Consider the following 55,670-nt stretch of genomic DNA (forward strand, 5'->3'; position numbering starts at 1 on the left):
GCAAACTGGCCCGGATCGTATTCGCCCTGCTCAAAGGGCAAAGCGAATATGAACCAAAAGCAGGCTGAGGGCTTTGCCTCAACCATAGAATCTCCCACAAGGGACCGCGGGTGGCCGCAGGGTTCCTGCACACCCCTAATCCCTGTGGGAGCTGGCTTGCCAGCGATGGCGGCGAAGGCCTGTGGGCCTATTCCGGCAATTCGACCAGGCCGTCCGCGTCGGTCATGGCGCGTTCCAGCAGGTCCGCCGGCAGGCTCTTGCTGGCCCGGGCGCCGAGCAGCTTGAGCTGTTCGCTGCGGCTGACCAGGTTGCCCCGGCCCTCGGTCAGTTTGTTGCGCGCGGCGCTGTAGGCCTTGTCCAGTTGCTGCAGGCGGTTGCCGACCTCGTCCAGGTCCTGGATGAACAGCACGAACTTGTCGTACAGCCACCCGGCGCGCTCGGCGATTTCCCGGGCGTTCTGGCTCTGGCGCTCCTGCTTCCACAGGCTGTCGATCACCCGCAGGGTGGCCAGCAGCGTGGTCGGGCTGACGATCACGATGTTGCGGTCGAAGGCCTCCTGGAACAGCGTAGGCTCGGCCTGCAACGCAGCGGAGAACGCCGCTTCGATCGGCACGAACAGCAAAACGAAATCGAGGCTGTGCAGGCCCTCCAGACGCTTGTAGTCCTTGCCGGCCAGGCCTTTGACATGGCTGCGCAGGGACAGGACGTGCTGTTTCATGGCGGCCTGGCGCAGGCCCTCATCGTCGGCGGCGACGGACTGCTGATAGGCGGTCAGGCTGACTTTGGAGTCGACCACCACCTGCTTGTCGCCCGGCAGGTAGATGATCACGTCTGGCTGGAACCGTTCACCGTCGGGGCCCTTGAGGTTGACCTGGGTCTGGTACTCGCGGCCCTTCTCCAGCCCCGCGTGCTCCAGCACCCGCTCCAGGATCAGCTCGCCCCAGTTGCCCTGGGTCTTCTGGCCCTTGAGGGCGCGGGTCAGGTTGGTGGCTTCGTCGCTCAGGCGCAGGTTCAGCTGCTGCAGCCGCTCCAGTTCCTTGGCCAGCGAGAAACGCTCGCGGGCCTCGGCCTGATAGCTTTCCTCGACGCGCTTCTCAAAGGACTGGATGCGCTCCTTCAAAGGATCGAGCAGTTGGCCCAGGCGCTGCTGGCTGGTTTCGGCGAAGCGCTGCTCGCGCTCATCGAAGATCTTGCCCGCCAGTTCGGCGAACTGCGCCCGCAGCTCGTCGCGGGAACCCTGCAGGTCATTGAGGCGTTGCTGGTGGCTGTCCTGCTGTTCGCGCAGCTCGGCGCCCAGCGAGGCGGCCTGGGCGTCCAGGCGGCGCAGCTCGGCGTCCTTGCCGGCGCGTTCGAGGTTCCAGGCATGGGCGGCGTCACGAGCGTCGTCGCGGTCGATCTGCAACAGTTCGACTTCCCGGCGCAGCGCGGCCAGTTCCACCTGCTTGGCGGTGTTGGCCTGGCCGAGGTCGACGATTTCGTCACGGCAGGCATCGAGCTGCGCGTTGAGGCCGTCCTGGGCCATCTGCGCCATCGCCAACCGTTCCTCGAGCAGCGCGATATCCGCCTGACCGATACTGGCCCGGCGCTGCAGCCGCCAGGCCAGCGCCAGCAGCGGCAGGCCTGCGCCCGCAAGGCCCAGCAGCAGGCTGGTCACGTCCATCGCCATCGTCATTCCCGCCGATCAGATAAAGCCTGAAGGTTAACCAAGGCGTCCGGTCTTGGACAGCTCAGTCTTCGAGCAAGCCAAGCTCGCGCTGCGCGCGGCGATCCCCGGCGCGGGCAGCCTGGCGCAACAGGTCCTGGCCGATGCGACGGTCCCGGGCATTGCCGCACTCGCGGCACATCAACTGGCCGAGCCGGCTCTGCGCGGCCACCACCCCTTCGCGCGCCGGCTGCTTGAGTAAGCGGCCGGCCAGGTGCTTGGCGTTGCGGCTGTCGCTCAGGCGCGGGCTGTCCAGCAGCCATTCGGCCACACGGACGGAAAATCGCTTGGGAGCGGTGACACGGGGAGATGGGGAAGGAACGGCGTCTGATACTGAGCGAAACTTCATAAAGCACTGTGGGACGAATCGGAAGGCGCGCCACTCTACTCTTTTTTTCGCACAGGTAAAGCCGAAAAAATCCCGGCACGCCCGTGCTAGAGCAAGCGCTAGGGACAATCCACAGAAGCTGTGGATAACTCAGTGGACAACCGCCCTCCAACCCCCGCAAAGCCTTGTGGAACGGGGCTCGCAGTCAAACTGACGATTTTTTCACCAGCAAAAAAAAGCGATGTTTTTCATTGACTTAAACTTTCGACGCAGGCAGCCACCGGGGTCAGGATCGTTGTGACAGCGCGGTGACAGTCTGCGCAACTAATGTGCACAAGTACCGGTTGGGCGGTTATATGGATGCGCCGTTTCGGGTCGTTTCGGCAGCCGGGCCTTCGCGACCGCTCTGGCCCGCTCGTTCGCGCGACGCCTTTGCGCGACCGCCGGTCGGAAGGCGGGCGATTTCGGGGCGAGCCTTTCCGGAATGGGCGCTGGCTGACCTGCGCAAGGACTTTTTTGTGTCTTTCGGTTTGCATTGCGCGACCGGTTCGGTTAGCATCCGCGCCGTTAGTACCAAGCTGAAAGTCAATTCCGGTCGAACACATCCTCGCGGTCAGCCTTCTCCCAAAGAAGCCTCCACCGAAAAAACAGGATCGACCCCTCGATGGTTTCCAGGTAAATCCTGCGCCGGCACAGCCTCGAACGAAGGCCAAGCGTGTCGCGACACAGCGTTACTCTGACCGAACCAACCTGCAGATTGATCAGGATCTTCACCCTGGGCCATGGACCTCTGCCCTTGCTGTGTTGCCTGTCCTCCTAAGTACCTACCTGCCAGCCCGAGCGCGCCAAACCGTATAGCGCTTCAAACTGGCTGCCTTGTTCCAGCCGGGTTCTTCGTTCGACCGATGGCGGTCGTCGTTACTGGAACGTTTTAACGTTGCACGGATCTGATCCGTGTCATATGCAGGAACACCCATAACATGTCTCATATCCAGACTCAGGATGCCATTCGCACCCTCACCAACGCTTTTGCACCGATGAACTGCCTGATCCTGGCCGCCCGCAAAGGCTGCTTCAGTTTCACCCTGGTCAACGAACACGGGATCGCCCGCCACAGCGAGCGTCTGTACCCCGATCAATACTCCAGCGCCGAACCGCTGCAGGCCGTGATCGACCGCACCCGCCAGGCACTGATCGCCTGAACGGTCGCAACGCCGCAAAAGCCAACGCCCCGCCGATAACGCGGGGCTTTTTATTGCCCGATGTTTCCCGATGGGGCCGAACCGGTTAAGTCCGATCCGGCATAACGGTTATAACGGCCGTTCGGAAATATTGTAAAAACAGGCCTTTACGCCCTGAATATGACACTACACTTCAACTCAAGCGGCATGAACCGCTTCCGGCGGGCCTGATTCGTTCCACAGCTGCCAAGCACCCGGTCAGGCCCGCCGCCACTCCAACGATCCGAGGGCTTTATGGGTATCGCCGCAAGCGAACTGTGCCGTTTCGTGATCCGTCCCACGCTGATCTACCTGGGACGCCACTGCGCCACCGCCGAATCCCTGCTGCTGGGCATCGCCGCCAGCCAGTCCGCCCTCGGCTCCGCCCTGCATGACCGCCGGGGCCACGGGCTCTACCGGATCGCCGAGCACCGTCACCAGGCCCTCTGGGATCATTACCTGGCGCTGGATCCGGAACGCGCCAGCCTGGTGCGCGGCCTGGCCAGCCAGCATGCCTTCCTCAGCGGGCCGCACCTGGAACTGACCGTCAACCTGCGCTATGCCACCGCCATCGCCTGGCTGCTGGTGGAAGAACAGAACCCCACCCTCCCCGACCCGGACGACCTGCTGGGCATGGCGCGCATCTGGCGCCAGACCTTCCAGCCCCAGGGTCGCCTACGGGATTTCACCTGCGCCTGGCAGGCCTGTGTTTCACCGCTGAATCAAGTCGCTTGCTGACCCGCCGGTTCCGGAAGATCGTCCATCACGACGCCAATCTGGTCGGATTGTCCTACAAAACCGCTCTAACTCAAGGTATACGGGCTCTGGCGCCCGGACGAAAATGTTGGTAATTTTCGCCCCGGTGATCACCAGGAGTTCTAATAATGAAAAAAGTCATGCTCAAAACCACCCTTAGCCTTGCCGTTTCCTTGGCCTCCACCCAGCTTTTCGCAAGTGGCTTCGCCATCAACGAACACAGCATCAGCGGGATGGGGACTGGGTACGCCGGGCGATCTTCTTCTGCCGACGACGCAAGCACCGTTTACGGCAACCCTGCCGGCATGTCGCGCATCAAGCGCGAACAGGTCACCGGCGGCGTTGCGTTCCTCGACGCCTCGACCGACATCAGCCACGGCAGCTCCAGCCCGAACAGCGGGAGCAACAAAGGCGACATGGTGCCCTTCACCTCCGTACCTATGGGCTACTACGTCAAGCCGATCGACGAGCATTGGGCCTTCGGCCTTGGCATGTACGTGCCGTTCGGCCTGATCACCGACTACGAAAACGGCTTCGCCGGCCGCTACTTCGGCAGCAAGTCGGAAGTGAAGGTCATCACCCTGCAGCCGACCGTCAGCTACGCCTTCAACGACAAGGTGTCGATCGGTTTCGGCCCGACCATCAACCGCATCGACGGCTCGCTGGAATCCAACCTGTCGATCACCCAGGCTGCGCCGGACGGCAAGGTCAAGATCAAGGGCGACGACACCGCGCTGGGCTACAACATCGGCGTGCTGGTGCAGGCCACCGACAGCACCCGCGTCGGCCTGACCTACCACTCCAAGGTCGACTACAAGCTCGAAGGCGACACCAAGGTCAACTACGGCGTGCTGGGCGCAATCGGCCTGGGCGCCAGCCAGAAGTACGACGCTTCGCTGAAGATCACCACCCCTGAGTCCGCCGACCTCTCGGTCACCCAGGCGATCAACGATCAGTGGAACGTCTACGCCGGCACCACCTGGACCCGCTGGAGCCAGCTGGAGAAGATCACCGTCAAGAACTCCGGCGTGCAGCCGCTGCTGGCCGGCCAGTTCGGCGAAATCACCGAAGAGCAGAACTGGCACGACACCTGGGCCTACGCCATCGGTACTTCGTACCAGCTGAACAAGGAATGGGTGCTGCGCACCGGCTTGACCTTCGACCAGTCGCCGACCAACAACGTCGACCGTTCGCCACGCATCCCGACCGGCGACCGGACCATCTTCAGCATCGGCGCCGGCTGGAGCCCGACCGACGACCTGACCATCGACGTCGCGTACTCCTACCTGAAGGAAGAGACCGTCAAGATCAACAACAGCAACGACCGTGGCCAGTCCTACAGCTCCAAGTACGACAACTCGGCCAACGGCTTCGGCATCGGCGCGACCTACCGCTTCTGATGGCCTGCGGCGAGGCTCACCCCTCGCCCACAAAAAAGCCCCGCTGTCCTGTGGACGCGGGGCTTTTTCATGCCTGCGATGTTTGGCCTGCTCGCGCTGGAGGCGGTGGATCCGGCCTCGATCCGCGACCGACCGCCATCGCCAGCAGGCTGGCTCCCACAGGGTTCTGCGGTGACCACAGCCCCCCGCATTCACCCGAAATTCCAGGAGCCAGCCTGCTGGCGATGGCGTCAGTCAGGGCGTCGCCGCTCACTGCCCAAGCGGCTTGGACGCAATCGCCTTCTCGATCGCCGCCAGGAACTCAGGATCATCCGGTTTGGTCAGGCTGGAAAAATTGGCGATCACCTTGCCCTGACGATCGACGACGTACTTGTAGAAATTCCACTTCGGCGCACTGCTCTGCTTGGCCAGCACCTGGAACAGGTGGGTGGCGCCGTCGCCGCGGACCTTCTGCGGTTCGGTCATGGTGAAGGTCACGCCGTAGTTGGCGTAGCAGACCTTGGCGGTCTCGGCGCTGTCCTTGGACTCCTGCTTGAAGTCGTTGGACGGCACGCCGAGCATCTCCAGGCCCTGCGCCTTGTAGCGTTGATTGAGGGCCTCAAGGCCTTCGAACTGCGGGGCAAACCCGCAGAAGCTGGCGGTGTTGATCACCACCAGCGGTTTGTCGGCATAGCGTTGGCACAGGTCGACGGACTCCTTGGCCCGCAGCTTGGGCAAGGAGCCTTGCAGCAGATCCGGGCAATCCGCCGCCCGGACCACTCCGGTCAACGCCATCAGCAACGCAGGAACAGCACACCAGCGCATCAGCATGTCGGGCTTCCTCGGGCAGTCGTCAGACCCCGACGTTACTCGCCCACCAAGCCTCCCCGCAAGCGCTAGCAGACGCTCATGCCCAGCTGCATCAGCGCCAGGCCGCCCCGCAGCCAGCCCCACCACACCAGCGCCAGCAGCGCGGCGCCGAGCGCGATGATGGCGACCTGCGGCCACAGGCGCTTCATGCGGCGCTCATGCCCGCTTGCAGGCGCGCCACAGGGCGCTCGCGCACCGGCCAGTTCAGGGCCGCCGCCAGCAGACTCAAGAGGATCGCCACCTGCCAGATCAAGTCATAGCTCCCGGTACGGTCATACACCACCCCGCCCAGCCAGCCGCCTAGGAACGAGCCGAGCTGATGGAACAGGAACACGATGCCGCCCAGCATGGACAGGTTGCGCACGCCGAACAAGGTCGCCACCGTACCGTTGGTCAACGGCACCGTCGACAGCCACAGGAAGCCCATCGCCATGCCGAACAGGTAGGCCGACGTGGTGGTGACCGGCAGCCACAGGAACAGCACGATCACCACCGCGCGCAACAGATAGAGCACGGTGAGCAGGCGCGGCTTGGACATGCGCCCGCCGAGCCAACCGGCGGTGTAAGTGCCGAAGATGTTGAACAAGCCGATCAGCGCCAGCACCGTGGTGCCGACGGTGGCCGGCAAATGCTGATCCACCAGGTAGGCCGGCAGGTGCACACCGATGAACACCACCTGGAAACCGCAGACGAAGAAGCCGAACGCCAGCAACCAGAACCCAGAGTGCGAACAGGCTTCGCGCAGGGCTTCGGACAGCGTCTGCTCATGGCCGTGGACCGGAAGCGGCTTGTCCTTGAGCATGGCCACCAGCGGCACGATCATCGCCACCAGCAGGCCCAGCGCCAGCAAGGCCGCCGACCAGCCCAGCCAGCCGATCAGCCCGAGGGTGCCGGGCAGCATGGCGAACTGGCCGAAAGAGCCTGCGGCACTGGCGATGCCCATGCCCATGCTGCGTTTTTCCGGCGGCACGGCCCGGCCGACCACGCCGAGGATCACCGAGAACGAGGTGCCGGACAGGCCGATGCCGATCAGCAGCCCCGCGCTCAGCGACAGGCTCAGCGCCGAGTCGGACAGCCCCATGCACACCAGACCGACCGCGTAGAGCACGCCGCCGACCAGCACCACCTTCGCCGCACCGAAGCGGTCGGCCAGCGCACCGGTGAACGGTTGCGCCAGGCCCCAGATCAGGTTCTGCAAGGCGATGGCGAAGGCGAACACCTCACGTCCCCAGCCGAACTGGGCGCTCATCGGCGACAGGAACAGGCCGAAGCCATGCCGCACGCCCAACGACAACGCCAGAATCAGCGCACTCCCCAGCAACACCCAACCGCACGCACGCCACATCGAACTCATTGTTGTTCTCCAGTCACGGGTATATACCCGCTTAAAGTCGGAAAAACCGGCGTCACGCCAGTTCGTCCAGCAGTCTCAGCAAGGTTTCACGCTTCTCGGCGCCCAGTCGGTCGATCAACCGCTGCTGCGCCGCTTCCCAGGCCGGCAGCGCCGCCGCCAGCCGCTGCGCACCGGTGTCGGTGAGCTTGACGATACGGTTGCGCATGTCTTCGCCCTCGGTGAGCGCCACCAGGCCCTCGCCCTCCAGCACCCGCAGGTTGCGGCCCAGGGTGCTGCGGTCCAGGCCCATGGCCTCGGCCAGTTCGGAGATGCTCGGTTGATCCAGCCGCTGCAGGTTGCAGAGCAGAGAATACTGGGCAACGTTGATCCCGAAGCCGTCGAGGGCGCCGTCGTAATGCCTGCTGACGCCACGGGCGGCGCGACGCAGGTTGGTGCACAAACATTGGGAAGGAAGCATGATGCGTGTATATACCCGCGACTCTGTTAAATCAAGTTACATGTGGTTTTGTTCAACAACATTTCCGATGGCCGCGAAGGGGCCGATCGATCCGGTGCGGAGGCTTCAGGCCAGCGCCAACCCCACCAGCACCGCCATCTCCGTCAATTCCAGCAACGCCCCGGCCGTATCGCCCGTGGTGCCGCCCAGCCGCCGCACCATCAAGCGCCGCACCCAGACGAACACCCCGACCGCCACCAGCAGCGCCACAGCGCCCTCAAGCCCGGCCACTGCCACGCACGCCAGCGCGCAGGCCGCCAACACCCACCACCCGGCCCTGCGCGGCAGGTGATCGGCCAACGCCTGACCCAGGCCGCCGGCACGCACATAAGGCGTGGTCAGAAACAGCCCCAGCAACGCAGCACGCCCGATCAGCGGGACGATGATCAGCACCAAGCCCTGCTCCTGCCCGATCACCGCCAGCAGCGCAGCGAACTTGAGCAGCAACACCAGCACCAGCGTCACCACGGCGATGGGCCCGCTGCGCGGATCCTTCATGATCGTCAGCGTGCGCTCCCGGTCGCCGAAACCGCCCAGCCAGGCATCGGCGCTGTCCGCCAGCCCGTCGAGGTGCAAGGCGCCGCTGAGCAGCACCCACGCCGTCAGCAGCAGCGCACCGTGCAACAGCGGCGGCGCACCGGCCAGCGCCAGGTCCAGCGCCCACAGGATCACGCCGAACAGCAAGCCCACCAACGGATAGAACAGCAGCGAACGGCCCAGCGCCTGAGGCGCCGGCATGCCCGGCAAGCGCACCGGCAGGCTGCTGAGGAATTGCAGGGCGATCCAGAACGGCAGCATGTCAGTCCACTTCCCGAAGCGATCCGTCGGCCTCGACGATCAACGAAAACAAGCCGCCATGACCGACCTCGACGGTAAGCAGTTGTTCACGCGGCAAGCCACGGGCCCTGGCCAGCAGCAAGCGCATGACGCCGCCATGGGTGACCAGCAGCAGCCGCTCGCCGGCGTGGGCCGCCTGCAACCGCGCCACCGCCGCCAGCACCCGCGCCGAAAAATCGCTCACCGGCTCGCCCTGCGGCGGCGTGAATGCGTACGGATCGGCCCAGAACCGCCCCAGCGCCTCGGCATCGGTTTCCATCAGGGCTGCGGCGCTCTGCCCTTCCCAGGCGCCGAAGTGCAGTTCCTGCACAGCCCCGTCCAACGTCAGCGGCAGATCCAGTTGCCCACGCAGCTCTTGCGCGAACCGCGCGCAGCGCTGCAACGGCGAGCTCACCAGGCGATCCCACGGCCCGCGCCCAACCACTGCCGCGCGCATCTGCGCCCAGCCCTTGTCGGTCAACGCGTCATCCAGGCTGCCGCGCAAGCCGCCGCCCAGCTCGGTTTCACCGTGGCGCAGCAGGTCCAGGCGCAAGGTCATGCGGGGCGATCCGCCACAGCCGCTTCGGCGAACGTCGCCATCTGCCCGTGCAGGTCGCAAGCCAGGCGCAGCAACGGCACCGCCAGGGCGGCACCGCTGCCCTCGCCCAGACGAAGACCGAGTTCCAGCAGCGGTTCGGCCTGAAGGGCTTCCAGCACATGCCGGTGGCCCGGCTCGGCGCCGCGATGACCGAACAGCAGCCACTCGCGGCAGGCCGGGTTCACACGGACGGCGACCAGCGCGGCGACGGTGCAGATGAAACCGTCCACCAGCACCGCGACGCCTTCCTGGGCACACGCCAGGTACGCACCGACGAGCGCGGCGATCTCAAAGCCGCCCAGGTTGAACAAGGTCTGCAACGCATCGCCGCGCTGAGCCTTGTGCAAGGCCAACGCCCGCTCGATCACCTGCGCCTTGTGGCTGACGCCCTCGGCGTTCAACCCGGTGCCGGGCCCGGTCAGGTGCACCACCGGGCAATCGAGCAAGGCGCAGGCCAGCGCACTGGCCGCCGTGGTGTTGCCGATGCCCATTTCGCCGCCGATGAACAGTTGCGTCCCTGCGGCTTTGGCCCGCAGCACACTGTCGCGGCCGGCCTGCAAGGCCTGCTCGCCCTGGGCACGGGTGATCGCCGAAGTTTCGACAAAGTTCGCGGTGCCTGGACCCAAGTTCAAATGACGCACGCCCGGCAGCTCCAGGGCCGGCGTCACCGTCCCCAGGTCCACCACTTCCAGCTGCGCATCGAGCTTTCGTGCCAGCACGCTGATCGCCGCACCGCCGCTGACGAAGTTCAGCAGCATCTGCCCGGTGACCTCCTGCGGATAGGCGGAAACCCCTTCGGCCACCACCCCGTGGTCACCGGCGAAGATCGCGATCCACAACCGGTCGAGGCACGGCTTGACCTGCCCCTGCAGCCCGGCCAGCTGCACGGCCACCGCTTCGAGACGGCCGAGGGAACCGGCGGGCTTGGTCAGTTGCTGTTGTCGCGCCGCCGCCTCGGCAACGGTGTCGGCATTCACGGGTCGGCACGGGGCGCACCACCAGGCTTGGGTCATAGGGCAGGTCCTTTCAGAGTCAGGGGCAGGCCGGCGACCGTCAGCACCACGCGCTGACAACGTTCGGCCAGGGCTTGATGCAGCCAACCGGCTTCATCGACATAGCGGCGAGTCAATTCGCCCAGCGGCACGACACCCATTCCGGTCTCGTTGCTGACAAAAACGATGTCGCCCGGCAACGTCGCCAGGCAGTCCAGCAGGGCTTCGCGCTCGGCGGCCAGGCGTTCGGCGTCGTCGAGCATCAAAAGGTTGGTGAGCCACAGCGTGAGGCAGTCCACCAGCAGGCAGCGCGCGGCGCCGGCGTTCTCGCGCAGCACGCGGGCCAGCGCCAGCGGCTCTTCGATCAGGCCCCATTCGGCGGGACGGCGGGCGCGGTGATGGGCCACCCGCTCGCTCATTTCACCGTCCAGCGGTTGGCTGGTGGCGATGTAGGTGACGGCCAGGCCGCTGTCGGTGGCGAGTTTTTCCGCCAGGCGGCTTTTGCCGGAGCGGGCGCCGCCGAGGATCAGTTGGAGCATGAGGACATCCTGAACAATGTACGGTGAGGCAACCGGGCCTTTCGCAGGCTCACCCGCGAAAGGCCCGGCACCGGCGAATCAGATCCCACAGAGCTGGCGCAACAACGCGGTATCCAGATGCTTGTCCACCAGGTCCGCCAGCCGTTCGATGTCCCGCTCGCGCAAGCCGTGGTAATCCACCGCCTGCACCTCGCACAGGCCCGCCCAGCGCAGCAGCGCCGCACTGGCCGCCGGCGACTCGAACAGGCCGTGCAGGTAGGTGCCGAACACCTGCCCGTCGGCACTTTGCGCGCCGTCGCAACGGCCATCGTCCAGGTGCACGGCGGCCTGTTCCAGGGCCGGCCCCGTCGTCACGCCCGCATGGATCTCGTAGCCGCTGACCTCGGCGTCTTCCAGCGCCAGGCGTCCACGGACATTGCGCAACTGCTTCTGGGCTTCGAGTTGCGTCTCGAACGCCAGCAACCCCAGCCCGGCGCTGGAGCCCGGCGCGCCTTCCAGGCCCAGCGGATCATGCACCTGCTCGCCGAGCATCTGCAGGCCGCCGCAGATGCCCAGGAGTTTGCCGCCGTAACGCAGGTGCCGGCGGATCGCCGTTTCCCAGCCGTTGGCACGCAAATAAGCCAGGTCGCTGCGCACGCTCTTCGAGCCCGGCAGGATGATCAGATCCGCCGGCGGGATCGCCTGGCCGGGGCCGATGAATTGCAGATCCACCTGCGGATGCAGGCGCAGCGGATCGAAATCGGTGTGGTTGCTGATCCGCGGCAACACCGGCACCACCACTTTCAGCACCTGTTCGGCCTTGTCGGCCTGGCGCCGGTCGATGCCGTCTTCGGCTTCCAGGTGCAGGTCCATCACGTAGGGCAACACGCCGACCACCGGTTTGCCGGTGCGCTGCTCCAGCCAGTCAAGGCCCGGCTGCAGCAAGGCCAGGTCGCCCCTGAAGCGGTTGATGATGAAGCCCTTGACCCGAGCCTGCTCGCTGGGCGAGAGCAGCTCCAGCGTGCCGACCAGGTGGGCGAACACGCCGCCGCGGTTGATGTCGGCGATCAGCAGCACCGGGCAGTCCACCGCCTCGGCGAAGCCCATGTTGGCGATGTCGCCGGCCCGCAGGTTGATCTCCGCCGGAGAGCCGGCGCCTTCGACCATCACCAGCGGATACGCAGCGCTGAGCCGTTCGTGGGAGGCCAGCACCGCTTGCATGGCGATGGCTTTGTAGTCGTGGTAGGCCACCGCATTCATGGTGGTGACGGCGCGCCCGTGGATGATCACCTGGGCGCCGGTGTCGCTGTTGGGCTTGAGCAGCACCGGGTTCATGTCGGTGTGCGGCTCAAGGTGCGACGCCTGTGCCTGCACCGCCTGGGCGCGGCCGATCTCGCCGCCGTCGGCGGTCACTGCGCTGTTGAGCGCCATGTTCTGCGGCTTGAACGGCACCACCGCCACGCCCTGGCGGGTCGCCCAGCGGCACAGCGCGGTCACCAGCGTGCTTTTGCCGGCATCGGAAGTGGTGCCTTGCACCATGAGCGTGGTCATGCCGGTGTATCCATGGGGCGATCCTTGGCGAACGCCTGCAACGCCTGTTCGAGCCGCGCCTCGTCGGCGGCGTCGGCGGGCAGTCCGAATCGCAGGCTGCTGTTGTGGGTGAAGAGGCGCAGCAGGATGCCGCGCCGGGCCATGAACTCATGCAGCGCGGCCGCGTGTTCGGTGATCAGCCACTGGAACAGGGCACAACCGCCCTGCGGCCTGAAGCCGTAGCGCTCCAGCAGCGCGGCCAGCCGTTCGCTGGCCTCGTCGCTGCGGATGCGCTGGCGGGTGTGGCCTTCGGTGTCCAGCAGGCAGGCCTGGCCCAGCACCCGGGTCGGGCCGCTGACCGCCCACGGGCCGACCTGTTCGGCCAACAGCCTGAGCAGCTTGCGCTCAGCCAAGACAAACCCCAGTCGTACCCCGGCGAGGCCGAAGAACTTGCCGAACGAGCGCAGCACGATCAGGCCGACCTGGTGGGCATGGGGCGCCAGGCTCAGCTGGGGGGTGTTGTCCATGAACGCTTCATCGACCACCAGCCAGCCGCCCCGCTGGGCCAGCCTGGCGTGCCAGTCGAGCAAGCGCGCCGGGGTCAGGCTCAACCCGGTGGGGTTGTTCGGGTTGACCACCACCAGCACATCGAGGCTGTCGAGAAAGAAATCGACTTCCTGCTCCAGCACCTCCCGCACGATGTAGCCGCTGCGGCGCCAGGCTTCGGCGTGCTCGGCGTAGCAAGGCGACAGCACGCCGACCTTGCCGGCCCGGCGCAGGCGCGGCAGCAACTGGATGGCCATCTGCGAGCCGGCCACCGGCAGCACGTGCGCGGCGCCGTAGTAATCGCAGGCGGCCTGCTCCAGGCCGTCGTCGGTTTCCGGCAACCGGGCCCAGGCCCGCAGCGGAATGTCCGGCACCGCAAACGGCCACGGCGCAAGGCCGGTGGACAGGTCGAGCCACTCCGGCTCGGCGATGCCGTACTCGATCGCCGCCCTGCGCAACCGGCCGCCGTGCTCAAGCATAGAATTCAGCCCCCACGCAAAGGATCAGCAGCCACAACCATACCCCGCGCTGCACCAATTGCCAGCCACGGTCGATGGAATCGGCATCCGCCGGCACGCCCTCGCCCAACTGCGGGCGCTCGTGCAGTTCGCCGTGATAGACCGCAGGGCCGCCCAGCTCCACGCCCAGCGCACCGGCGCCGGCGGCCATGACGGGGCCGGCGTTGGGGCTGTCCCACTTCGGCCCCTGGGTGCGCCAGCACTTGAGGGCCAACCGGGTCTTGCCCAGCAGCGCGTAAGTCAGCGCCACCAACCGCGCGGGAATGTAGTTGAGCACATCGTCGATTTTCGCCGCCGCCCAGCCGAAGCGCTCGAAGCGTTCGTTGCGGTAGCCCCACATCGCGTCGAGGGTGTTGCTCAAGCGATAGAGCACCACCCCCGGCGCGCCAGCCACGGCAAACCAGAACAGCGCGGCGAACACGGCATCGCTGCCGTTCTCCAGCACCGATTCGGTGGCGGCGCGGGCGACGGCGGTGCTGTCCAGCTCGCTGGTCTGGCGGCTGACCAGATACCCCACGCGCTTGCGCGCCTCCTCCAGGTCATCGCTGCGCAAGGCCTTGGCCACCGGCTCGACGTGCTCGCCGAGGCTGCGCATGCCGAGGGCGCAATACAGCGCGAGGATCTCCACGATCCAGCCCACGTAAGGCGCCCACGACAGTGCCGTGGCCAGCAGGGTCAACGGCAGCACCACGATCACCCACGCGGTCACGCCATGGCTGCGCCAGCCGCGGCCTGCGGCATTGAAGCGTTGTTCGACGCGCCCGGCGAAACGGCCGAACGCCACCAGCGGATGCCAGCGCTTCGGTTCACCCAGCAGCGCATCCAGCGCCACGGCGGCGACACTCAACAACGCCACACTCATTGATTCACTCCCCATTGGTTTTCGTACAGCAGCTCATCGAGCGGACGCGCCTGCGCCCACCCTTCGAGCACCAGCATCGGCGCCGGATAGAATGTCTTGACCGGCCCCAGGCACAGCACCGCCAACGGCTTGGCCCCCGCCGGCAGGTTGAGCAGGTCGGCCAGGGCCTGGGGCTCGAACAGCGACACCCAGCCCATGCCCAGGCCTTCGGCGCGGGCGGCCAGCCACAGGTTCTGGATCGCACAGGACAGCGACGCCAGGTCCATTTCCGGCAGCGTGCGGCGGCCGAAGATGTGCCGCTCGCGGTCATCCCCCAACGCGGCCACCAGCACTTCGGCGCAGTCGCCGATGCCTTCGACCTTGAGCTTCATGAACTCGTCGCTGCGCTCGCCCAGGGCTTCGGCGGTGCGCACCCGCTCCTCTTCCACCAGCGCCTGGATCCGGCCACGCAACGTGCGGTCGCTGATGCGGATGAAGCGCCACGGCTGCATCAGGCCGACGCTGGGCGCCTGATGGGCGGCCTCCAGCAGGCGGCGCAGCAGTTCGGGCTCGACCGTGCCACCCGTGAAGTGGCGCATGTCGCGGCGCTCGGCGATGGCGCGGTAGACGGCGTCGCGTTCGGCCGGGGTGTAGGCGTTGTCGCTCATGGACGCTGCGCGAGCAGGCTCGCTCCCACTGCGGATCGCGGCTCGCCGGGGACGGCCGCGGCCTGGCGGTCGGGCGCCAGCAACGCGGCGATCGCCGACGGATTGGACGGGAAGTAAAAGTGCACGTAGGACGCGGTCATCCGCCCTTCCCGGTAAACCGCCTCGGCACCGCGCCCGCCGTTGGGGCTTTGGCCGCGAGCGATGGGCGCAAGCCCGGTGGTGGTCAGGGAATGGTGGTAGGTGTGGCCGCGCAGCGTGCCTTCCGGCAGGTCGACGGCCTGCAGGGCCAGCGCCGCCAGACGCTTCTGCATCACCGCATCGCCGCTGAGCAGGCCGGCCAGTTCGGCACGGGTGCCGCTGACGTCGGTCAGCGAATCGAGCAGATAAAGCATGCCGCCGCATTCGGCGAGCAACGGTTTGCCGGCGGCATGATGGGCGCGGATCGCCGCCAGCATCGGCGTATTCTGCGCCAGCGCTTCGTGGTGCAGTTCGGGGTAGCCGCCCGGCAGGTAGAGGCTATCGGCATCCGGCAGCGCCGCATCGCGGATCGGCGAGAAGAAGCGCAGCTCGGCCCCCATCGCCCGCAGCAGATCGAGGCTGGCGCCGTAGGTGAAGGCAAACGCCTCGTCCCGGGCGACGGCGATCCGCACGCCTTGCAGCAGGGGTTCGACCTCCAGCGGCTCGGGGGCGGCAAATTCGACCGGCGGCGGCAGCGCGACCTCGCAGCTGTCCGCCAGGGCCTGCGCAGCGGCGTCGAGGCGCAAGTCCAGGTCATTGAGCTCGCTGGCCTGTACCAGGCCGAGGTGACGGCTCGGCAGCTCGATCCCGGTTTCCCGGGACAGCGCGCCGTACCAGCGCAGACCTTCGGTGAGGCTGCCTTCCAGCAGTTGCGCATGGCGCACGGTGCCGACGCGGTTGGCCAGCACCCCGGCGAACGGCAGGTCCGGCTGATAGCGCGCCAGGCCCAGGGCCAGCGCACCGAAGGTCTGGGCCATGGCGGTGCCGTCGATCACGCCGAGCACCGGCACGCCGAAATGCCGCGCCAGGTCGGCGCTGGACGGCGTGCCGTCGAACAGGCCCATCACGCCTTCGATCAGGATCAGGTCGGCTTCGGCGGCGGCTTCCCACAGCAGGCGGCGGCTTTCCTGCTCGCCGACCATCCACATGTCCAACTGATAGACCGGCGCACCGCTGGCGCGCTCGAGGATCATCGGATCGAGAAAGTCCGGGCCGCACTTGAACACCCGCACCTTGCGCCCGTGATTGCGGTGCAGGCGGGCCAGCGCGGCGGTGACGGTGGTCTTGCCCTGGCCCGAGGCCGGCGCGGCGATCAGCACCGCCGGGCAGTGACGAGGCTGATTCAAAGTTCGACGCCTTTCTGGGCTTTGATGCCGGCCTGGAAGGCGTGCTTGACCATGCCCATTTCGGTGACGGTGTCGGCCATCTCGATCATTTCCGGCTTGGCCGCGCGCCCCGTGACCACCACGTGCTGCATCGGCGGACGGGCCTGCAAGTCGCTGAGCACCTGATCGAGGTCGAGGTAGCCGTGCTTGAGGGCAATGTTCAGTTCGTCGAGCACCACCAGCCCGATGGACGGATCGCGCAGCAACTGACGGGAGACTTCCCACGCGGCTTCGGCGGCGGCGATGTCGCGCTGACGGTCCTGGGTCTCCCAGGTGAAGCCTTCGCCCATCACGTGAAAACGCACCTGCTCGGGGAAGCGGCGCAAGAACAGTTCCTCACCGGTGCTGTTGCGGCCCTTGATGAACTGCACCACGCCGCACTGCATGCCGTGGCCCATGGCGCGGGCGAGCATGCCGAACGCCGAGCTGCTCTTGCCTTTGCCGTTGCCGGTGAGCACCAGCAGCAGGCCGCACTCGTTCGGCGAATTGGCGATGCGTTCGTCGATCACGGCTTTTTTGCGCTGCATGCGCGCCAGGTGGCGCTCGTCACGCTCGGTGGTATCAGTCATGGGGGAGCTCTCCGTTGAGGCTGGGTAACGGCGGGCGGGCACAAGAATAGACGGCGACAAGCCTGGCATCGCCCACCGTGATGCCGTTGGATGGATCAGGCCGGTCTCCGGGCTCATGAGCGGCGCAAGGCCAGGCTGCGCGCCTTCCCGCGTCGTCGGACGCAGTGGCATCAGGCACAGCTTTCACTCATCTACCGTTGCGGGGGCAGCGCCGGGATCGCGGTCGCTCCACTGTGGACATGCGACCCTCACCGGCTTCCCTGTTTCACTCTGTCGACAGCCGCCACAGAGCACCTGAAACAAGCCGCGAAGGTTAGAGGGTTGGGGGTGGAGCGTCAAATGAAGCGGGGCTGCGGCGACGAAAAAATGCCGCCGATCAATTAACTGACGCCAATCTTGTGCCACACTGCCATGAGTGATATCAAAGAGCCATGCTTTTTGACTGCAGAGAGCACATCACAATAACAAGGGAGAGCACCATGCAAGGCATGATCATCAGCAATCCGCGGCTGGAATTCCTGCGCCCGGTGCTGGAACGCTGGTTTGACTGTATCGACCGCTACAACGCCGTGCGCGGCGACAACGACACCCCCTATTGGCACGACGAAAAGGCCAATCTGGGCCTGCTCTCCGCCGCCGCGTGGATGGCCGAGCTGGTGACGCTGCGCGACACCGCCACCCGCAAGCAGAACGAGGACGGCGAACGCAACGCCCGCGCCGACCTGTTCCTGGCCGGCACCGACGACCGCGCCTTCATCCAGGCCACCCAGCGCTGGCCTCGGGTCAACAGCCTCAACCTGACCCAGGCACTGCACGACATCACCAGCGACGCCAAGCGCATCAGCTACGCCAGCGACCTCAAGCTCGGCTGCCTGTTCGTCTCGCCGCAAAAGGCCCAGCACAGCGCCAGCCCCGAAGAACTGCAGGACATGGTCGACGACCTGCAGAAGGAACACACCTGCGCCGTGGCCTGGTACTTCCCTTACGCCTACCGCAAATTGCGCAGCGAAGCGGGCAACTACCATCCGGGCATCGCCGTGCTGTTCAAGGAGGCGCGCGGCTGAGCGCTTGAACCATCGGGGTCGCCCATGCCTCTATGATTGGGAATGCATTCATAGGGAAGACAAGCAATGCGCAAGCCCCCGTTCGTTTTCGTCATCGCGGTTGCCGCAGGCCTCGCTGCCTGCGGCGAAACCTCAAGCCTGCAAGTCTCCGACGGCACCGGCCCGTCGCCCAAACTGCCCGAACCGAACAAGACCCTGATCCCGACGGTGCACATCGCCCCGGCGGTGGGCTGGCCGAGCGGTGCCAAACCGACGCCGGCGGCGGGCACCCAAGTGGCGGCGTTCGCCGAAAACCTCGACCATCCGCGCTGGCTTTACGTGCTGCCCAACGGCGACGTGCTGGTGGCGGAGACCAACGCTCCGCCCAAACCCGATGACGGCAGCGGCCTGAAGGGCTGGGTCACCAAAAAGGTCATGGGCCGCGCCGGCGCCGGCGTGCCGAGCGCGAACCGCATCACCCTGCTGCGTGACGCCGATCATGACGGCGTGGCGGAAACCCGCACGGTCTTCCTGCAAAACCTCAACTCACCGTTCGGCATGACCCTGGTCGGCAACGACTTGTATGTCGCCGACACCGATCGCCTGCTGCGCTTTCACTACGAGCCGGGCGCGACCGAAATCAAGTCACAACCGATCAAGGTCGCGGACCTGCCCGGCGGCACGCTGAACCACCACTGGACGAAGAACGTCATCGCCAGCCAGGACGGCAGCAAGCTCTACGTCACCGTGGGTTCGAACAGCAACGTCGGCGAAAACGGGCTGGACCAGGAACAAGGCCGGGCCGCCATCTGGGAGGTGGACCGCGCCACTGGCAACCACCGCATCTTCGCCTCCGGCATCCGCAACCCCAACGGCCTGGCCTGGGAACCACGGACCGGCGCCCTGTGGACGGCCGTCAACGAGCGCGACGAGATCGGCAGCGACCTGGTGCCGGACTACATCACCTCGGTCAAGGACGGCGGCTTCTATGGCTGGCCGTTCAGCTACTACGGCCAACACGTCGATGTGCGCGTGCAGCCGCAGAACCCGGATCTGGTGGCCAAGGCCATCGCCCCGGACTACGCCGTCGGCCCGCACACCGCCTCGCTGGGCCTGGCCTTCGCCGAAGGCAACCGCCTGCCGGCGGCGTTCAAGGAAGGCGCGTTCATCGGCCAGCACGGCTCGTGGAACCGCAAGCCGCTCAGCGGCTACAAGGTGATCTTCGTACCGTTCGCGAACGGCAAGCCGAACGGCATCCCGGTGGATGTGCTGACCGGATTCCTCGACAAGGACGAGAACGCCATGGGCCGGCCGGTGGGCGTGTCGGTCGACCGGCAAGGCGGGCTGCTGGTGGCCGACGACGTGGGGAACAAGGTGTGGCGGGTGTCTGCAGCTCAGTGATCCCCTGAGGCCACCCCAAAAACCACTGTAGGAGCGAGCAGGCTCGCTCCTACAGGTTGTCTTGACGACTAAGGGTTGTGCGCCAGGTGCTCCGGCTGCAGGACGCGCTTGGCGCTCAGGTACGCCTTCTGCCAATAGGCCTTGGACAGGCTGTCCAGCTTCACGGTGCCGCCGGTGGCCGGCGCATGGACGAAGCGCCCTTCCCCGACATAGATCCCGGCATGGCTGACCTGGGAGCCACCGTTGGTGGCGAAGAAAATCAGGTCGCCGGTCTGCAGCCCTTCCTTGCCGACGTTCGGCGCCTGCATCACGATCATCTCCCGCGTGGAGCGCGGCAAGGTGATGCCGGCGGCGTCGCGGTAGACGAAGCCGATCAGACCGCTGCAATCGAAGCCCGAGTCCGGTGTGTTGCCGCCCCAGCGATAGGGCGTGCCGACCAGGCCGAGCGCGCGGAACAGCACGTCTTCGGCAGCCGGAGAAAAGCTTTGGGAGGAGCCGAACACGATCGGCGCGCGCACCACCGGCGCGGGTGGCGGTGTGCGACTGGCGCAGCCGCTGAGCAGCGCTGCGAACATCATCAAGGCGAGGCGGGCCGACATCGTCATAAGCAGAACATCCTGATCTGGCTGCGGCTTTCACTGCCGATTCGACAGAAAACAAAACCGCCTGCGTCGGGACGCAGGCGGTTTGCCATCAAAGTAGATCAGAATTCTAGCGGCTACGCGGCAAACTTCAAGTAAGACTTTAACTTTACCTTGTAAAGTTTACGTCTACTGACTGACCGCGACCGTTTGTCGCCACGGACGTGGCGACAAGGAAGGCATCACTTGCGGGCGGTGACCACGGTCGGCGCCATCGCCAAGGCGCGCTTGGCCTCGATGAAGGACTTGCTCCAGTAGCTGTCACCCAGGCTGTCGATGCGCACACCGCCGCTGCGGCGGCTGCTGGAGTGGATGAACTGGTTGTCGCCCAGGTAGATGCCCGCGTGGCTCACACGACCGCGACGGCCGTTGGTGGCGAAGAACAGCAGGTCGCCCGGTTCGAGGTTGCCGCGCGAGACTTGCGGGGCATCCACATTGATCATTTCACGGGTGGAACGGGGCAGGTTCATGCCGGCCTCTTCGCGGAAGAGGTAGCCGATGAAACCGCTGCAATCGAAGCCGGCTTCGGAGGTGCCGCCGAAACGGTAACGGGTACCGATCAGGGACATGCCGCGCTCAAGGATGCTGTCGGCCAGAACCGGCAGCTGATAAGGCTTCTTGCCGTTGAAGTCGGCCAGTTCCTTTTCGGTGTCCAGCTCTTCCTGGTAAATGACGGAAGACTGGGCGGTAGCGGAATTCTTGTACTGCTGTTGCTGCTCTTGAACAGGTGAATGAGCAGCGCAACCGAACAGCAGGGTGACGAGTGCGAGAGGCACGAGGGGTGCGAAGCGCTTTAGCATGGGCACGACCGTGGCTGAAGTTGTAAAGAAGCCGAGACTATGCCCGCTATCGGCCTCATTTGCAAATTCAATCGATCTTTTTGTGACTTCCCGGTTTCTCGTTTACATCTAAGCGCTTAAGCCTATTTGAATCGATACGCAGCCTGAGCAGCGCTCAGGAAAGCGGGTTTTCTGGCGCCTGAAATCCGCCGACCCCGGCTGAAAGCCGCGGCCTTGAAGGCTTTCACCAGCCCAGGGTTTCTTTCAGGAAAGGGATCGTCAGCTTGCGTTGGGCCTGCAGCGAAGCCTGGTCGAGCTGTTCGAGCAGATCGAACAGCGCGCTCATGCTGCGGGTGCCCCGGGTCAGGATGAAATGGCCGACTTCGTCGGTCAGGTGCAGGCCGCGACGGGATGCGCGCAGTTGCAACGCCCGCAGCTTGTCTTCATCGGAAAGGGGGCGCATCTGGAACACCAGCGCCAGGGTCAGGCGGGATTTCAGGTCGGCCAGCTTCACCGGCAGTTCGCGAGGCGAGGTCGAAGCGGCGATCAGCAGGCGCCGGCCGCTGTCGCGCAGGCGGTTGAACAGGTGAAACAGCGCCTCTTCCCAGTCCGCCTTGCCCGCCACCGCTTGCAGGTCGTCCAGGCAAACCAGCTCGTACTGCTCAAGGTGGTCGAGAATTTCGATGCCGCGATCCATCAGCTCCGCCAGCGGCAGGTAGACCGCCGGCTCCCCCATCTGCTCGAAACGCAGGCAGGCGGCCTGCAACAGATGCGTACGCCCTACCCCGTGCTTGCCCCACAGATAGATCAGGCTTTCGGTCCAACCGGCGTCGGCTTCGCAGAGGCGCTCGACATAGCCGAGTGCAGCGGCATTGGCGCCTGGGTAGTAGTTGATGAAGGTGGCATCGTCACGCAGACGCACACCTAGGGGCAGCTGAATCGGTTTCATGCTGACTGAACGGTTCCCGGGGAACCATTAGTGACCTCTGTGTAAAGTGTGCGAAGTTTATACCCGTGAAGCGGAGCGCACAATCCGACAGACCCCAAGCAAAATCAAAGGTTTGCGTTAACACCTTGGTTTCATGGCAGTTTCTCTGGCGGCTGCGCCTGCATGAGCCGGGCCAACCCGGCGATCCGCCGGGCAGCCCGCCGCCTGCGTCACAATTCAGGCTCGTCCACGCCGCTGTAGATCTCGGAGTCCTTGTACAGGTCATGGACATGCCGCACCAGCACCATGATCACCGCCGCCACCGGCAACGCCAGGAGCACGCCGGTGAAGCCGAACAACTCACCGCCGGCCAGGATCGCAAAAATCACCGCCACCGGATGCAGGCCGATCCGGTCGCCCACCAGCAGCGGCGTCAGCACCATCCCCTCCAGCGCCTGGCCGACCATGAACACCGCAACGATGCCGATCATCGGATACAGATCGCCGCCGAACTGGAACAGCCCGGCGATCAGCGCCGAACCGATGCCGATCACGAAGCCCATGTACGGCACGATCGCCGCCAGCCCCGCAATCAGGCCGATCAACAGGCCCAACTCCAGGCCGACGATCATCAGGCCCGCCGCGTAGATCACGCCCAACGCCACCATCACCAGCAACTGACCGCGCACGAACGCGCCCAGCACCTCGTGACACTCGCCAGCCAGCGCCACCATGCGCTCCTCCCGGTCTCGGGGCAGCAGGCTGCGGATCTTGGCCATCATCACGTCCCAGTCCCGCAGCAGGTAGAAGCTCACCACCGGAATCAGCACCAGGTTCGCCAGCCAGCCGATCAACGCCAGACTCGACGCCGTCGCCTGCGTCAGCACCGCACCGACGATGTCGGTGGTCTGCCCGACGTGCTCGCTGATCGCCGCCTTGACCTTGTCGAACTTCCAGAACCCTTCCGCCAGCCCCAGCTTCGCCTGGGCCCACGGCAACGCGGTGTGCTGCAGCCAGTCGAGCATCTGCGGCGCCAGCTCGTACAGTCGCAGCAACTGCCGGGCCAGCATCGGCACCAACACCAGCAACAGCGTGGTCACGATCAGGGTAAAGAGCGCGAACACCGCGATCACGCCCCAGGTGCGGGACAGCCCGATCCGCTCCAGGCGGTCCACCAGCGGGTCGAACAGGTACGCGAGCAGCAACGCCACCAGGAACGGCGTGAGGATGGGGTGCAGCAACCAGACGAACGCACACAACAGGGCCACCCCGCCCAACCAGAACCAACGCCGCGTATCGGCCATGTAAAACTCCATTGCTTTTATATAGGAAAGAACGACTTACCAACGAAACCGCAGGGCCGGAGCCGCCGGGGTCGCCGCCGGAACGGGCGCCGCGCCCGGCACCGCCGGCTGGGGAACCGCGGCAGGCGCCGGCGCCTCGGCCGGCAGCTCCTGCAGCTTCGCCAGCGCCAGTTGCGCACGCAACTGATCGGCGCTGCCGTTGACCCGGTACACGATGCGATCGGCATCGACGCTCTGCAGACGCACGCCAAACGGTTCGAGCAAGCGCATCAGGGCGGCGTAATGCTCAAGGTTCATGCCCTGCACATCCACGGTCTGTTGCCCGGCGGCTCCTGGTTTTGCGACGAAGCGCGGCGCCAGCCGCCCGGCGACCGCCAGCATGACCGCATCGGCCACCGCCGCCTGATCGGCGCCCTGCACGCTGCCCGCCTCCTTCTGGTCGCCGAGCCACAGGTGCCATTTGGCTTGCCACTGGCCGCCCTCCTCGCGGGCATGCACCGCCAGCAAGGCGTCGGCGCCGTAGCGCTCCGATGCGCCGCGCAACGGCGCCGGGTCGGTGCCCTCCAGGGTCGGCGCGGTGGCCACCAACTGTTCGCTCAGGTCCGCCAGCGGCAAGCGCAGCGGCAGGCCACGGTGCTGGGCCGCCCGGCGCAACGGCGCGGCACTGGTCTGGCCGTCGCCCACCAGGCTCGAACCTTCAGCGGAATCGTTCAGCCACCAGCCCAGGATCGAAGGACGGTTGGCGCCCCACAACGAAAGCCCCGCACGGCGCAACGCCTGCTCGGTGGTGCCCGGGTCGAAATCGACTTTCAGCACCTCCGGCGGGCCGGCATCGAAACCGTACTGGCTGATGATCTGCTGCGGATCCTTGCGGATCGCCGCCAGCCCCGGATTCTGCGGCGCCTTCGGATCCCCCGTCAGGCGCAGCACGAGGGTGTCCAGCGCCGCCTGCGTGGCGCGGTCGCGCTCCTCGGGCGCCTGACCGTTGACCGGCTCGCGCACCTGATACAGGCCTTTGAGGTTTTCGGCGTGACTCGCCAGGCTGACCAGAGACAGACAGCCCACAAACAGCAATTTGCAAAGACGCATGGAGAATTCCCGTCGACAAGAGCGGCTGGAACAGGCCGCGTGAACCGGCCAGAGCAAGCCTGTGACCACAGGCCGCCGCAAAACATTCACACGCTGGCGGTAAGTTTTTGCACAGCCCTAACGATAGACGGTTCCCTTATACAGGCAGCGGCGCGCTCACCGACCATTCAATTGCAATTTTTTTCAGGCGATATGCCCCTGCCCGTCGGCGCGAGGATGGCCGCTGCCCCTCAAGCCTGATAAAATCGCGCGCCTTCGCAGACCGGCAACCGCCGGGCCACCCGAATGACGCGTGAGGCATCCGCCCCACCGGTTTCGGTGTCCCGCAGAAATCGGTCGTTACCCAGAAATCCCTCCCTTACAAAGGCCTGGATCATGAGCAAGCAACCCTCCCTGAGCTACAAGGACGCCGGTGTAGACATCGACGCCGGTGAAGCATTGGTCGAACGCATCAAGAGCGTCGCCAAGCGCACGGCGCGCCCGGAAGTCATGGGAGGCCTGGGCGGCTTCGGCGCCCTCTGCGAAATCCCGGCCGGCTACAAGCAGCCCGTGCTGGTTTCCGGCACCGACGGCGTCGGCACCAAGCTGCGCCTGGCGCTGAACCTGAACAAGCACGACAGCATCGGCATCGACCTGGTCGCCATGTGCGTCAACGACCTGGTGGTGTGCGGCGCCGAGCCGCTGTTCTTCCTCGACTACTACGCCACCGGCAAGCTCAACGTCGACACCGCCGCCCAGGTGGTGACCGGCATCGGCGCCGGCTGCGAACTGTCCGGTTGCTCCCTGGTCGGCGGCGAAACCGCTGAAATGCCGGGCATGTACGAAGGCGAAGACTACGACCTGGCCGGCTTCTGCGTCGGCGTGGTGGAAAAGTCGGAAATCATCGACGGCTCGAAGGTCGCCACCGGCGACGCCCTGATCGCCCTGCCGTCCTCCGGCCCGCACTCCAACGGCTACTCGCTGATCCGCAAGATCATCGAAGTGTCCGGCGCCGACATCGAAAACACCCAGCTCGACGGCAAACCGCTGACCGACCTGCTGATGGCCCCGACCCGCATCTACGTCAAGCCGCTGCTCAAGCTGATCAAGGACACCGGCGCCGTCAAGGCCATGGCCCACATCACCGGCGGCGGCCTGCTGGACAACATCCCGCGCGTACTGCCAAAAGGCGCCCAGGCCGTGGTCGACGTGGCGAGCTGGACCCGCCCTGCAGTGTTCGACTGGCTGCAAGAGAAAGGCAACGTCGACGAGACCGAAATGCACCGCGTGCTGAACTGCGGCGTGGGCATGGTGATCTGCGTGGCCCAGGAACACGTCGAGTCGGCCCTGAACGTCCTGCGCGAAGCCGGCGAGCAGCCTTGGGTCATCGGCCAGATCGCCGCGGCCGCCGAAGGCGCCGCCCAGGTCGAACTGAAGAACCTCAAGGCTCACTGATGCCGAGCACCTGTGATGTCGTGGTGCTGCTGTCCGGCACCGGCAGTAACTTGCAGGCCCTGATCGACAGCACGCGGACCGGCGACAGCCCGGTCCGCATCGCTGCGGTGATCTCCAACCGCGCCGACGCCTACGGCCTGCAACGCGCCAGGGACGCGGGCATCGAAACCCGCTCCCTGGACCACAAGGCCTTCGAAGGCCGCGAAGCCTTCGATGCCGCCCTGATCGAACTGATCGACGAATTCAATCCCGGACTCGTGGTGCTGGCCGGCTTCATGCGCATCCTCAGCGCAGGGTTCGTGCGCCACTACCAGGGTCGCCTGCTCAACATCCATCCGTCGCTGCTGCCCAAGTACAAGGGGCTGCACACCCATCAGCGCGCGCTGGAGGCCGGCGACGCCGAACACGGCTGCTCCGTGCACTTCGTCACCGAGGAACTCGATGGCGGGCCTCTGGTCGTACAGGCAGTGATACCGGTAGAGTTGCACGATTCGCCGCAGAGCCTGGCGCAGCGGGTCCACGTTCAGGAACACCTGATCTACCCGATGGCCGTGCGCTGGTTTGCCGAAGGACGGCTGGCCCTTGGCGAACAAGGTGCTTTACTGGATGGCCAGGCACTCGCGGCCACCGGCCACTTGATTCGAAACTAGGAGATTCTATGCGTCGCGCCCTGCTCTTCGCTTGCGCCCTGCTCGCCCTGCCTTTCGCGCAGGCTGCAGACCTTCAACCGTTCTCCGCCAGCTACACCGCCGACTGGAAGCAGTTGCCCATGAGCGGCACCGCCGAACGCAGCCTGACCAAGGAAGCCAACGGCGCCTGGAAACTCAGCTTCAAGGCGTCGATGATGATCGCCAGCCTGTCCGAGGAAAGCACCCTGACCCTGGACAAGGACACGCTGCTGCCTCAGTCCTACCACTTCGAGCGCGGCGGGTTGGGCAAGGCGAAAAAGGCTGACCTGGACTTCGACTGGGCCAACAAGCTCGTCACCGGCACCGATCGTGGCGACGCGGTGAAGATCCCGCTGAACCGCGGCATGGTCGACAAGTCGACCTACCAGCTGGCGCTGCAGCATGACGTGGCCGCCGGCAAGAAGACCATGAGTTATCAGGTGGTCGACGGCGGCGAAGTCGACACCTACGATTTCCGCGTGTTGGGCTCGGAGAAGGTCGAGACCAAGGCCGGCCAGATCGATGCGATCAAGGTCGAACGCGTGCGCGATCCGACGCAGAGCAAGCGCATCACCGTGCTCTGGTTCGCCAAGGACTGGGATTACCTGCTGGTTCGCCTGCAACAGGTCGAAACCGACGGCAAGGAGTACAACATCATGCTCCAGGACGGCACCGTCAACGGCAAGACCGTCAAAGGCAGCTGACCCGCCGCACCATCGCAAAGCCCCGCAAATGCGGGGCTTTTCTTTGCCTGGCGTTCCACCTGTGGCGAGGGCGCTTGCTCCCGCCGGGCCTGGCGAATCACACCGAGAACTTGGCCACCATGTTGTTCAGGTCCACCGCCAGCCGCGACAGCTCCTGACTGGCGGCACTGGTCTGGTTGGCCCCGGCCGAGGTCTGCATCGCCAGGTCGCGGATGTTCATCAGGTTGCGGTCGACCTCCCGCGCCACCGCCGCCTGCTGCTCCGACGCGCTGGCGATCACCAGATTGCGCTCGTTGATCCGGGCGAACGCCGAGGCGATCTCCTCCAGCGCCGTGCCGGCGGCCTTGGCCAGCTCCAGGGTCGAGCGGGCGCGCAGGTTGCTTTGCTGCATCGAACTGACCGCCGCATCCGTGCCCTGCTGAATGCCGCCGATCATCTGCTCGATCTCCTGGGTCGACTGCTGGGTGCGATGGGCCAGCGCCCGCACCTCATCCGCCACCACCGCGAAACCGCGCCCGGCATCGCCTGCGCGGGCTGCCTCGATGGCCGCGTTCAGCGCCAGCAGGTTGGTCTGCTCGGCGATCGAGCGGATCACATCCAGCACCTTGCTGATGCTGTAGACCTGCTGGGCCAGGTCTTCGACCTGTGTCGCATTGGCCGTGACGTCCTCGGCCAGGGATTCGATGGAGGACACCGTCTGTTGCACCTGCTCGCGGCCGTGCTGGGCGATCCGGTCGGACTCCCGCGACGCCTCGGACGTGGCCACGGCGTTGCTGGCCACCTCCTCGACGGCCGCCGTCATCTGGTTCACCGCCGTGGCGGCCTGCTCGATCTCCAGGCTTTGCTGATGCAGGCCGCGGGTGGCGTCTTCGGTCACGCAACTCAATTCTTCCGAGGCCGACGCCAGCTGACTGGAGGATTCGGAGATGCGCCGGATCGTATCGCGCAGGCTGTGCTGCATGCTGCGCAGCGCGTGCAGCAGCCGTGCCGGCTCGTCCTTGCCGGACACGCTGATGTCGCCGGTCAGGTCGCCCCCGGCCACCACCTCCGCGACGTTCAGCGATTGCGAGAGCGGCAGCACGATACTGCGGGTCAGCAACAGCGCGAGCGCAACGGTGATCAGCGCGGTGATGCCGATCATCACGCCGACCCACACCCGTGAATTGATGAACACCAGCCGCGCCGCCTCGGTGGCGAGGTTGGCGTTGTGCTTGTTCAGCTCGACCAGTTCCCTGAGGGTGACGGCGATGTCGTCCGCCAACGGGCTCATCTGGCCATTGAGGATGGCCGCCGCCTCTTCCACCTTGTCCTGGGCGGACAGCGCCATCACCTGCGCCTGGAACTCCAGGTACTTGTGCTCGGCGACCTTGAACCGGTCGAACAGCGCCCGCTCCTCCCGCAGGACGATCAAGGCGTCGTAGCGCTGCTGGGCTTCGCTCAGCACGCCGCGCAGCTCGTTGAGCTTGGCGACGTTCTGCGCCAGCGCCTGCGGGTCGCGGTTGAGCAGCAGGCGCATGGTCAGCGCCCGCAGGCGCAGCATGTCCTGGCTCATCTCGCCGACCGCCATCACGCTGGGCAGCCAATTGTTGTCGACCTCGTCGGACTGGGCGCGCATGTTCGACATCTGCAGCAGGGCGAACGCCCCGAGCGCAAACACCATCAGCGCCAGCACCCCGAAACCGAGGCCGGCCCGAGGGGCGATATTGAGGCTACGCATACTCATTGCTCTGGTTCCTTCCAAAAGCGCTGCATCAACCCTGCAGCTGGCTGCTTTAGAAGGTATCGGCCCGGCGGAAATTTGCGTAAGACGAAAAAGTGATATCAAAAGGCCTTGATACTTCGAACCCTCGGCATGAACGATTCAGCGACGGTTACCCGGACTTCAGCGCCGTTCGCCGCACGTTCACTATAGGAAGGTTCATGCGATGTCGTCGCCAACTTACGCGACGACAATAAAGTGGAACGCCGACTCAGCACACATGTTCTATACCTGCGAGGTTCTTTTTGATCGAATGGCTTTTCCCACCGCTTGCGAGGTTCCCATGACTGTCACCGTCAATACCGTCTCCGCCGAAGGTTTTCGCCACACCGTCCAGATCGATGACCACGAATTGTTCACCGATGCGCCCGCAAGCGTCGGCGGCGAAGGCTCCGCTCCCGAGCCGCACGATTACTTCGACGCCGCCCTCGGCGCCTGCAAGGCCCTGACCCTGAAGCTGTACGCCAAGAAAAAGGACATTCCGCTGACCGGCGTCGGCGTCGAAGTCAAACGCGACAACAGCCAGGAGCAGAAAGGCAAGTACGCCCTGCATGTCACCCTCACCCTCAAGGGCGTGCTCACCGATGCCCAGCGCGAGGAACTGCTGCGGGTCGCCGACCGCTGCCCGATCCACAAACTGATGACCACCAGCGAAGTCAGCATCGAAACCCACGCGCCGCAAGGCTTCGACAGCCAATGATCCTCCCGGGTGCGCGGCGGGTTATGCTCCTCGCGTCACCCGCCCAGCCTGGAACGCACCATGGACAAGCAACCCCTGATCATCCGCCCGCGCGCCGAAGACGTCGAAGGGCAGCCGATCCTGCGCCCGCTGCCGTCGGCCAAATGCCGCAGCGTCGGGCCTTTCGTGTTTTTCGACCACATGCTCGAGACCGTCTACCCGGCCGGCAAAGGCATGAACATCCGCCAGCATCCGCACATCGGCCTGTCGACCCTCACCTATCTGTTTGAAGGCCAGATCCAGCACAAGGACAGCCTGGGTTCCGATCAGGTGGTCAGCGCCGGCGACGTCAGCTGGATGACCGCCGGCAGCGCCATCGCCCATGTCGAGCGCACGCCTGCGCCGCTGTGGGAGCAAAGCTTCAAGATGCATGGCCTGCAGATCTGGCTGGCGTCGCCCAAGCACCACGAACACGGGCCGGGGCACTACAGCCATCACCCGGCGGCGACGCTGCCGGTCAGCGACAGCCTGGGCGTGCAGATCCGCATGATCGCCGGCTCAGGCTTCTGCCTTGAATCGCCGGTGCCGGTGCTGTCGCCGACGCTGTACGCGGAACTGAAGATGCAGACCGCGACCACGCTGCTGATCCCCACCGAACACGAAGAGCGGGCGGTGTACGTGTTGAGCGGCGATGTGCAGCTCAATGGCGAGAGTCTGGAGCCCCATGCCTTGGCGGTGCTGCCGCCCGGCGAGGAAATGAGCCTGTTCGCCGACAGCGACACCCATGCCGTGCTGTTCGGCGGCGCACCGCTGGACGGGCCTCGGCGGATCAACTGGAACTTCGTCGCCAGCGATCCGGCGGCGATCGACGAGGCACGGCGCAAGTGGGCGGCCGGGGATTGGCCGACGGTGCAGGGGGAAACCGAGCGGATCGAATTGCCGTAGGTCTTGAGCGCTTGCAGGCAAGGCCCCTGGGGGAGCCGGCCTGCCGGCGATGGCGGTGGGACAGGCGCCGAAGCATCGACGGTACTGGCCTCATCGCCAGCAGGCTGGCTCCCACAGTACTTGCGATGCGAACCTGCAATTCCCTGCGGAGGCCGGTCTACCGGTTTTGAAGGCCAGGTCAGGCCTTGAACACTTCGTCCAGCAAGTCATGCATCGACTTGAACGCCCGCCCAGCGGTCTTCGCGTCGTACATCATCTTGCCCGGCACATTGGCATGGGGGTCGGTGAACGAGTGCACCGCGCCGCCATAGCTGAGCAACTGCCAGTCCACGCCCGCCGCGTTCATCTCCTCCTCGAACGCCGGCAACTGCTCCTTCGGCACCAGCGGGTCGGACGCCCCGTGCAGCACCAGCACCGAGCCCTTGATGTTGTTCGCGTCCGCCGGGTTCGGCGAATCCAGTGTGCCGTGGAACGACACCGCCGCCTTCACCGGCGCGCCGGTGCGGGCCAGGTCCAGGGCGCAGCAACCGCCGAAGCAGAAGCCGAACACCGCCAGTTTCGCGGTGTCCACCGCCGCCTCGCCCTGCTTCTGCAATTGTTCGAAGGCCACCTGCAGACGCTTGCGCAGCAAGGCCCGGTCGTTCTTCAGCGGCATCATCGCCGCGCCCGCCTGATCGGCGTTCTGCGGACGCACGGCCTGCCCGTACACGTCGGCGATCAGCACCACATAGCCCTTAGCCGCCACTGACTTGGCGATCTCTTCGGCCCCGGCACTGACACCCATCCAGTTCGGTGCCATCAACAGGCCCGGACGGGTGCCCTTGTGTTCTGCGTCGAACGCCAACCGGCCTTCATAGGCCTGGCCGTCAATCTGATAGACCACGGAACGCACAGTGATTTGGCTCATTTCTGACTCCTGATGATTAAACGCCGGAATGAAAAAACCCGCCGAAGCGGGTTTATTCAGGTTGGGGTCAAGCCGACAGCTCGACCAGCAGCTTGTTCAGACGGCGCACGTAGGCGGCCGGGTCTTTCAGGCTGTCGCCGGCGGCCAGGGCCGCCTGGTCGAAGAGGATGTGCGACAGGTCGCCGAAACGTTCCTCGCTGGCCTCGCTGTCGAGCTTCTCGATCAACGGGTGGTTCGGGTTGAATTCGAAGATCGGCTTGGAATCCGGCACCTTCTGCCCGCTCGCCTCGAGGATCTGGCGCATCTGCAGGCCCAGGTCCTGTTCGCCGATGGCCAGGATCGCCGGCGAATCGGTCAGGCGGTGGGAAACGCGGACTTCGGCCACGGACTCGCCCAGGGCGGTCTTGAGGCGCTCGACCAGGCCTTCCTTCGACTTGGCGACTTCTTCCGCGGCCTTCTTGTCCTCTTCCGAGTCCAGGCTGCCCAGGTCCAGGTCACCCCGAGCCACGTCGACGAAGCCCTTGCCGTCGAATTCGCTGAGGTAGCTCATCAGCCACTCGTCGATGCGGTCGGTCAGCAGCAGCACTTCGATGCCTTTCTTGCGGAAGACTTCCAGGTGCGGGCTGTTCTTGACCTGCGCGTAGGACTCGCCGGTGAGGTAGTAGATCTTGTCCTGACCTTCCTTGGCGCGGGCCAGGTAGTCGGCCAGGCCGACGATCTGCTCGTCGTCGCCGTTGGTCGAAGCGAAGCGCAGCAGGCCGGCGATCTTTTCCTTGTTGGCGAAGTCTTCGGCCGGGCCTTCTTTCATGACCTGACCGAAGTTCTTCCAGAAGCCTTTGTATTGCTCAGGCTCGTTCTTCGCCAGTTTCTCCAGCATGTCCAGCACGCGCTTGGTCAGCGCGGACTTCATCGAATCGATGATCGGGTCTTTCTGCAGGATTTCCCGCGACACGTTCAGCGACAGGTCGTTGGAGTCGACCACGCCCTTGATGAAGCGCAGGTACAGCGGCAGGAACGATTCGGCCTGATCCATCACGAACACGCGCTGGACGTACAGCTTCAGGCCCTTGGGCGCTTCACGCTGGTACAGGTCGAACGGCGCGCGGGCCGGCACGTACAGCAGCGAGCTGTATTCCAGCTTGCCTTCGACCTTGTTGTGGCTCCAGCTCAGCGGATTTTCGAAGTCGTGGGCGATGTGCTTGTAGAACTCCTGGTATTCCTCGTCCTTGATCTCGGTACGGGGACGGGTCCACAGGGCGCTCGCGCGGTTGACGGTTTCCCACTCCAGCGCCGGCTTCTCTTCGCCTTCGGCGGCGGCAGCCTCTTTCGGCAGCTCGATCGGCAGCGCGATGTGGTCGGAGTACTTCTTGATGATGTTGCGCAGGCGCCAGCCGTCGGCGAACTCGTCTTCACCGGACTTCAGGTGCAGGACGATGCGGGTGCCGCGCTCGGCCTTGTCGAGGGTGGCGACTTCGAAGTCACCCTCGCCCTTCGACGACCAGTGCACGCCTTCGCTGGCGGCGGTGCCGGCACGGCGGCTGTACACGTCGACCTTGTCGGCGACGATGAACGCCGAGTAGAAACCGACGCCGAACTGACCGATCAGGTGCGAGTCCTTCTTCTGGTCGCCGGTGAGGTTCTTCATGAAATCGGCGGTGCCCGACTTGGCGATGGTGCCCAGGTGGGTGATCACGTCGTCGCGGTTCATGCCGATGCCGTTGTCTTCGAGGGTGACGGTCTTGGCGTCCTTGTCGAAGCTCACACGGATTTTCAGGTCGGCGTCGCCTTCGAGCAGCTCAGGCTTGGCCAGCGCTTCGAAGCGCAGCTTGTCCACGGCGTCGGAGGCGTTCGAGATCAATTCGCGCAGGAAGATTTCCTTGTTGGAATACAGCGAATGGATCATGAGGTGCAGCAGCTGCTTTACCTCGGTCTGGAAGCCCAGGGTTTCCTTTTGAGTTTCCACACTCATGGTCATCAAACTCCAATCAGATGGCATTGGCCGCGACCTTGCCGGTCGGCGGCGGGTTGTTCTCTGAGTTGGGGACGCGCGTCAGGATTTCAAGGGGTCATCGATCTTGAAGTGTGCGCGGGCCGTGGCGATCGGTTCGCCTTCGGTGGTCTGCCAGGCCGTGACGGCTACGTTCGCCACCCGCCGGCCCTGGCGGCAGACCTGACATTTGGCCCAGGTGTCGCGAAACTGCCCGGCGCGCAGATAGTCGAGCGAGAAGTCGATGATCTTCGGCACGCCGGGCGCCCCGGTGAAAATCAGCAGGTGCAGGGCCGCGGCCAGTTCCATGAACCCGGCGATCACCCCGCCGTGGATCGCCGGCAGCAGCGGGTTGCCGATGTTGTCCTTGTTGGCCGGCAGCCGGAACAGCAGTTCGTCGCCGACCCGGGAACATTCGATGCCGATCAGCCCGGCATACGGGATCAGCTTCAGCAAGGGCGCGTAGTCGCCCTGCGCGTGGGCCTGCTCCAGTTGTTGCATGAGGTCGCTCATTGCCCCTCCCCCTTGATCTTGCCGCCGAAGCCCTGGGTGCCCTTGAGCCCCTTGCCCATGCGCATGAACGTGCCGACGACGTGGGCGATCGGCTGCTGCGGGTCGTCCTGGTAGGCGAAGCCCCGGGCGAAGATCACGTCCGTGGTGACCCGGTAGCATTGCGCAAAACCATAGACATCCTTGTGCGGCTGCGCGGCGTGCATGTAGTCGATCCGCAGGTCGAGGGTCGGACACACTTCGAATTCCGGGAGCACGCACAGCGTGGCCATGCCGCACGCGGTGTCCATCAGCGATGTCAGGGCACCGCCATGGATGACGCCGGTCTGCGGGTTGCCGACGATGCTTGCGCTGTACGGCAAGACCACGGTCAGGCCTTCGCTGTCGGCGCTGTGCACGCGCAGCCCCAATACCTGGCAGTGGCGCAGGGCCGAGAGAAATCTTGTCGCTCGCTCGAAAACGGGGTTTTCGCCCATGGATAAATGCTCTCGTCAGTGCCTGTCGCCAGTATTGGAAAGAACAGGAAAAGTTCCTTCTCATAACAAACTTATATATCTGTGGGAAATGAGGAACTTAACCTTGGGCAGCGCGTTCTTAAGGCCAGTAGTTCTTTTCCACCAGGAGAAACACCCCATGCGTAAGACTTTAGCTATTGCCTTGATGTTGACCGCTTCCCTCGGTCTCGCCGCCTGCGATAAAAAATCCGAGGACAAAGCTCAAGATGCCAACCAACACGCTGAACAAGCTCAGCAGAAAATGAATGAAGCTCAGGATAAAGTGAACGAAGCGGCAAAAGAAAACGCCGAAGCCGCCAAAGATCAGGCTGAATCGAACGCAGCCGCCGCAGACGAAGCCGCCAAGAAGCAATGACCTGCTCTTCGCCGCAATAAAGAAAACCCGCCAAGTGCGGGTTTTCTTTTGCCTGTCATGTTCCGGCCATACGCCGAAGTGCCTTGTTAGAGCAAAACTGTCCTGAATGTCGGACTGATCATCAGCAACAAGGAACACACTAAACCGATCACCCAGACCAGACTGCGCTGCCAGGCCAGATCGGCCCAATAACACAACAAGTAAACCACTCGGGCGATCACGAAGACGATCGCCAGCGTATCGATCAGCCATCCGGCCGTTTGCGTGGTGTGCGCCATCAGCACCCCCACCGCAAACAGCATGAACGCCTCGATGCTGTTCTGGTGGGCCGCCAGCGCCCGGGCGCCGAACCCGGTCAGCTGCGCCTGCTGACGGCGCGGCTGGTGGTTGTCGTAGCCGCCCTGCTCCTTCATGGCCTTGGCCACCGGCATGCGCGCCACATAAATCAGCAGCGCACTGATAAACACACACCAGAACGGAATACTCATCAAGCGGCCTCTTTGGTTGCCTCGGGCGATGGTGCCTCTGTAGGGGTATAGACCATCACGTCGAGGACGTCCGAGTGAAACTCCCGGCGATACAGCACCAGCACCACACCGGCGCTCATCAACATGAACAGCCATGGGCTGACGAACCAGGCCAGCATGCTCATGCCGAAGTAGTAAGAGCGCAGCCCGAAGTTGAACTGGTTCGCCGCCATCGAAATCACCCGCGCCGCCCGCGAGGCGAACGCCTTGCGCTCCTGCTCCGACACCTGCCGCTCGCCGATCATCGGCGCCGAGCCGACCAGCACCGCGGCGAAGTTGTACTGGCGCATGCACCAGCTGAAGGTGAAGAAGGCATAGACGAACACCAGCGCCAGGCACAGCAGCTTGATTTCCGACATGCCCTGGGACGCCTGCTGCACCATCGGGATGTCCGCCAACAGCGACACCGCACGCTCGGACGCGCCGAGCACGGTGAGGATGCCGGCCAAGATGATCAGGGTGCTGGAGGCGAAGAACGACGCGTTGCGCTCCAGGTTGCCGATCACGCTGGCGTCGGCGATGCGGTTGTCACGCAGCAGCATGCGGCGCATCCAGTCTTCGCGGTAAAGGTGCAGGACGCTGGCCAGGCACGCGGTGTCGCGGCCCTTCCAGGTGGCGTAGCGGGTATAGCCGCCCCAGCAGATGACGAACCAGAGCGCGGCGAGCAGGTGGATCAGGTTGGCTTGGATGAACGACATGCAATTCCCTGTGGAGTATGAGCGCAGTACCGGTTTCCGGCGGGAGCCGGCCTGCCGGCAGGTTCCCGCAGGAATGCGTTGCAGTGCTTCGACGTTAGCTCAAGGAAAAAGACACGGCCTCACGCCCATAAAAAATGCCCCGCATCTTTTGATGCGGGGCATTTCTGTTGAATCGCTCAAGGCCCGCTTTTGGCGGGCCGGTCAGCGTCAGGCGATCGCTTCGCTGCGCTTGCCCAGCAGACGGTCGCACACCACGGCGACCACCAGCGTCATCACGCACGGCACCAGCCACGCCAGGCCTTGCTCGCTCAGCGGCAGGTGCGCCAGCTGCGACGGCATCCAGTCGGCCAGGCCGGCGCCCTTGAGCGCGTCGATGGTGCCGAACAGGAACGACACCAGCATCACAGGACCCAGGATGCGGCCGTGCTCATGCCAGAAATCTTTGCAGAAGCTCAGGGCCACCAGCACGATGCACGGCGGGTAGATGGCGGTCAGCACCGGGATCGAGAACGCGATCAGCTTGGTCAGGCCCAGGTTGGACACCAGCAGCGAGAACGCCGCCAGGATAATCACCAGGGTCTTGTAGGACAGCGGCACGACGCGGCTGAAGTACTCGGCGCAGGCGCAGGTCAGGCCCACGGCGGTCACCAGGCACGCCAGGGAGATCAGCACCGCGAGGAAGCCGCTGCCCAGCGAACCGAAGGTGTGTTGCACATAGGCATGCAGCACCGCCGCGCCGTTGGTCGCGCCAACCGCGACTTCATGGCTGCCGGAGCCGAGGCGGAACAGACTGACGTACACCAGCGCCAAACCGACGCCGGCGATCAGACCGGCGATCACCGCGTAGCGGGTGATCAGCGCCGGCGACTCGACGCCGCGCGAACGGATCGCATTGACGATGACGATGCCGAACACCAGCGCGCCGAGGGTATCCATGGTCAGGTAACCGTTGATGAACCCTTGGGAGAACGGCGCCGCGACGTATTCAGGCGTCGCCTGGCCGATGTCGCCGGCCGGCAGCGCGAACGCGGCGATGCCGAGCACCGCCAGGGCGATGATCTTCAGCGGCGCCAGGAAGCGCCCCACGGTGTCCAGCAGGCGGCCCGGATAGAGCGAAATGAAGAACACCAGCAGGAAGTAGACGGAGCTGTAGAGGAACAGCGCCAGCGGGCTCTCGCCGGTCAACGGCGCCAGGCCCACTTCAAAGGACACGGTCGCGGTGCGCGGGGTCGCGAACAGCGGGCCCACCGCCAGGTAGCAGGCCGCCGCCAGCAGTCCGCCGGCGATCTTGCCGATCGGGCTGCTCAAGGAATCCATCGCCCCGCCGACCTTGGCCAGCGCCACGACGGTGATCACCGGCAGGCCGACTGCCGTGATCAGGAAGCCCAGCGCCGCCATCCAGACGTTGGGTCCGGACTGCAGGCCGACGATAGGCGGGAAAATGATGTTGCCGGCCCCGACGAACAGGGCAAATGTCATGAAGCCAAGTGCCAGGATGTCCTGGCCTTTCAAAACTTTCATCAAGGAAATACCACACTACTGAATCGGAATTTAGAGAGGGATTTCCCTGTTGGGTGAGGGAAATGCTGTCAGTCCGTATGAGACTGACCCGTTTAGCGCGTTGCATGCCTTGTGGGCGGCAGACGCAAAAATGGCTGCTAGCCTAACGAATTTGTCTGACAAACGCACTGTTTGAGGGCGAACTATCCGATACGCGACGTTTCTGTGTCGCGTTTTTGCATGTAATTGGACAGATGCTTATAAATCGCCATCACGCTGACGAATTGAAATGCGCCCAACCGGCGTCTTCTCAGGCCCCAGAGTCGATCCAGATCCCCACAACGACAAAGGCCACCCGAAGGTGGCCTTTGTTTGCTGGAGCCAGAAGGTCAGCCGAAGCTTACTTCTTCACTTCCCAGCCAGTCAGCTCGGCCAGGGCCTTGCCGATGTCCGCCAGCGAACGCACGGTTTTCACGCCTGCGTCTTGCAGCGCAGCGAATTTCTCGTCTGCAGTGCCTTTGCCGCCGGAGATGATTGCGCCAGCATGGCCCATGCGCTTGCCCGGAGGAGCAGTCACACCAGCGATGTAGGAAACAACCGGCTTGGTCACGTTGGCCTTGATGTAGGCAGCCGCTTCTTCTTCAGCCGAACCGCCGATCTCGCCGATCATCACGATCGCCTCGGTCTTCGGGTCTTCCTGGAACAGCTTCAGGATGTCGATGAAGTTGGAGCCCGGGATCGGGTCACCGCCGATGCCGACGCAGGTCGACTGGCCGAAACCGGCGTCGGTGGTCTGCTTCACAGCTTCGTAGGTCAGGGTGCCGGAACGGGAAACGATACCGACCTTGCCTGGCAAGTGGATGTGACCAGGCATGATGCCGATCTTGCACTCGCCCGGAGTGATCACGCCTGGGCAGTTAGGGCCGATCAGGGTAACACCCAGCTCGTCGCACTTAACTTTAGCGTCCAGCATGTCCAGGGTAGGAATGCCTTCGGTGATGCAGACGATCAGCTTGATGCCGCCGAAAGCCGCTTCCAGGATCGAGTCCTTGCAGAAAGGAGCCGGAACGTAGATCACGCTGGCGGTGGCGCCAGTGGCTTCTACAGCTTCTTTCACGGTGTTGAACACAGGCAGGTTCAGGTGAGTGGTGCCACCTTTGCCTGGAGTCACGCCGCCAACCATCTTGGTGCCGTAGGCAATGGCTTGTTCGGAGTGGAAAGTACCCTGCGCGCCGGTGAAGCCCTGGCAGATTACTTTGGTGTCTTTATTGATCAGGACGCTCATTACTTGCCCTCCGCAGCTTTAACGACTTGTTGAGCAGCGTCGGTCAGGCTGGTAGCAGCGATGATGTTCAAACCGCTTTCTGCCAGTACTTTAGCGCCCAGTTCAGCGTTGTTGCCTTCAAGACGAACAACAACCGGGATTTTCACGCCGACTTCTTTCACGGCGCCGATGATGCCTTCGGCGATCATGTCGCAGCGAACGATGCCGCCGAAGATGTTGACCAGCACTGCAGCGACGTTGCTGTCGGACAGGATGATCTTGAACGCTTCGGTCACGCGCTCTTTGGTCGCGCCGCCACCTACGTCGAGGAAGTTGGCTGGCTTGCCGCCGTGCAGGTTGACGATGTCCATGGTACCCATGGCCAGGCCGGCACCGTTGACCATGCAGCCGATGTTGCCTTCCAGGGCCACGTAGTTCAGTTCGAACTTGGCGGCGTGCGCTTCGCGCGGATCGTCTTGCGACGGATCGTGGAAGGTCTTCAGCTTAGGCTGACGGTACATTGCGTTGGCGTCGATGTTGATCTTGGCGTCCAGGCAGTGCAGGTCGCCGTCGGCCTTGATCACCAGCGGGTTCACTTCCAGCAGGGCCAGGTCGTGATCCTTGAACAGCTTGGCCAGACCGGTGAAGATCTTGGCGAACTGGGCAACTTGCTTGCCTTCCAGACCCAGCTGGAACGCCAGCTCGCGGCCTTGGAACGGCTGAGCGCCGACCAGCGGATCGATGGTGGCCTTCAGGATTTTTTCTGGAGTGTCGTGAGCGATCTTCTCGATGTCCACGCCACCTTCGGTGGAAGCCATGAACACGATGCGGCGGCTCGAACGGTCAACGACAGCGCCCAGGTACAGCTCTTTAGCGATATCAGTGCACGATTCAACCAGGATCTTGGTGACCGGCTGACCGTTGGCGTCAGTCTGGTAGGTCACCAGACGCTTGCCCAGCCACTGCTGTGCGAAGGCCTTGGCGTCTTCTTTGCTGCGAACCAGCTTGACGCCGCCCGCTTTACCGCGACCACCGGCGTGAACCTGGGCTTTGACGACCCACTCGTTGCCGCCGATCTTGTCGCAAGCTTCTGCCGCTTCTTCCGGGGTGTCTACCGCGTAGCCTTTGGATACTGGCAGGCCGTACTCAGCGAACAGCTGCTTACCCTGATACTCGTGAAGATTCATGCTTTTTACCGTCTTCGTTAGGTACTGCGCATTCGGCGCTGCGCTCTTTATGAGTGCCGCGCCACCTGTGACTGCTGCTTGCGCAGCCTTTCCGGATACCCGGTGCAGCTACGCAAGACTGCGTCCAGCGGACATTCCGCGGTGAGTCTTGCACGCAAGGCTCACGACGGGCCGATACCGCCGTGGTTTCTTATTGTGTCTTAACGCTTCTTGCGGTTGGCCACGTGGATGGCGCCGCCATTCACGGCCAAAGCAGCTTCGTGCAAGGCTTCGGACAGGGTCGGATGGGAGAATACCATCATGCCCAGGTCTTCAGCGCTGGTGCCGAATTCCATGCCGATCGCGCCCTGCTGAACCAGTTCGGCAGCGCTCGGGCCGATCACGTGCACGCCCAGGACGCGGTCGGTCTTGGCGTCGGCGATGACCTTGACGAAACCGCCGGTGTCGTTGGCCGCCATGGCACGGCCGGAGGCCGCGAACGGGAAGGTGCCGACGTTAACTTCAACGCCTTCGGCTTTCAAGGCCTGTTCGGTCTTGCCGACCCACGCGATTTCCGGGTGAGTATAAATAACCGAAGGGATCAGGTCATAGTTCATCTGAGCCTTGTGGCCCTTGATGCGCTCGACGACCATGATGCCCTCTTCCGACGCCTTGTGCGCCAGCATCATGCCACGAACCACGTCGCCGATGGCGTAAACGCCCGGCACGCTGGTCGCGCAGTGGTCGTCAACGAAGATGAAGCCACGCTCGTCGATGGTCACGCCGCTGTCGGCGGCCAGCAGATCGGTGGTCACCGGACGGCGACCGACGGCTACGATCAGCTTGTCGAAGGTGATGGACTGTTCGCCGTTGGCGTCGGTGTAGTTCACGACGACTTCGTCGCCGGTCACTTTGGAGCCGGTCACGCGGGCGCCCAGCTTGATGTCCAGGCCCTGTTTGGTCAGGGTCTTCAGCGCTTCCTTGGAAACGGCGGTGTCCGCGGCCATCAGGAAGGTGTCCAGGGCTTCCAGGACGGTGACTTCAGCACCCAGACGCGACCAGACCGAACCCAGTTCCAGGCCGATCACGCCGGCGCCGATCACGCCCAGACGCTTAGGCACGGTCTGGAATTCCAGGGCGCCGGTGGAGTCGACGATGACTTTCTGGTCGACCGGAGCCGGCGGAATGTCGATCGGACGGGAGCCGGAAGCCAGGATCACGTTCTCGGCTTCGATGACTTCCACCGAACCGTCAGGCTTGGTGACTTCGACTTTCTTGCCGGCCAGCAGTTTGCCGTGGCCCTGGATCGAAGTGACGCCGTTGGCCTTGAACAGGGTGGCAACACCGCCGGTCAGGTTCTTGACGATGCCGGCCTTGCGGCCGACCATCGCGGCGACGTCCATCTTGACTTCGCCGGTGGAGATGCCGTGGACGTTGAAGCTCTCTTTCGCTTCCTTGTATTTCCAGGAGCTGTCCAGCAGCGCCTTGGAAGGAATGCAGCCTACGTTCAGGCAGGTGCCGCCCAGGGCCAGCTTGCCTTCGCCATCGGTGTACTTCTCGATGCAGGCAGTGGTGAGGCCCAGCTGTGCGGCCTTGATGGCAGCCACGTAGCCGCCAGGGCCCGCGCCGATCACTACTACGTCAAATTTCTGCGACATTCAAAAAATCCTCTTGAGCGAAAAGCTTCAAGCCGCGCGCCGCAAGCCAAGCTGCGTTTTCTCGCAGCCTGAAGCCTGCAGCGCGTGACTGCTTCTATCAGATATCCAGCAACAGACGAGCCGGATCTTCCAGCAGGTTCTTGATGGTCACCAGGAAGGTCACAGCTTCTTTGCCATCGATCAGACGGTGATCGTAGGACAGCGCCAGGTACATCATCGGACGGATCACGACCTGACCGTTGACGGCCATAGGACGCTGGATGATGTTGTGCATGCCCAGGATCGCGGCCTGCGGCGGGTTGACGATCGGGGTCGACATCATCGAACCGAAGGTACCACCGTTGGTGATGGTGAAGGTACCGCCGGTCATCTCTTCCATCGACAGTTTGCCGTCACGGGCTTTCTTGCCGAAGGTGGCGATGCCGCCTTCGATTTCAGCCAGGCTCATCAGTTCGGCGTTGCGCAGAACCGGCACCACCAGGCCACGGTCGCTGGAAACGGCGACACCGATGTCGGCATAACCGTGGTAGACGATGTCCGAACCGTCGATCGACGCGTTCACGGCCGGGAAGCGCTTCAGGGCTTCGGTGGCGGCTTTCACGAAGAACGACATGAAGCCCAGGCGCACGCCGTTGTGGGACTTCTCGAACAGATCCTTGTACTTCGAACGCAGGGCCATGACTTCGGTCATGTCGACTTCGTTGAAGGTGGTCAGCATCGCCATGTTCGACTGGGCTTCGACCAGACGCTCGGCGACCTTGGCACGCAGGCGGGTCATCGGAACGCGCTTCTCGACGCGGTCGCCGGCAGCGAACACCGGAGCGGCGGCGGCAGGTGCGGCAGCCTTGGCAGGTGCGGCGGCCGGAGCGGCCTTCTTGGCGGCAACGGCAGCCACCACGTCTTCCTTGGTCACGCGACCGCCCTTGCCGGTGCCGGCAACGGAAGCGATGTTGATGCCGTTCTCTTCAGCCAGCTTGCGTGCGGCCGGTGCAGCGATCGGGTCGTCTTCGCCGTCGGCGGCAGCCGGGGCAGCGGCAGCGGCGGCCGGAGCAGCAGCGGCAGCAGGAGCGGCGGCGGCAGCGCCGCCTTCAACGATGGAGCCCAGCACTTCGTCGGACAGAACGGTGTCGCCTTCGTTCTTGACGATTGCGCCCAGCACGCCGTCGGCGGTGGCCAGCACTTCCAGCACGACCTTGTCGGTCTCGATGTCGACGATCAGTTCGTCACGCTTGACGGCGTCGCCCGGTTGCTTGTGCCAGGTGGCAACGGTGCCGTCGGCGACCGATTCCGGGAAAGTGGGGGCTTTGATCTCGATAGCCATTGTCTGTGGTTCCTTAAATTCGGTTTCAGGTGCGCGAAGGCGTTAAACGGTAAACGCGTCTTGCAGCAGTTGTTCCTGCTGCTCGGCGTGCATCGATGCGTAACCGCATGCAGGTGCGGCAGATGCCTCACGGCCCGCGTACTCGAGTACGAGAGACTTGTTGAGGTTGCCGACGCTGCGACGCAGGTGGTGCTGGCTGCAGTACCAGGCGCCCTGGTTCATAGGCTCTTCCTGACACCAAACGGCGTGTTTCACGTTGGTGTAAGGCGCCAGGACTTCCTTCAGGTCGTCCTCAGGGAACGGGTACAGCTGCTCGATACGCACGATGGCGATATCTTCACGACCTTCGGCACGGCGTTTTTCCAGCAGGTCGTAATAGACCTTGCCGCTGCACAGGACAACGCGCTCGACCTTTTTCGGATCCAGTGCATCGATTTCCGGGATAACGGTCTGGAACGAGCCTTCGGCCAGATCTTCCAGAGTCGAGATGGCCAGCTTGTGGCGCAGCAGCGACTTCGGCGTCAGGACCACCAGCGGCTTGCGCAGCGGACGGATCACCTGGCGACGCAGGAGGTGGTAGATCTGGGCCGGGGTGGTCGGCATGCACACCTGGATGTTGTGCTCGGCGCACAGCTGCAGGTAACGCTCAAGGCGTGCCGAGGAGTGCTCGGGGCCCTGGCCTTCGTAGCCGTGCGGCAGCAGCATGGTCAGACCGCACAGGCGGCCCCACTTGTGCTCGCCGCTGGTGATGAACTGGTCGATCACGACCTGCGCACCGTTGGCGAAGTCGCCGAACTGGGCTTCCCAGATCACCAGCGCGTTCGGCGTGGTGGTCGAGTAGCCGTATTCGAACGCCAGCACGGCCTCTTCCGACAGGAACGAGTCGTACAGTTCGAAACGCGGCTGACCTTCGAACAGATGCTTGAGCGGAACGTAGGTGCCGGCATCCTTCTGGTTGTGCAGGACGGCGTGGCGGTGCGAGAACGTGCCGCGGCCGATGTCCTGACCGGTCATGCGGATCGGGTGACCTTCGAACGCCAGGGTCGCGTACGCCATGGTTTCGGCGTAGCCCCAGTTGATCGGCAGGCCGCCGGCTTGCATCTTCTGACGGTCTTCGTAGATCTTGGCGACCTGACGCTGAACCACGAAGCCTTCCGGGATCTCCAGCAGCTTGGCGGACAGTTCCTGCAGGGTCTTCAGATCGAAGCGGGTGTCGTGACGCGCGGTCCAGGCGTGGCCCAGGTACGGACGCCAGTCGACGAACAGCTCTTTGTTCGGCTCCTTGACCAGCGACTTCACCACGTGCAGGCCGTTGTCCAGCGCGTTGCGGTACTCGTCGACCTTGGCCTGGACGCGCTCGGCGTCGAGCACACCGCTCTGGGTCAGGCGATCGGCGTACAGCTCACGGGTGGTGCGCTGCTTGGTGATCTGCTGATACATCAGAGGCTGGGTGCCGCTCGGCTCGTCGGCTTCGTTGTGGCCGCGGCGACGGTAGCAGACCAGGTCGATCACCACGTCGCGCTTGAACTGCATGCGGTAGTCGATGGCCAGCTGGGTCACGAACAGCACGGCTTCCGGATCGTCGCCGTTCACGTGAAGAATCGGCGCCTGGATCATCTTCGCAACGTCGGTGGCGTACTCGGTGGAACGCGAGTCCAGCGGGTTGCTGATGGTGAAGCCGACCTGGTTGTTGATCACGATGTGCACGGTGCCGCCGGTCTTGAAACCGCGGGTCTGCGACATCTGGAAGGTTTCCATGACCACGCCCTGACCTGCGAACGCAGCGTCACCGTGGATGGAGATCGGCAGTACCTTCTCGCCGGTCGGGTCGTTGCGGCGGTCCTGACGGGCGCGTACGGAACCCTCGACCACCGGGGAAACGATTTCCAGGTGGGACGGGTTGAACGCCATCGCCAGGTGGACTTCGCCACCGGAGGTCATCACGTTGGACGAGAAGCCCTGGTGGTACTTCACGTCGCCGGAGCCCAGCTCGACCTTCTTCTTGCCTTCGAACTCGTCGAACAGCTCGCGCGGGTTCTTGCCGAAGGTGTTGACCAGCACGTTCAGACGGCCGCGGTGGGCCATGCCGATCACGACTTCCTTGGTGCCGTAGGAACCGGAGCGCTGGATCAGCTCGTCGAGCATCGGGATCAGGCTTTCGCCGCCTTCCAGACCGAAACGCTTGGTGCCCGGGTACTTGGTGCCCAGGTACTTCTCCAGGCCTTCGCCGGCGGTGACGCGCTCGAGCAGGTGGCTCTTGATGTCGGCGGAATAGGTCGGACGGCCGCGTACGCTTTCCAGACGCTGCTGGAACCACTGGCGCTGCTCGGAATCGGTGATGTGCGTAAATTCAGCGCCGATGGTGCGGCAATATGTCTGCTGCAACGCTTCGTGAATTTCGCGTAGGCTCGCCTCCTCCTTGCCGATGAACAGGTCGCCGGCACGGAAGGTCGTATCAAGATCGGCATTGGTCAAGCCGTAGTGATTGATCGACAGGTCTGCCGGTGCAGGACGCTGCCACAGCCCCAGCGGGTCAAGCTGGGCTGCCTGGTGGCCTCGCATACGGTAGGCCTGGATCAATCGCAGCACTTCAACTTGCTTCTTCTCGTGCTCACTGCTCACGCTGCCGGCGGAAACCGGCTGGGCGCGGCGCTGGTTCTTTGCCAGCAGCACGAAATGATCGCGAATCGTGGAGTGCGAAACATCGGTGGCAGAGCTGCCGTCGGCTGGCAGCTTCTGAAAGTAGGTGCGCCACTCTTCTGGCACAGCGTTAGGGTCGTGCAGGTAGAGCTCATAAAGCTCTTCCACATAGGCAGCGTTTCCACCTGAAAGGTAGGCGCTGTTCCACATGCGCTGCATCACGCTTTCTTGCATGCTTGGTCACCCTCGGTTAGGGGAACACCATCGGCGTCGACACCGAGCAAGCTTGCAGAAGTCCGAATGCAGCGACCAAAACAAGCCACTTAGGATCACACTGATAGTCCGGGTACCAGCCCGGATGCCCCTGCTTGTCTCATTTCTTCAAAAATAAGAGCCGCAGCTTTTGGCTGTTGCTCTGGTTATAGCCAGGGCGCGGGTTGAAGCCCGCGCCGAGACCTTCTACGGGTACAGCGGTGCCGCTTTTTACAGCGGCGGGTACAGCAGCTGAATCACACGCCGCTCGAGAGCAGCATGTTACGGATGTGACCGATGGCCTTAGTCGGGTTCAGGCCTTTCGGACATACGTTGACGCAGTTCATGATGCCCCGGCAGCGGAAGACGCTGAACGGGTCATCGAGCGAAGCCAGACGCTCGGAGGTCTTGGTGTCGCGGCTGTCTGCCAGGAAGCGGTACGCTTGCAGCAGGGCGGCCGGGCCCAGGAACTTGTCCGGGTTCCACCAGAAGGACGGGCAGGAGGTCGAGCAGCAGGCGCACAGGATGCACTCGTACAGACCGTCCAGCTTTTCACGCTCTTCAGGCGACTGCAGACGCTCGATGGCCGGAGCCGGCGTGTCGTTCTGCAGGAATGGCTTCACCTTCTCGTATTGCTTGTAGAAGATGCTCATATCGACGACCAGGTCACGGATGACCGGCAAACCCGGCAGCGGACGAATGACCAGCTTGTTGCCTTTCACCACGGCGGACAGCGGCGTGATGCACGCCAGGCCGTTCTTGCCGTTGATGTTCATGCCGTCGGAGCCGCAGACGCCTTCACGGCAGGAGCGACGGTAGGAGAAACCCTCGTCCTGCTCTTTGATCAGGGCCAGCACGTCCAGCACCATCAGGTCCTTGCCACCGGTATCGACCTGGAATTCCTGCATGAACGGCGCAGCGTCCTGATCAGGGTTGTAACGATAAACACTGACTTTCAACATGGCGGTCACCCTTAATAAGTCCGGACTTTAGGTTCGAAAGTCGGAACAGTCTTCGGCGAGAAGTTCACGGCACGCTTGGCGACACGTTTCTCACCCGGGAAGTACAGGGTGTGGCACAGCCAGTTTTCGTCGTCACGGTCTTCGTAGTCTTCACGGGCGTGGGCGCCGCGGGACTCTTTGCGCACTTCTGCAGCGATGGCGGTGGCTTCGGCCACTTCCAGCAGGTTCTGCAGTTCCAGCGCTTCGATACGCGCAGTGTTGAACGCCTGCGACTTATCGTTGATCTTCACGTTGGCGATGCGCTTGCGCAGCTCGGCGAGCTGGGCGATGCCCTTCTGCATGTATTCGCCGGTGCGGAACACGCCGAAGTAGTTCTGCATGCAGCTTTGCAGCTCGCGACGCAGGGTGGCGACGTCTTCGCCGTCGGTGCGGTTGTTCAGCGCGTTCAGACGGGCCAGCGCGGCTTCGATGTCGGCCTCGGTGGCGTCGTCGTATTCGATGCCGTCGGTCAGCGCCTTCTCCAGGTGCAGGCCGGCAGCGCGGCCGAACACCACCAGGTCGAGCAGCGAGTTGCCGCCCAGACGGTTGGCGCCGTGAACCGATACGCAAGCCACTTCACCCACAGCGAACAGACCAGGAATGATCTTGTCCGTGCCGTCGGCGTCCTGGGTGATCGCCTGGCCATGGATGTTGGTGGCAACGCCGCCCATCATGTAGTGGCAGGTCGGAACGACCGGAACCGGAGCGACGACCGGGTCAACGTGGGCGAAGGTCTTCGACAGTTCGCAGATGCCTGGCAGACGGCTGTGCAGCACTTCCTCGCCCAGGTGGTCGAGCTTGAGCATCACGTGGTCGCCGTTCGGACCGCAACCGTTGCCGGCGATGATCTCTTTGACCATCGAACGGGCAACCACGTCGCGACCGGCCAGGTCTTTGGCGTTCGGAGCGTAGCGCTCCATGAAACGCTCGCCGTGCTTGTTGATGAGGTAACCACCCTCACCGCGGCAGCCTTCGGTGACCAGTACGCCGGCGCCGGCGATGCCGGTCGGGTGGAACTGCCACATTTCGATGTCCTGCACCGGCACGCCGGCACGCAGGGCCATGCCCACGCCGTCACCGGTGTTGATCAGGGCGTTGGTGGTCGAAGCGTAGATGCGGCCTGCACCGCCGGTCGCCAGCACGGTGGCTTTCGAACGGATGTAGGTGGTTTCGCCGGTCTCGATGCAGATGGCGATCACGCCGACGAACTCGCCTTCCTGGTTCTTCACCAGATCGACAGCGTAGTACTCGTTCAGGAACGTGGTGCCGGCTTTCAGGTTGCCCTGATAGAGGGTGTGCAGCAGCGCGTGGCCGGTACGGTCGGACGCGGCGCAGGTACGGGCAGCCTGCCCGCCCTTGCCGTAGTCCTTGGACTGACCGCCGAACGGACGCTGGTAGATGCGGCCGGTCTCGGTGCGGGAGAACGGCAGACCCATGTGGTCCAGCTCGAACACGGCGGCAGGGCCTTCCTGACACATGTATTCGATCGCGTCCTGGTCACCGATGTAGTCGGAGCCCTTGACGGTGTCGTACATGTGCCAGCGCCAGTCGTCGTTCGGGTCGGCCGAAGCGATGGCGCAGGTGATGCCGCCCTGGGCGGACACGGTGTGCGAACGGGTCGGGAAGACCTTGGTGATCACGGCAGTCTTGTGACCGCCTTGCGCCAGTTGCAGCGCAGCGCGCATGCCGGCGCCGCCGCCGCCAATGATGATGGCGTCGAAAGAAATCGTTGGAATGTTAGCCATGAATCAGATACCCCAGAGAATCTGCACACCCCAGACGAAGTAAGCGAACATCGCGACGCCGCATACCGCCTGGAAAAGGAAACGCACTGCAGTCGCGGACTTGCCCAGCGCCATCGGCGTCAGGTAGTCGGTCGCGATGGTCCACATGCCGACCCAGGCGTGGGCGCCGAGGGCAACGAGGGCCAGGAGACTGAAGATACGCATCGCATTGTGGGCGAACAGACCGTGCCATTGCTCATAGCCGATGCCGGGGTTCGCGGCGAGGTAGCCGATCAGAAAAATGAAATAAGCCGCGAGAACGACCGCAGACACACGCTGTGCCATCCAGTCATAGAGGCCCGAACGCGAAAGATTCGTAACGCTGGTTACCATATCCAAACTCCTGCCAGAACGATCAGCACCACGGAAACGGCGATGATGAGTTTCGAGCCCAGGCGGCCGCCTTCCAGCGTCTCACCGATGCCCATGTCCATGATCAAGTGGCGCACACCGGCAACCAGGTGATACAGCAGAGCGGACAGGAGGCCCCATGCTACGAACTTGGCCAGCGGGCTGGTCAAGCATGCCTTCACTTCGACATATCCTTCCTCGGAACCCAAGGACTTGCCCAATGCGTAAAGCATGATGCCGAGGCCCAGGAAGAGGATGATGCCGGAAACACGGTGAAGGAACGACGTAACGCCGGTGATGGGGAGTTTGATGGTCCTTAGGTCTAGGTTTACAGGTCGTTGGCTTTTCACGGCTTTTTTTTCACACTGAAGAGCCCCTAACAATCAGGGCAAAGTTGTTGGGGAGTGCACTGGTCAGGTAACCACCACCCAGGGATGCGACCCCCAATGAAAGCAAGCCCAAAAGCCCTTGGCGGTCGGTCGCCGAGTATAGACAGTTAGGCTACTAATGACAACGCAATCACCTACCCCCAATAGCGGATTGCACAACGCCCATAAAAGGCGTAAATGGCAGGCAATTTCGAGGAAAAAGTCTGCTTAAAGCCTTCTGGAGCAAGACTTTAGGCAAATTGACATTCGAATTTATCTCACTATAGTGGTGCGGGCCCTGCGTGGGGGGTCTGTCTGATGATTTCAAGCATAAATAGGAGGCCACATGGCTGACAAAAAAGCGCAGTTGATCATCGAGGGCGCAGCCCCCGTCGAGCTGCCCATTTTAACCGGCACCGTTGGTCCCGATGTTATCGATGTTCGGGGCCTGACGGCCACGGGCCGCTTCACGTTCGACCCAGGCTTCATGTCGACCGCCTCGTGCGAATCGAAGATCACCTATATCGACGGCGACAACGGCATCCTGCTGCACCGCGGCTACCCGATCGAACAGCTGGCCGAAAAGTCGGACTACCTGGAAACCTGCTACCTGCTGCTCAACGGCGAACTGCCGACCGCAGAACAGAAGGCCCAGTTCGTCGGCACCGTCAAGAACCACACCATGGTTCACGAGCAGCTGAAGACCTTCTTCAACGGCTTCCGCCGCGACGCCCACCCGATGGCCGTCATGTGCGGCGTGGTCGGCGCCCTCTCCGCCTTCTACCACGACTCCCTGGACATCAATAACCCGCAGCATCGCGAAATCTCCGCGATCCGCCTGGTCGCCAAGATGCCGACCCTGGCCGCGATGGTCTACAAGTACTCCATGGGCCAGCCGATGATGTACCCGCGCAACGACCTGTCGTACGCGGAGAACTTCCTGCACATGATGTTCAACACCCCGTGCGAGATCAAACCGATCAGCCCGGTGCTTGCCAAGGCCATGGACCGGATCTTCATCCTCCACGCCGACCACGAGCAGAACGCCTCGACCTCCACCGTGCGTCTGGCCGGCTCCTCGGGCGCCAACCCGTTCGCCTGCATCGCCGCCGGCATCGCCGCGCTGTGGGGCCCTGCCCACGGCGGTGCGAACGAAGCCGTGCTGACCATGCTCGATGAGATCGGCGACGTGTCGAACATCGACAAGTTCATCGCCAAGGCCAAGGACAAGAACGATCCGTTCAAGCTGATGGGCTTCGGTCACCGCGTCTACAAGAACCGCGACCCGCGCGCCACCGTGATGAAGCAGACCTGCGACGAAGTGCTGAAAGAACTGGGCATCCAGAACGATCCGCAACTCGAGCTGGCCATGCGCCTGGAAGAGATCGCCCTGACCGATCCGTACTTCATCGAGCGCTCGCTGTACCCGAACGTCGACTTCTACTCGGGGATCATCCTCAAGGCGATCGGCATTCCGACCAGCATGTTCACCGTGATCTTCGCCCTGGCCCGCACCGTCGGCTGGATCTCCCACTGGAAGGAAATGCTCTCCAGCCCGTACAAGATCGGCCGTCCGCGCCAGCTGTACACCGGCTACGAGTCGCGTGACATCACCAAGCTGGAAGACCGCAAATAAGACCTGTCTTGCGATAACGTCTTAGGCAGCACCCGAAACGGCCCCCATGAGAATGGGGGCCGTTTTGTTTTCCGGGCCTGGCCTTACCAGCGCTATCGCCAGCAGGCTGGCTCCCACAAAGGCCCAAGGCGCACACGAACGCTGCACAACACCACAAAACCCTGTGGGAGCCAGCCTGCTGGCGATGAGGCCGGCACATCCCCCACAGCCATCACGCCCTCCGCCCTTTCCCAGCAGCAAAAAAATGCCCCGATCTCTCGACCGGGGCATTTCACTTGCAGCTCAAGGCTTGTAGCTTGCGGCAGCCGTCAGTGCGACACCGCCCCGCTCGCCCCCAGACCGGTCTGCGAACGCACGAACTGCGGGAAGAACAGCGCACGCTCGTTCTCTGCGGCGGCCGACTTGTCGGTGACCGAGAAGAACCAGATGCCGATGAACGCGATGATCATCGAGAACAGCGCCGGGTACTCGTACGGGAAGATCGCCTTCTCGTTGTGCAGGATCTGCACCCAGATGGTCGGGCCGAGGATCATCAGGCCCACCGCGCTGACCAGGCCCAGCCAGCCGCCGATCATGGCGCCGCGGGTGGTGAGGCGCTTCCAGTACATCGAAAGCAGCAGCACCGGGAAGTTGCAGCTGGCCGCGATGGAGAACGCCAGGCCGACCATGAACGCGATGTTCTGGCTTTCGAACAGGATGCCCAGGCCGATGGCCAGGATGCCCAGCGTCACGGTGGTGATCTTCGAGACGCGGATCTCGTCCTTCTCGTTGGCCTTGCCCTTCTTGATCACGCTGGCGTACAGGTCATGGGACACCGCCGAGGCGCCGGCCAGGGTCAGGCCCGCCACCACCGCCAGGATGGTCGCGAACGCCACCGCCGAGATGAAGCCCAGGAACACGCTGCCGCCCACGGCATTGGCCAGGTGCACCGCCGCCATGTTGTTGCCGCCGAGCAGCGCGCCCGCCGCGTCCTTGAACGCCGGGTTGGTGCTGACCAGAAGGATCGCGCCGAAACCGATGATGAAGGTCAGGATGTAGAAGTAGCCGATGAAACCGGTGGCGTACAGCACGCTCTTGCGCGCTTCCTTGGCGTCGCTCACGGTGAAGAAGCGCATCAGGATGTGCGGCAGGCCGGCGGTGCCGAACATCAGCGCCAGGCCGAGGGAGAACGCCGAGATCGGATCCTTCACCAGGCCGCCCGGGCTCATGATCGCCTCACCCTTGGCGTGGACCTTCACCGCCTCGGAGAACAGGGTGTTGAAGTCGAAGTTGACGTACTTCATCACCATCAGCGCCATGAACGAGGCGCCGGACAGCAGCAGCACCGCCTTGATGATCTGCACCCAGGTGGTCGCCAGCATGCCGCCGAACAGCACGTACAGGCACATCAGGATACCGACCAGGATCACCGCGACGTGGTAGTCGAGGCCGAACAGCAGTTGGATCAGCTTGCCGGCGCCGACCATCTGCGCGATCAGGTAGAACGCCACCACCACCAGCGAACCGCAGGCCGACAACGTGCGGATCTGGGTCTGACCCAGGCGGTAGGACGCCACGTCGGCAAAGGTGTACTTGCCCAGGTTGCGCAGGCGCTCGGCGATCAGGAACAGGATGATCGGCCAGCCCACCAGAAAGCCGATCGAGTAGATCAGGCCGTCGTAGCCGGAGGTGAACACCAGCGCGGAAATCCCCAGGAAGGACGCCGCCGACATGTAGTCCCCGGCAATCGCCAGGCCGTTCTGGAAACCGGTGATCTTGCCGCCGGCGGCATAGTAGTCGGCCGCCGACTTGTTGCGCTTCGATGCCCAGTAGGTGATGCACAGGGTCGCGCCGACGAACACCACGAACATGACGATCGCGGAGACGTTCAGCGGTTGCTTGTGGACTTCGCCGGTCAGGGCGTCGGCGGCCCAGACGGCCGGCGCGAATGCAGAGATGCTCAGAAGAGCCAGTAGACGCCGGATCATTGCTGAGCCTCCTTGAGGATCGCGTTGTTCAGGTCGTCGAACTCGCCGTTGGCGCGACGCACGTAGATGCCGGTCAGGATGAAGGCCGAGACGATCAGCCCCACGCCGATGGGGATGCCCCAGGTGATGGACGAGCCGGCGCTGACCTTGGCGCCGAGCACCTGCGGACCGTAGGCGATGAGCAGGATGAAGCCGGAGTAGAGCCCTAGCATGATCGCCGAGAGTATCCAGGCGAACCGTTCCCTTTTCTTCACCAGCTCCTTGAAGCGCGGGCTGTTCTGAATCGAGAGGTAAATGCTGTCGTTCATTGTTGTTATCCTCGCAGCACAGATTTTTATTTTTGGAACATATCCACTGTATGCGGCTGCGGGAGAGCTTCCAGACGACCTTAGTAGTAGATGCCCATGACACTTTTGCCATTTTTGAGCACACACAAAAAACTGTGGGAGCGGGCTTGCCCGCGATGGCGTCGTGTCAGCCGACTGATCAGTCAACCGACAGAACGCTATCGCGGGCAAGCCCGCTCCCACAGGGTGTGCGGTATTGAGGTTACTTAGTCCAGTCGGCCACACGCTCCGGATGCTTGGCCACCCAGTCCTTGGCCGCCGCCTCAGGCTTGGCGCCGTCCTGGATCGCCAGCATGACCTGGCCGATCTCGTCCTTCGACGCCCACTGGAAATTCTTCAGGAACTTGGCGACTTCCGGCGCCTTGGCGTCCAGTTCTTTGCTGCCGATGCTGTTCACGGTCTCCGCCGCGCCGTACACGCCTTTCGGATCTTCGAGGAAGCGCAGCTTCCACTTGGCGAACATCCAGTGCGGCACCCAGCCGGTCACGGCGATGGATTCGTTCTTCTTCTCGGCACGGGTCAGCTCGGCGATCATGCCGGCGCCGGAACTGGCCTTGAGCTGATAGCCGGTCAGGCCGTAGTCCTTGATGGCCTGGTCGGTCTTGAGCATCACGCCTGAGCCGGCGTCGATGCCGACGATGCGCTTCTTGAAGCTGTCGTCGGTCTTCAGGTCTTCGATGGACTGGGCCTTCACGTACTCCGGCACGATCAGGCCGATCTTCGCGTCCTTGAAGTTGGGGCCGTAGTCGACGACCAGATCCTTGTTCTTGGCCCAGTATTCGCCGTGGGTCACCGGCAGCCAGGCCGAGAGCATGGCGTCGAGTTTACCGGTGGCGACACCCTGCCACATGATCCCGGTGGCGACGGCTTGCAGCTTCACGTCGTAGCCGAGTTTCTGCTTGATCACTTCGGCGGCCACGTGGGTGGTCGCGACGCTGTCGGACCAGCCGTCAACGTAACCGATGTTCAGTGTCTGTTTTTCAGCGCTGGCGAAAGTGGAGCCCATCGCAAGCGCCAGGGCGGCACCTGCGGCTAAAAGTCGTCGCATTTTCATCGTTACTTCCCCGAAATGCTGCGTCCGACGGATGCCGGACGGCGTCAACGTATTGTTATGGTGCACGGCGCCCCCATCACGCCTGACCGCAAACTCGTTCGAACATCAGCGGAGCACTGACGGCTTCGATCATCAACCCGGCGCCCCGCACGACCTGCTCTGCCAGCGACCTCGACGCAACGAGAAACGACATCAGAAGGCCATTAACCCGGCGCCGCAAAAACGTCTCGTGCAAACCGCCCGAACCTTGCATGCCAGAGCCCCGCAACCTGCAACCCGGGCCCGAATGCAGGTAAGATGCGTCGCTTTGCAGCCACCCGGCCCGACCATGTCCGCGACGTCCCGTTTCCCGATCCTTCCTTATCTGTGCGCCTGCCTGCTCGGCCTGCTCGCCCTGTGCGGCTTCTGGTACGGCCTGGGCAAACCGGCCGTCCTGCCGGACGCCGCCAGCGCGACCCACAAGCTGCAATGCGCGTCCTACACGCCGTTCGACAAGGATCAGTCGCCGTTCGACGTGCCGTTCAAGCTGCGCCCGGAGCGCATGGACGCCGACCTCGCCCTGCTCGCCACCCGCTTCCAGTGCATCCGCACCTATTCCATGACCGGCCTCGAAGCCCTGCCGGCACTGGCGCGCAAGCACGGCCTGAAGCTGATGATCGGCGCCTGGGTCAACAGCAACCCGGTGGACACCGAAAAGGAAGTCGACCTGCTGATCGCCTCGGCCAACGCCAACCCCGACGTGGTCAGCGCGGTGATCGTCGGCAACGAAGCGCTGCTGCGCAAGGAAGTCACCGGGGCCCAGCTCGCGCGGCTGATCAACAAGGTGAAAGGCCAGGTCAAGCAACCGGTGACCTACGCCGATGTCTGGGAGTTCTGGCTCAAGCACCCGGAAATCGCGCCGGCGGTGGATTTCCTCACCATCCATTTGCTGCCGTACTGGGAGGACGAGCCGTCGAACATCGACGCCGCCTTGCAGCACGTGGCAGACGTACGCCAGGTGTTCGGCAACCAGTTCGCGCCCAAGGACGTGCTCATCGGCGAGACCGGTTGGCCGAGCGAGGGTCGCCAGCGCGAGACCGCCGTGCCGAGCCGGGTCAACGAGGCCAAGTTCATCCGCGGCTTTGTCGCGATGGCCGAAAAGGAAGGCTGGCGCTACAACCTGATCGAAGCCTTCGACCAGCCGTGGAAGCGCGCGAGCGAAGGCGCGGTGGGCGGTTACTGGGGGCTGTTCGATGCCGATCGCCAGGACAAGGGCGTGCTGGAGGGGCCGGTGACCAACGTGCCGTACTGGAAGCACTGGCTGGCGGCGGGCGGGCTGATGTTCCTGGGTACGCTGTTCCTGGGCGGGCGCGTGCGCAGCACCCGGGCGGCGCTGGTGCTGCCG

Annotated in this window: 54 protein-coding genes, 1 pseudogene and 1 riboswitch (1 of these 56 running past the window's edge); of the genes and pseudogenes, 13 read left to right on the plus strand and 42 right to left on the minus strand. The window is 64.0% G+C overall.

From position 1 onward, the window contains the following. Positions 1-187: 187 nt before the first annotated feature. Both rmuC and CAG33_RS19575 read right to left on the minus strand, forming a co-directional pair. Positions 188-1,552, minus strand: coding sequence for a DNA recombination protein RmuC (gene rmuC / locus CAG33_RS19570; RefSeq protein WP_170930046.1), 1,365 nt, complete (start codon positions 1,550-1,552; stop codon positions 188-190). A gap of 175 nt (positions 1,553-1,727) precedes the next feature. After that, positions 1,728-2,051, minus strand: a complete 324-nt coding sequence (locus CAG33_RS19575) for a hypothetical protein (protein WP_085577707.1) — start codon at positions 2,049-2,051, stop codon at positions 1,728-1,730. Positions 2,052-3,010: 959 nt separating this feature from the next. Between CAG33_RS19575 and CAG33_RS19585 the strand changes: the two genes are divergently transcribed. The 3 genes from CAG33_RS19585 (at position 3,011) to CAG33_RS19595 (ending at position 5,406) form a co-directional block, all read left to right on the plus strand. Next, positions 3,011-3,232 carry a hypothetical protein gene (locus CAG33_RS19585; RefSeq protein WP_085640198.1) on the plus strand — a complete coding sequence of 74 codons (222 nt, stop codon included), beginning with the start codon at positions 3,011-3,013 and terminating at the stop codon, positions 3,230-3,232. A 273-nt stretch (positions 3,233-3,505) separates the two neighbouring features. Beyond that, positions 3,506-3,988 carry a hypothetical protein gene (locus CAG33_RS19590; protein ID WP_085577709.1) on the plus strand — a complete coding sequence of 161 codons (483 nt, stop codon included), beginning with the start codon at positions 3,506-3,508 and terminating at the stop codon, positions 3,986-3,988. A 146-nt stretch (positions 3,989-4,134) separates the two neighbouring features. Next, complete coding sequence (locus CAG33_RS19595) at positions 4,135-5,406, plus strand: OmpP1/FadL family transporter (RefSeq protein WP_085577710.1); 1,272 nt, start codon at positions 4,135-4,137, stop codon at positions 5,404-5,406. 249 nt (positions 5,407-5,655) lie between these two features. Here CAG33_RS19595 and CAG33_RS19600 read toward each other — a convergent pair whose 3' ends face one another. The 14 genes from CAG33_RS19600 to cobO form a co-directional block, all read right to left on the minus strand. Next, a complete protein-coding gene (locus tag CAG33_RS19600; RefSeq protein ID WP_085577711.1) occupies positions 5,656-6,216 on the minus strand; it encodes a glutathione peroxidase in 561 nt (186 codons plus the stop codon). A 65-nt stretch (positions 6,217-6,281) separates the two neighbouring features. Beyond that, complete coding sequence (locus CAG33_RS28810) at positions 6,282-6,404, minus strand: hypothetical protein (protein ID WP_256575694.1); 123 nt, start codon at positions 6,402-6,404, stop codon at positions 6,282-6,284. Then, positions 6,401-7,600, minus strand: a complete 1,200-nt coding sequence (locus CAG33_RS19605; RefSeq protein ID WP_170930047.1) for an MFS transporter — start codon at positions 7,598-7,600, stop codon at positions 6,401-6,403. The genes CAG33_RS28810 and CAG33_RS19605 overlap by 4 nt, the downstream gene beginning before the upstream one ends. Positions 7,601-7,661: 61 nt before the next feature. After that, positions 7,662-8,066 (minus strand): MarR family winged helix-turn-helix transcriptional regulator, encoded by a 405-nt coding sequence (locus tag CAG33_RS19610; RefSeq protein ID WP_085577713.1) that lies wholly within the window; start codon positions 8,064-8,066, stop codon positions 7,662-7,664. 105 nt (positions 8,067-8,171) lie between these two features. Next, entirely contained in the window at positions 8,172-8,903 is a 732-nt protein-coding gene (locus CAG33_RS19615; RefSeq protein WP_085640201.1) for an adenosylcobinamide-GDP ribazoletransferase, read from the minus strand. 1 nt (position 8,904) lies between these two features. Further along, on the minus strand, positions 8,905-9,480 hold the full coding sequence (gene cobC / locus CAG33_RS19620; RefSeq protein ID WP_085631199.1) for an alpha-ribazole phosphatase family protein: 576 nt from the start codon (positions 9,478-9,480) through the stop codon (positions 8,905-8,907). Then, positions 9,477-10,532 (minus strand): nicotinate-nucleotide--dimethylbenzimidazole phosphoribosyltransferase, encoded by a 1,056-nt coding sequence (cobT, locus tag CAG33_RS19625; protein WP_085640204.1) that lies wholly within the window; start codon positions 10,530-10,532, stop codon positions 9,477-9,479. The genes cobC and cobT overlap by 4 nt, the downstream gene beginning before the upstream one ends. Next, positions 10,529-11,050, minus strand: a complete 522-nt coding sequence (gene cobU / locus CAG33_RS19630) for a bifunctional adenosylcobinamide kinase/adenosylcobinamide-phosphate guanylyltransferase (RefSeq protein WP_085640207.1) — start codon at positions 11,048-11,050, stop codon at positions 10,529-10,531. Before cobU ends, cobT begins: the two co-directional genes overlap by 4 nt. Before the next feature lie 78 nt (positions 11,051-11,128). Continuing rightward, entirely contained in the window at positions 11,129-12,580 is a 1,452-nt protein-coding gene (locus tag CAG33_RS19635; protein WP_085640210.1) for a cobyric acid synthase, read from the minus strand. Then, positions 12,577-13,584, minus strand: coding sequence for a threonine-phosphate decarboxylase CobD (cobD, locus tag CAG33_RS19640; RefSeq protein ID WP_085577719.1), 1,008 nt, complete (start codon positions 13,582-13,584; stop codon positions 12,577-12,579). Before cobD ends, CAG33_RS19635 begins: the two co-directional genes overlap by 4 nt. After that, entirely contained in the window at positions 13,577-14,485 is a 909-nt protein-coding gene (gene cbiB, locus CAG33_RS19645; RefSeq protein ID WP_085577720.1) for an adenosylcobinamide-phosphate synthase CbiB, read from the minus strand. Before cbiB ends, cobD begins: the two co-directional genes overlap by 8 nt. After that, complete coding sequence (gene bluB, locus CAG33_RS19650; RefSeq protein WP_085631189.1) at positions 14,482-15,132, minus strand: 5,6-dimethylbenzimidazole synthase; 651 nt, start codon at positions 15,130-15,132, stop codon at positions 14,482-14,484. Before bluB ends, cbiB begins: the two co-directional genes overlap by 4 nt. Beyond that, positions 15,129-16,496 (minus strand): cobyrinate a,c-diamide synthase, encoded by a 1,368-nt coding sequence (locus CAG33_RS19655; RefSeq protein WP_085640214.1) that lies wholly within the window; start codon positions 16,494-16,496, stop codon positions 15,129-15,131. The genes bluB and CAG33_RS19655 overlap by 4 nt, the downstream gene beginning before the upstream one ends. Beyond that, positions 16,493-17,104 (minus strand): cob(I)yrinic acid a,c-diamide adenosyltransferase, encoded by a 612-nt coding sequence (gene cobO, locus CAG33_RS19660; RefSeq protein WP_085577723.1) that lies wholly within the window; start codon positions 17,102-17,104, stop codon positions 16,493-16,495. Before cobO ends, CAG33_RS19655 begins: the two co-directional genes overlap by 4 nt. An 80-nt stretch (positions 17,105-17,184) precedes the next feature. Next, positions 17,185-17,417, minus strand: a riboswitch (cobalamin riboswitch). A gap of 166 nt (positions 17,418-17,583) precedes the next feature. Between cobO and CAG33_RS19665 the strand changes: the two genes are divergently transcribed. Both CAG33_RS19665 and CAG33_RS19670 read left to right on the plus strand, forming a co-directional pair. After that, complete coding sequence (locus tag CAG33_RS19665; RefSeq protein WP_085577724.1) at positions 17,584-18,168, plus strand: hypothetical protein; 585 nt, start codon at positions 17,584-17,586, stop codon at positions 18,166-18,168. Between the two features lie 66 nt (positions 18,169-18,234). Next, positions 18,235-19,548 (plus strand): sorbosone dehydrogenase family protein, encoded by a 1,314-nt coding sequence (locus CAG33_RS19670; RefSeq protein ID WP_085640217.1) that lies wholly within the window; start codon positions 18,235-18,237, stop codon positions 19,546-19,548. 68 nt (positions 19,549-19,616) lie between these two features. On the opposite strand, the gene CAG33_RS19675 is transcribed toward CAG33_RS19670, so the two are convergent. The 5 genes from CAG33_RS19675 to CAG33_RS19695 form a co-directional block, all read right to left on the minus strand. Next, positions 19,617-20,153, minus strand: coding sequence for a C40 family peptidase (locus CAG33_RS19675; RefSeq protein ID WP_085640220.1), 537 nt, complete (start codon positions 20,151-20,153; stop codon positions 19,617-19,619). 218 nt (positions 20,154-20,371) lie between these two features. Continuing rightward, the gene (locus tag CAG33_RS19680) at positions 20,372-20,989 is read right to left on the minus strand and encodes a C40 family peptidase (RefSeq protein WP_085577727.1); all 618 of its coding nucleotides are present in this window, start codon (positions 20,987-20,989) and stop codon (positions 20,372-20,374) included. Positions 20,990-21,212: 223 nt separating this feature from the next. Continuing rightward, on the minus strand, positions 21,213-21,917 hold the full coding sequence (gene hda / locus CAG33_RS19685) for a DnaA regulatory inactivator Hda (protein ID WP_085577728.1): 705 nt from the start codon (positions 21,915-21,917) through the stop codon (positions 21,213-21,215). 209 nt (positions 21,918-22,126) lie between these two features. Then, entirely contained in the window at positions 22,127-23,200 is a 1,074-nt protein-coding gene (locus tag CAG33_RS19690) for an AI-2E family transporter (protein ID WP_085577729.1), read from the minus strand. A 36-nt stretch (positions 23,201-23,236) separates the two neighbouring features. After that, positions 23,237-24,289 carry a DUF2066 domain-containing protein gene (locus CAG33_RS19695; RefSeq protein ID WP_085640223.1) on the minus strand — a complete coding sequence of 351 codons (1,053 nt, stop codon included), beginning with the start codon at positions 24,287-24,289 and terminating at the stop codon, positions 23,237-23,239. A gap of 375 nt (positions 24,290-24,664) precedes the next feature. Here CAG33_RS19695 and purM point away from each other — a divergent pair, with 375 nt between their 5' ends. From purM to CAG33_RS19710, 3 genes are read left to right on the plus strand one after another with little or no spacing between them, the layout of a single operon-like run. Continuing rightward, a complete protein-coding gene (gene purM / locus CAG33_RS19700) occupies positions 24,665-25,723 on the plus strand; it encodes a phosphoribosylformylglycinamidine cyclo-ligase (RefSeq protein ID WP_085577731.1) in 1,059 nt (352 codons plus the stop codon). Continuing rightward, positions 25,723-26,373, plus strand: a complete 651-nt coding sequence (gene purN / locus CAG33_RS19705) for a phosphoribosylglycinamide formyltransferase (protein WP_085577732.1) — start codon at positions 25,723-25,725, stop codon at positions 26,371-26,373. Before purM ends, purN begins: the two co-directional genes overlap by 1 nt. Positions 26,374-26,381: 8 nt before the next feature. Then, the gene (locus CAG33_RS19710; RefSeq protein ID WP_085577733.1) at positions 26,382-27,095 is read left to right on the plus strand and encodes a DUF3108 domain-containing protein; all 714 of its coding nucleotides are present in this window, start codon (positions 26,382-26,384) and stop codon (positions 27,093-27,095) included. A gap of 97 nt (positions 27,096-27,192) precedes the next feature. On the opposite strand, the gene CAG33_RS29080 is transcribed toward CAG33_RS19710, so the two are convergent. Both CAG33_RS29080 and CAG33_RS29085 read right to left on the minus strand, forming a co-directional pair. Further along, on the minus strand, positions 27,193-28,056 hold the full coding sequence (locus CAG33_RS29080) for a methyl-accepting chemotaxis protein (protein WP_371857688.1): 864 nt from the start codon (positions 28,054-28,056) through the stop codon (positions 27,193-27,195). A 39-nt stretch (positions 28,057-28,095) separates the two neighbouring features. Continuing rightward, positions 28,096-28,818: pseudogene (locus CAG33_RS29085) on the minus strand (MCP four helix bundle domain-containing protein); the annotation flags it as partial. A 319-nt stretch (positions 28,819-29,137) separates the two neighbouring features. Here CAG33_RS29085 and CAG33_RS19720 point away from each other — a divergent pair. Both CAG33_RS19720 and CAG33_RS19725 read left to right on the plus strand, forming a co-directional pair. Continuing rightward, the gene (locus tag CAG33_RS19720) at positions 29,138-29,554 is read left to right on the plus strand and encodes an OsmC family protein (RefSeq protein WP_085577735.1); all 417 of its coding nucleotides are present in this window, start codon (positions 29,138-29,140) and stop codon (positions 29,552-29,554) included. 60 nt (positions 29,555-29,614) lie between these two features. Then, complete coding sequence (locus CAG33_RS19725) at positions 29,615-30,478, plus strand: pirin family protein (protein ID WP_085640230.1); 864 nt, start codon at positions 29,615-29,617, stop codon at positions 30,476-30,478. A 178-nt stretch (positions 30,479-30,656) separates the two neighbouring features. On the opposite strand, the gene CAG33_RS19730 is transcribed toward CAG33_RS19725, so the two are convergent. From CAG33_RS19730 to CAG33_RS19745, 4 genes are all read right to left on the minus strand, one after another. Beyond that, complete coding sequence (locus tag CAG33_RS19730; RefSeq protein ID WP_085640232.1) at positions 30,657-31,385, minus strand: dienelactone hydrolase family protein; 729 nt, start codon at positions 31,383-31,385, stop codon at positions 30,657-30,659. A 67-nt stretch (positions 31,386-31,452) separates the two neighbouring features. Beyond that, the gene (gene htpG, locus CAG33_RS19735) at positions 31,453-33,354 is read right to left on the minus strand and encodes a molecular chaperone HtpG (RefSeq protein ID WP_085577886.1); all 1,902 of its coding nucleotides are present in this window, start codon (positions 33,352-33,354) and stop codon (positions 31,453-31,455) included. Positions 33,355-33,435: 81 nt separating this feature from the next. After that, positions 33,436-33,885: a PaaI family thioesterase gene (locus tag CAG33_RS19740; RefSeq protein WP_085640235.1), complete on the minus strand. Its 450-nt coding sequence runs from the start codon at positions 33,883-33,885 to the stop codon at positions 33,436-33,438. Then, positions 33,882-34,358 carry a PaaI family thioesterase gene (locus CAG33_RS19745; RefSeq protein WP_085577739.1) on the minus strand — a complete coding sequence of 159 codons (477 nt, stop codon included), beginning with the start codon at positions 34,356-34,358 and terminating at the stop codon, positions 33,882-33,884. The genes CAG33_RS19740 and CAG33_RS19745 overlap by 4 nt, the downstream gene beginning before the upstream one ends. Positions 34,359-34,515: 157 nt before the next feature. On the opposite strand from CAG33_RS19745, the gene CAG33_RS19750 reads away from it, so the two are divergent. After that, a complete protein-coding gene (locus CAG33_RS19750; RefSeq protein WP_065260459.1) occupies positions 34,516-34,752 on the plus strand; it encodes a hypothetical protein in 237 nt (78 codons plus the stop codon). An 86-nt stretch (positions 34,753-34,838) separates the two neighbouring features. On the opposite strand, the gene CAG33_RS19755 is transcribed toward CAG33_RS19750, so the two are convergent. From CAG33_RS19755 to sdhC, 12 genes are all read right to left on the minus strand, one after another. Next, positions 34,839-35,240, minus strand: a complete 402-nt coding sequence (locus CAG33_RS19755) for an MAPEG family protein (protein ID WP_085640238.1) — start codon at positions 35,238-35,240, stop codon at positions 34,839-34,841. After that, positions 35,240-35,977 carry a DUF599 domain-containing protein gene (locus CAG33_RS19760; RefSeq protein ID WP_085577741.1) on the minus strand — a complete coding sequence of 246 codons (738 nt, stop codon included), beginning with the start codon at positions 35,975-35,977 and terminating at the stop codon, positions 35,240-35,242. The genes CAG33_RS19755 and CAG33_RS19760 overlap by 1 nt, the downstream gene beginning before the upstream one ends. Positions 35,978-36,184: 207 nt before the next feature. Next, on the minus strand, positions 36,185-37,498 hold the full coding sequence (gene brnQ / locus CAG33_RS19765) for a branched-chain amino acid transport system II carrier protein (protein WP_085631181.1): 1,314 nt from the start codon (positions 37,496-37,498) through the stop codon (positions 36,185-36,187). 379 nt (positions 37,499-37,877) lie between these two features. After that, a complete protein-coding gene (sucD, locus tag CAG33_RS19770) occupies positions 37,878-38,762 on the minus strand; it encodes a succinate--CoA ligase subunit alpha (RefSeq protein WP_011333119.1) in 885 nt (294 codons plus the stop codon). Beyond that, entirely contained in the window at positions 38,762-39,928 is a 1,167-nt protein-coding gene (gene sucC / locus CAG33_RS19775; protein ID WP_085577743.1) for an ADP-forming succinate--CoA ligase subunit beta, read from the minus strand. Before sucC ends, sucD begins: the two co-directional genes overlap by 1 nt. Positions 39,929-40,128: 200 nt before the next feature. Next, on the minus strand, positions 40,129-41,565 hold the full coding sequence (gene lpdA / locus CAG33_RS19780; RefSeq protein WP_085577744.1) for a dihydrolipoyl dehydrogenase: 1,437 nt from the start codon (positions 41,563-41,565) through the stop codon (positions 40,129-40,131). Between the two features lie 97 nt (positions 41,566-41,662). Further along, positions 41,663-42,886 (minus strand): 2-oxoglutarate dehydrogenase complex dihydrolipoyllysine-residue succinyltransferase, encoded by a 1,224-nt coding sequence (gene odhB / locus CAG33_RS19785; protein WP_085577745.1) that lies wholly within the window; start codon positions 42,884-42,886, stop codon positions 41,663-41,665. A 42-nt stretch (positions 42,887-42,928) separates the two neighbouring features. Continuing rightward, a complete protein-coding gene (locus CAG33_RS19790; protein WP_085577746.1) occupies positions 42,929-45,760 on the minus strand; it encodes a 2-oxoglutarate dehydrogenase E1 component in 2,832 nt (943 codons plus the stop codon). A 275-nt stretch (positions 45,761-46,035) separates the two neighbouring features. Further along, a complete protein-coding gene (locus tag CAG33_RS19795; RefSeq protein ID WP_065260469.1) occupies positions 46,036-46,740 on the minus strand; it encodes a succinate dehydrogenase iron-sulfur subunit in 705 nt (234 codons plus the stop codon). An 11-nt stretch (positions 46,741-46,751) separates the two neighbouring features. Then, positions 46,752-48,524, minus strand: coding sequence for a succinate dehydrogenase flavoprotein subunit (gene sdhA / locus CAG33_RS19800; protein ID WP_085577747.1), 1,773 nt, complete (start codon positions 48,522-48,524; stop codon positions 46,752-46,754). A 3-nt stretch (positions 48,525-48,527) separates the two neighbouring features. Further along, a complete protein-coding gene (gene sdhD / locus CAG33_RS19805; RefSeq protein ID WP_055137329.1) occupies positions 48,528-48,896 on the minus strand; it encodes a succinate dehydrogenase, hydrophobic membrane anchor protein in 369 nt (122 codons plus the stop codon). Then, positions 48,890-49,264: a succinate dehydrogenase, cytochrome b556 subunit gene (gene sdhC, locus CAG33_RS19810; RefSeq protein ID WP_011333113.1), complete on the minus strand. Its 375-nt coding sequence runs from the start codon at positions 49,262-49,264 to the stop codon at positions 48,890-48,892. The genes sdhD and sdhC overlap by 7 nt, the downstream gene beginning before the upstream one ends. A 364-nt stretch (positions 49,265-49,628) precedes the next feature. Between sdhC and gltA the strand changes: the two genes are divergently transcribed. Beyond that, positions 49,629-50,918: a citrate synthase gene (gene gltA / locus CAG33_RS19815; protein WP_007959044.1), complete on the plus strand. Its 1,290-nt coding sequence runs from the start codon at positions 49,629-49,631 to the stop codon at positions 50,916-50,918. 308 nt (positions 50,919-51,226) lie between these two features. Here the strand turns inward: gltA and CAG33_RS19820 are convergent, their stop codons facing one another. The 3 genes from CAG33_RS19820 to CAG33_RS19830 all read right to left on the minus strand — a co-directional run bounded on the left by CAG33_RS19820 (position 51,227) and on the right by CAG33_RS19830 (position 54,286). Then, positions 51,227-52,885, minus strand: coding sequence for a cation acetate symporter (locus CAG33_RS19820; protein WP_085631178.1), 1,659 nt, complete (start codon positions 52,883-52,885; stop codon positions 51,227-51,229). Then, complete coding sequence (locus CAG33_RS19825) at positions 52,882-53,193, minus strand: DUF485 domain-containing protein (RefSeq protein WP_085577749.1); 312 nt, start codon at positions 53,191-53,193, stop codon at positions 52,882-52,884. The genes CAG33_RS19820 and CAG33_RS19825 overlap by 4 nt, the downstream gene beginning before the upstream one ends. A 241-nt stretch (positions 53,194-53,434) precedes the next feature. After that, complete coding sequence (locus CAG33_RS19830; protein WP_085577750.1) at positions 53,435-54,286, minus strand: glycine betaine ABC transporter substrate-binding protein; 852 nt, start codon at positions 54,284-54,286, stop codon at positions 53,435-53,437. A 286-nt stretch (positions 54,287-54,572) separates the two neighbouring features. Between CAG33_RS19830 and CAG33_RS19840 the strand changes: the two genes are divergently transcribed. Further along, positions 54,573-55,670: the 5' portion of a glycosyl hydrolase family 17 protein gene (locus CAG33_RS19840; protein WP_085640241.1), read on the plus strand. The gene runs 498 nt beyond the window's last position; 1,098 of the gene's 1,596 nt are visible here — the first part of the coding sequence; its start codon is at positions 54,573-54,575; its stop codon lies beyond the right edge, outside the window.

The sequence above is a fragment of the Pseudomonas sp. B3(2017) genome (assembly GCF_002113595.1).
Lineage (GTDB): Bacteria > Pseudomonadota > Gammaproteobacteria > Pseudomonadales > Pseudomonadaceae > Aquipseudomonas > Aquipseudomonas ekonensis.

What these genes read in the sequence shown, in the direction of transcription:
- CAG33_RS19575 (WP_085577707.1), bottom strand. Translation starts at nt 2,051, where the DNA reads ATGAAGTTTCGCTCAGTATCAGACGCCGTTCCTTCCCCATCTCCCCGT.
- CAG33_RS19585 (WP_085640198.1), top strand. Translation starts at nt 3,011, where the DNA reads ATGTCTCATATCCAGACTCAGGATGCCATTCGCACCCTCACCAACGCT.
- CAG33_RS19590 (WP_085577709.1), top strand. Translation starts at nt 3,506, where the DNA reads ATGGGTATCGCCGCAAGCGAACTGTGCCGTTTCGTGATCCGTCCCACG.
- CAG33_RS19595 (WP_085577710.1), top strand. Translation starts at nt 4,135, where the DNA reads ATGAAAAAAGTCATGCTCAAAACCACCCTTAGCCTTGCCGTTTCCTTG.
- CAG33_RS19600 (WP_085577711.1), bottom strand. Translation starts at nt 6,216, where the DNA reads ATGCTGATGCGCTGGTGTGCTGTTCCTGCGTTGCTGATGGCGTTGACC.
- CAG33_RS28810 (WP_256575694.1), bottom strand. Translation starts at nt 6,404, where the DNA reads ATGAAGCGCCTGTGGCCGCAGGTCGCCATCATCGCGCTCGGCGCCGCG.
- CAG33_RS19605 (WP_170930047.1), bottom strand. Translation starts at nt 7,600, where the DNA reads ATGTGGCGTGCGTGCGGTTGGGTGTTGCTGGGGAGTGCGCTGATTCTG.
- CAG33_RS19610 (WP_085577713.1), bottom strand. Translation starts at nt 8,066, where the DNA reads ATGCTTCCTTCCCAATGTTTGTGCACCAACCTGCGTCGCGCCGCCCGT.
- CAG33_RS19615 (WP_085640201.1), bottom strand. Translation starts at nt 8,903, where the DNA reads ATGCTGCCGTTCTGGATCGCCCTGCAATTCCTCAGCAGCCTGCCGGTG.
- cobC (WP_085631199.1), bottom strand. Translation starts at nt 9,480, where the DNA reads ATGACCTTGCGCCTGGACCTGCTGCGCCACGGTGAAACCGAGCTGGGC.
- cobT (WP_085640204.1), bottom strand. Translation starts at nt 10,532, where the DNA reads ATGACCCAAGCCTGGTGGTGCGCCCCGTGCCGACCCGTGAATGCCGAC.
- cobU (WP_085640207.1), bottom strand. Translation starts at nt 11,050, where the DNA reads ATGCTCCAACTGATCCTCGGCGGCGCCCGCTCCGGCAAAAGCCGCCTG.
- CAG33_RS19635 (WP_085640210.1), bottom strand. Translation starts at nt 12,580, where the DNA reads ATGACCACGCTCATGGTGCAAGGCACCACTTCCGATGCCGGCAAAAGC.
- cobD (WP_085577719.1), bottom strand. Translation starts at nt 13,584, where the DNA reads ATGCTTGAGCACGGCGGCCGGTTGCGCAGGGCGGCGATCGAGTACGGC.
- cbiB (WP_085577720.1), bottom strand. Translation starts at nt 14,485, where the DNA reads ATGAGTGTGGCGTTGTTGAGTGTCGCCGCCGTGGCGCTGGATGCGCTG.
- bluB (WP_085631189.1), bottom strand. Translation starts at nt 15,132, where the DNA reads ATGAGCGACAACGCCTACACCCCGGCCGAACGCGACGCCGTCTACCGC.
- cobO (WP_085577723.1), bottom strand. Translation starts at nt 17,104, where the DNA reads ATGACTGATACCACCGAGCGTGACGAGCGCCACCTGGCGCGCATGCAG.
- CAG33_RS19665 (WP_085577724.1), top strand. Translation starts at nt 17,584, where the DNA reads ATGCAAGGCATGATCATCAGCAATCCGCGGCTGGAATTCCTGCGCCCG.
- CAG33_RS19670 (WP_085640217.1), top strand. Translation starts at nt 18,235, where the DNA reads ATGCGCAAGCCCCCGTTCGTTTTCGTCATCGCGGTTGCCGCAGGCCTC.
- CAG33_RS19675 (WP_085640220.1), bottom strand. Translation starts at nt 20,153, where the DNA reads ATGACGATGTCGGCCCGCCTCGCCTTGATGATGTTCGCAGCGCTGCTC.
- CAG33_RS19680 (WP_085577727.1), bottom strand. Translation starts at nt 20,989, where the DNA reads ATGCTAAAGCGCTTCGCACCCCTCGTGCCTCTCGCACTCGTCACCCTG.
- hda (WP_085577728.1), bottom strand. Translation starts at nt 21,917, where the DNA reads ATGAAACCGATTCAGCTGCCCCTAGGTGTGCGTCTGCGTGACGATGCC.
- CAG33_RS19690 (WP_085577729.1), bottom strand. Translation starts at nt 23,200, where the DNA reads ATGGCCGATACGCGGCGTTGGTTCTGGTTGGGCGGGGTGGCCCTGTTG.
- CAG33_RS19695 (WP_085640223.1), bottom strand. Translation starts at nt 24,289, where the DNA reads ATGCGTCTTTGCAAATTGCTGTTTGTGGGCTGTCTGTCTCTGGTCAGC.
- purM (WP_085577731.1), top strand. Translation starts at nt 24,665, where the DNA reads ATGAGCAAGCAACCCTCCCTGAGCTACAAGGACGCCGGTGTAGACATC.
- purN (WP_085577732.1), top strand. Translation starts at nt 25,723, where the DNA reads ATGCCGAGCACCTGTGATGTCGTGGTGCTGCTGTCCGGCACCGGCAGT.
- CAG33_RS19710 (WP_085577733.1), top strand. Translation starts at nt 26,382, where the DNA reads ATGCGTCGCGCCCTGCTCTTCGCTTGCGCCCTGCTCGCCCTGCCTTTC.
- CAG33_RS29080 (WP_371857688.1), bottom strand. Translation starts at nt 28,056, where the DNA reads ATGCAGCACAGCCTGCGCGATACGATCCGGCGCATCTCCGAATCCTCC.
- CAG33_RS19720 (WP_085577735.1), top strand. Translation starts at nt 29,138, where the DNA reads ATGACTGTCACCGTCAATACCGTCTCCGCCGAAGGTTTTCGCCACACC.
- CAG33_RS19725 (WP_085640230.1), top strand. Translation starts at nt 29,615, where the DNA reads ATGGACAAGCAACCCCTGATCATCCGCCCGCGCGCCGAAGACGTCGAA.
- CAG33_RS19730 (WP_085640232.1), bottom strand. Translation starts at nt 31,385, where the DNA reads ATGAGCCAAATCACTGTGCGTTCCGTGGTCTATCAGATTGACGGCCAG.
- htpG (WP_085577886.1), bottom strand. Translation starts at nt 33,354, where the DNA reads ATGAGTGTGGAAACTCAAAAGGAAACCCTGGGCTTCCAGACCGAGGTA.
- CAG33_RS19740 (WP_085640235.1), bottom strand. Translation starts at nt 33,885, where the DNA reads ATGAGCGACCTCATGCAACAACTGGAGCAGGCCCACGCGCAGGGCGAC.
- CAG33_RS19745 (WP_085577739.1), bottom strand. Translation starts at nt 34,358, where the DNA reads ATGGGCGAAAACCCCGTTTTCGAGCGAGCGACAAGATTTCTCTCGGCC.
- CAG33_RS19750 (WP_065260459.1), top strand. Translation starts at nt 34,516, where the DNA reads ATGCGTAAGACTTTAGCTATTGCCTTGATGTTGACCGCTTCCCTCGGT.
- CAG33_RS19755 (WP_085640238.1), bottom strand. Translation starts at nt 35,240, where the DNA reads ATGAGTATTCCGTTCTGGTGTGTGTTTATCAGTGCGCTGCTGATTTAT.
- CAG33_RS19760 (WP_085577741.1), bottom strand. Translation starts at nt 35,977, where the DNA reads ATGTCGTTCATCCAAGCCAACCTGATCCACCTGCTCGCCGCGCTCTGG.
- brnQ (WP_085631181.1), bottom strand. Translation starts at nt 37,498, where the DNA reads ATGAAAGTTTTGAAAGGCCAGGACATCCTGGCACTTGGCTTCATGACA.
- sucD (WP_011333119.1), bottom strand. Translation starts at nt 38,762, where the DNA reads ATGAGCGTCCTGATCAATAAAGACACCAAAGTAATCTGCCAGGGCTTC.
- sucC (WP_085577743.1), bottom strand. Translation starts at nt 39,928, where the DNA reads ATGAATCTTCACGAGTATCAGGGTAAGCAGCTGTTCGCTGAGTACGGC.
- lpdA (WP_085577744.1), bottom strand. Translation starts at nt 41,565, where the DNA reads ATGTCGCAGAAATTTGACGTAGTAGTGATCGGCGCGGGCCCTGGCGGC.
- odhB (WP_085577745.1), bottom strand. Translation starts at nt 42,886, where the DNA reads ATGGCTATCGAGATCAAAGCCCCCACTTTCCCGGAATCGGTCGCCGAC.
- CAG33_RS19790 (WP_085577746.1), bottom strand. Translation starts at nt 45,760, where the DNA reads ATGCAAGAAAGCGTGATGCAGCGCATGTGGAACAGCGCCTACCTTTCA.
- CAG33_RS19795 (WP_065260469.1), bottom strand. Translation starts at nt 46,740, where the DNA reads ATGTTGAAAGTCAGTGTTTATCGTTACAACCCTGATCAGGACGCTGCG.
- sdhA (WP_085577747.1), bottom strand. Translation starts at nt 48,524, where the DNA reads ATGGCTAACATTCCAACGATTTCTTTCGACGCCATCATCATTGGCGGC.
- sdhD (WP_055137329.1), bottom strand. Translation starts at nt 48,896, where the DNA reads ATGGTAACCAGCGTTACGAATCTTTCGCGTTCGGGCCTCTATGACTGG.
- gltA (WP_007959044.1), top strand. Translation starts at nt 49,629, where the DNA reads ATGGCTGACAAAAAAGCGCAGTTGATCATCGAGGGCGCAGCCCCCGTC.
- CAG33_RS19820 (WP_085631178.1), bottom strand. Translation starts at nt 52,885, where the DNA reads ATGATCCGGCGTCTACTGGCTCTTCTGAGCATCTCTGCATTCGCGCCG.
- CAG33_RS19825 (WP_085577749.1), bottom strand. Translation starts at nt 53,193, where the DNA reads ATGAACGACAGCATTTACCTCTCGATTCAGAACAGCCCGCGCTTCAAG.
- CAG33_RS19830 (WP_085577750.1), bottom strand. Translation starts at nt 54,286, where the DNA reads ATGAAAATGCGACGACTTTTAGCCGCAGGTGCCGCCCTGGCGCTTGCG.